This window comes from Bacillota bacterium (genome assembly GCA_040757085.1).
In the GTDB taxonomy this organism is placed as follows: Bacteria; Bacillota; Sulfobacillia; order JACIYH01; family JACIYH01; genus JACIYH01.
This window is the reverse complement of record JBFLXJ010000030.1, coordinates 1-57,671: the sequence shown is the minus strand read 5'-3', so window position 1 is coordinate 57,671 and position 57,671 is coordinate 1. Positions and strand designations below refer to the sequence as shown.

At 67.0% G+C, this 57,671-nt stretch carries 51 protein-coding genes, 1 rRNA gene and 1 pseudogene (1 of these 53 running past the window's edge); 2 read left to right on the top strand and 51 right to left on the bottom strand.

From position 1 onward, the window contains the following. The 20 genes from mazG to AB1446_11560 all read right to left on the bottom strand — a co-directional run. Positions 1 to 1,031: the 5' portion of a nucleoside triphosphate pyrophosphohydrolase gene (gene mazG, locus AB1446_11655; GenBank protein ID MEW6547548.1), read on the bottom strand. It extends 526 nt beyond the left edge of the window; only the first 1,031 of its 1,557 coding nucleotides appear in the window; its start codon is at positions 1,029 to 1,031; its stop codon lies beyond the left edge, outside the window. Positions 1,032 to 1,148: 117 nt separating this feature from the next. After that, on the bottom strand, positions 1,149 to 2,762 hold the full coding sequence (locus AB1446_11650; protein MEW6547547.1) for a polysaccharide biosynthesis protein: 1,614 nt from the start codon (positions 2,760 to 2,762) through the stop codon (positions 1,149 to 1,151). 15 nt (positions 2,763 to 2,777) lie between these two features. Next, positions 2,778 to 3,338, bottom strand: coding sequence for a stage V sporulation protein T (gene spoVT, locus AB1446_11645; protein ID MEW6547546.1), 561 nt, complete (start codon positions 3,336 to 3,338; stop codon positions 2,778 to 2,780). Between the two features lie 160 nt (positions 3,339 to 3,498). Further along, positions 3,499 to 6,900: a transcription-repair coupling factor gene (mfd, locus tag AB1446_11640; protein MEW6547545.1), complete on the bottom strand. Its 3,402-nt coding sequence runs from the start codon at positions 6,898 to 6,900 to the stop codon at positions 3,499 to 3,501. Positions 6,901 to 7,036: 136 nt separating this feature from the next. Then, positions 7,037 to 7,603 (bottom strand): aminoacyl-tRNA hydrolase, encoded by a 567-nt coding sequence (pth, locus tag AB1446_11635; GenBank protein MEW6547544.1) that lies wholly within the window; start codon positions 7,601 to 7,603, stop codon positions 7,037 to 7,039. Positions 7,604 to 7,615: 12 nt separating this feature from the next. After that, positions 7,616 to 8,242 (bottom strand): 50S ribosomal protein L25, encoded by a 627-nt coding sequence (locus AB1446_11630; GenBank protein ID MEW6547543.1) that lies wholly within the window; start codon positions 8,240 to 8,242, stop codon positions 7,616 to 7,618. Between the two features lie 10 nt (positions 8,243 to 8,252). Then, entirely contained in the window at positions 8,253 to 9,197 is a 945-nt protein-coding gene (locus tag AB1446_11625; protein MEW6547542.1) for a ribose-phosphate pyrophosphokinase, read from the bottom strand. A 5-nt stretch (positions 9,198 to 9,202) separates the two neighbouring features. Further along, positions 9,203 to 10,207: an NTP transferase domain-containing protein gene (locus AB1446_11620; protein ID MEW6547541.1), complete on the bottom strand. Its 1,005-nt coding sequence runs from the start codon at positions 10,205 to 10,207 to the stop codon at positions 9,203 to 9,205. Then, the gene (locus tag AB1446_11615) at positions 10,152 to 10,910 is read right to left on the bottom strand and encodes a nucleotidyltransferase family protein (GenBank protein MEW6547540.1); all 759 of its coding nucleotides are present in this window, start codon (positions 10,908 to 10,910) and stop codon (positions 10,152 to 10,154) included. Before AB1446_11615 ends, AB1446_11620 begins: the two co-directional genes overlap by 56 nt. A 46-nt stretch (positions 10,911 to 10,956) precedes the next feature. Beyond that, on the bottom strand, positions 10,957 to 11,853 hold the full coding sequence (gene ispE, locus AB1446_11610; GenBank protein MEW6547539.1) for a 4-(cytidine 5'-diphospho)-2-C-methyl-D-erythritol kinase: 897 nt from the start codon (positions 11,851 to 11,853) through the stop codon (positions 10,957 to 10,959). A 199-nt stretch (positions 11,854 to 12,052) separates the two neighbouring features. Next, on the bottom strand, positions 12,053 to 13,000 hold the full coding sequence (locus tag AB1446_11605; protein MEW6547538.1) for a hypothetical protein: 948 nt from the start codon (positions 12,998 to 13,000) through the stop codon (positions 12,053 to 12,055). Between the two features lie 219 nt (positions 13,001 to 13,219). Further along, entirely contained in the window at positions 13,220 to 13,498 is a 279-nt protein-coding gene (locus AB1446_11600; protein ID MEW6547537.1) for a Veg family protein, read from the bottom strand. A 114-nt stretch (positions 13,499 to 13,612) separates the two neighbouring features. Further along, entirely contained in the window at positions 13,613 to 14,083 is a 471-nt protein-coding gene (locus AB1446_11595; GenBank protein ID MEW6547536.1) for a ribonuclease H-like YkuK family protein, read from the bottom strand. 120 nt (positions 14,084 to 14,203) lie between these two features. Further along, positions 14,204 to 15,145 (bottom strand): 16S rRNA (adenine(1518)-N(6)/adenine(1519)-N(6))-dimethyltransferase RsmA, encoded by a 942-nt coding sequence (rsmA, locus tag AB1446_11590; GenBank protein ID MEW6547535.1) that lies wholly within the window; start codon positions 15,143 to 15,145, stop codon positions 14,204 to 14,206. Next, positions 15,106 to 16,101 (bottom strand): ubiquitin-like domain-containing protein, encoded by a 996-nt coding sequence (locus AB1446_11585; GenBank protein ID MEW6547534.1) that lies wholly within the window; start codon positions 16,099 to 16,101, stop codon positions 15,106 to 15,108. The genes rsmA and AB1446_11585 overlap by 40 nt, the downstream gene beginning before the upstream one ends. Before the next feature lie 77 nt (positions 16,102 to 16,178). Further along, complete coding sequence (locus AB1446_11580) at positions 16,179 to 16,631, bottom strand: Hsp20/alpha crystallin family protein (protein ID MEW6547533.1); 453 nt, start codon at positions 16,629 to 16,631, stop codon at positions 16,179 to 16,181. Between the two features lie 57 nt (positions 16,632 to 16,688). Beyond that, positions 16,689 to 17,504, bottom strand: coding sequence for a TatD family hydrolase (locus AB1446_11575; protein MEW6547532.1), 816 nt, complete (start codon positions 17,502 to 17,504; stop codon positions 16,689 to 16,691). A 68-nt stretch (positions 17,505 to 17,572) separates the two neighbouring features. Further along, on the bottom strand, positions 17,573 to 19,552 hold the full coding sequence (gene metG / locus AB1446_11570) for a methionine--tRNA ligase (protein ID MEW6547531.1): 1,980 nt from the start codon (positions 19,550 to 19,552) through the stop codon (positions 17,573 to 17,575). Positions 19,553 to 20,040: 488 nt separating this feature from the next. Next, the gene (locus AB1446_11565) at positions 20,041 to 21,897 is read right to left on the bottom strand and encodes an ATP-binding protein (protein MEW6547530.1); all 1,857 of its coding nucleotides are present in this window, start codon (positions 21,895 to 21,897) and stop codon (positions 20,041 to 20,043) included. 73 nt (positions 21,898 to 21,970) lie between these two features. Next, positions 21,971 to 22,888, bottom strand: coding sequence for a DNA double-strand break repair nuclease NurA (locus AB1446_11560; protein ID MEW6547529.1), 918 nt, complete (start codon positions 22,886 to 22,888; stop codon positions 21,971 to 21,973). A 204-nt stretch (positions 22,889 to 23,092) separates the two neighbouring features. Between AB1446_11560 and AB1446_11555 the strand changes: the two genes are divergently transcribed. Continuing rightward, complete coding sequence (locus AB1446_11555; GenBank protein MEW6547528.1) at positions 23,093 to 23,341, top strand: AbrB/MazE/SpoVT family DNA-binding domain-containing protein; 249 nt, start codon at positions 23,093 to 23,095, stop codon at positions 23,339 to 23,341. Between the two features lie 203 nt (positions 23,342 to 23,544). On the opposite strand, the gene AB1446_11550 is transcribed toward AB1446_11555, so the two are convergent. The 29 genes and pseudogenes from AB1446_11550 to AB1446_11410 all read right to left on the bottom strand — a co-directional run bounded on the left by AB1446_11550 (position 23,545) and on the right by AB1446_11410 (position 54,371). Next, positions 23,545 to 24,822 (bottom strand): M20 family metallopeptidase, encoded by a 1,278-nt coding sequence (locus tag AB1446_11550; protein MEW6547527.1) that lies wholly within the window; start codon positions 24,820 to 24,822, stop codon positions 23,545 to 23,547. After that, positions 24,819 to 26,456, bottom strand: a complete 1,638-nt coding sequence (locus AB1446_11545) for a D-aminoacylase (protein MEW6547526.1) — start codon at positions 26,454 to 26,456, stop codon at positions 24,819 to 24,821. The genes AB1446_11550 and AB1446_11545 overlap by 4 nt, the downstream gene beginning before the upstream one ends. Further along, positions 26,443 to 27,207, bottom strand: coding sequence for a 16S rRNA (cytidine(1402)-2'-O)-methyltransferase (gene rsmI, locus AB1446_11540; GenBank protein ID MEW6547525.1), 765 nt, complete (start codon positions 27,205 to 27,207; stop codon positions 26,443 to 26,445). The genes AB1446_11545 and rsmI overlap by 14 nt, the downstream gene beginning before the upstream one ends. 162 nt (positions 27,208 to 27,369) lie before the next feature. After that, positions 27,370 to 28,785, bottom strand: a complete 1,416-nt coding sequence (gene hydG, locus AB1446_11535; GenBank protein MEW6547524.1) for a [FeFe] hydrogenase H-cluster radical SAM maturase HydG — start codon at positions 28,783 to 28,785, stop codon at positions 27,370 to 27,372. Beyond that, positions 28,767 to 29,915, bottom strand: a complete 1,149-nt coding sequence (gene hydE, locus AB1446_11530) for a [FeFe] hydrogenase H-cluster radical SAM maturase HydE (protein ID MEW6547523.1) — start codon at positions 29,913 to 29,915, stop codon at positions 28,767 to 28,769. Before hydE ends, hydG begins: the two co-directional genes overlap by 19 nt. After that, positions 29,890 to 30,195: a TM1266 family iron-only hydrogenase system putative regulator gene (locus AB1446_11525; protein MEW6547522.1), complete on the bottom strand. Its 306-nt coding sequence runs from the start codon at positions 30,193 to 30,195 to the stop codon at positions 29,890 to 29,892. Before AB1446_11525 ends, hydE begins: the two co-directional genes overlap by 26 nt. A 300-nt stretch (positions 30,196 to 30,495) precedes the next feature. Beyond that, positions 30,496 to 32,229, bottom strand: a complete 1,734-nt coding sequence (locus tag AB1446_11520; GenBank protein MEW6547521.1) for an NADH-dependent [FeFe] hydrogenase, group A6 — start codon at positions 32,227 to 32,229, stop codon at positions 30,496 to 30,498. Positions 32,230 to 32,231: 2 nt separating this feature from the next. After that, positions 32,232 to 33,950, bottom strand: coding sequence for an NADH-quinone oxidoreductase subunit NuoF (gene nuoF / locus AB1446_11515; GenBank protein ID MEW6547520.1), 1,719 nt, complete (start codon positions 33,948 to 33,950; stop codon positions 32,232 to 32,234). A gap of 14 nt (positions 33,951 to 33,964) precedes the next feature. After that, positions 33,965 to 34,480 carry an NADH-quinone oxidoreductase subunit NuoE gene (nuoE, locus tag AB1446_11510; GenBank protein ID MEW6547519.1) on the bottom strand — a complete coding sequence of 172 codons (516 nt, stop codon included), beginning with the start codon at positions 34,478 to 34,480 and terminating at the stop codon, positions 33,965 to 33,967. A gap of 13 nt (positions 34,481 to 34,493) precedes the next feature. Beyond that, on the bottom strand, positions 34,494 to 36,227 hold the full coding sequence (locus tag AB1446_11505; protein MEW6547518.1) for an NADH-dependent [FeFe] hydrogenase, group A6: 1,734 nt from the start codon (positions 36,225 to 36,227) through the stop codon (positions 34,494 to 34,496). Between the two features lie 14 nt (positions 36,228 to 36,241). After that, positions 36,242 to 39,280 carry an NADH-quinone oxidoreductase subunit NuoF gene (gene nuoF, locus AB1446_11500; protein ID MEW6547517.1) on the bottom strand — a complete coding sequence of 1,013 codons (3,039 nt, stop codon included), beginning with the start codon at positions 39,278 to 39,280 and terminating at the stop codon, positions 36,242 to 36,244. 18 nt (positions 39,281 to 39,298) lie between these two features. Then, the gene (locus tag AB1446_11495) at positions 39,299 to 39,661 is read right to left on the bottom strand and encodes a (2Fe-2S) ferredoxin domain-containing protein (protein MEW6547516.1); all 363 of its coding nucleotides are present in this window, start codon (positions 39,659 to 39,661) and stop codon (positions 39,299 to 39,301) included. Beyond that, positions 39,658 to 40,233, bottom strand: coding sequence for an ATP-binding protein (locus tag AB1446_11490; protein MEW6547515.1), 576 nt, complete (start codon positions 40,231 to 40,233; stop codon positions 39,658 to 39,660). The genes AB1446_11495 and AB1446_11490 overlap by 4 nt, the downstream gene beginning before the upstream one ends. A 10-nt stretch (positions 40,234 to 40,243) precedes the next feature. Then, positions 40,244 to 40,723 carry an NADH-quinone oxidoreductase subunit NuoE gene (nuoE, locus tag AB1446_11485; GenBank protein ID MEW6547514.1) on the bottom strand — a complete coding sequence of 160 codons (480 nt, stop codon included), beginning with the start codon at positions 40,721 to 40,723 and terminating at the stop codon, positions 40,244 to 40,246. Between the two features lie 87 nt (positions 40,724 to 40,810). Further along, positions 40,811 to 41,566: a PHP domain-containing protein gene (locus tag AB1446_11480; GenBank protein ID MEW6547513.1), complete on the bottom strand. Its 756-nt coding sequence runs from the start codon at positions 41,564 to 41,566 to the stop codon at positions 40,811 to 40,813. Then, the gene (locus tag AB1446_11475; protein ID MEW6547512.1) at positions 41,567 to 41,908 is read right to left on the bottom strand and encodes a DRTGG domain-containing protein; all 342 of its coding nucleotides are present in this window, start codon (positions 41,906 to 41,908) and stop codon (positions 41,567 to 41,569) included. Beyond that, positions 41,886 to 43,262, bottom strand: coding sequence for a [Fe-Fe] hydrogenase large subunit C-terminal domain-containing protein (locus AB1446_11470; protein ID MEW6547511.1), 1,377 nt, complete (start codon positions 43,260 to 43,262; stop codon positions 41,886 to 41,888). Before AB1446_11470 ends, AB1446_11475 begins: the two co-directional genes overlap by 23 nt. Beyond that, complete coding sequence (locus AB1446_11465) at positions 43,259 to 43,690, bottom strand: ATP-binding protein (GenBank protein MEW6547510.1); 432 nt, start codon at positions 43,688 to 43,690, stop codon at positions 43,259 to 43,261. The genes AB1446_11470 and AB1446_11465 overlap by 4 nt, the downstream gene beginning before the upstream one ends. 5 nt (positions 43,691 to 43,695) lie before the next feature. Continuing rightward, the gene (locus AB1446_11460) at positions 43,696 to 44,055 is read right to left on the bottom strand and encodes a DRTGG domain-containing protein (protein MEW6547509.1); all 360 of its coding nucleotides are present in this window, start codon (positions 44,053 to 44,055) and stop codon (positions 43,696 to 43,698) included. A 273-nt stretch (positions 44,056 to 44,328) separates the two neighbouring features. Then, positions 44,329 to 45,348: a hydrogenase expression/formation protein HypE gene (hypE, locus tag AB1446_11455; protein MEW6547508.1), complete on the bottom strand. Its 1,020-nt coding sequence runs from the start codon at positions 45,346 to 45,348 to the stop codon at positions 44,329 to 44,331. Further along, positions 45,305 to 46,462 (bottom strand): hydrogenase formation protein HypD, encoded by a 1,158-nt coding sequence (hypD, locus tag AB1446_11450; protein MEW6547507.1) that lies wholly within the window; start codon positions 46,460 to 46,462, stop codon positions 45,305 to 45,307. Before hypD ends, hypE begins: the two co-directional genes overlap by 44 nt. Continuing rightward, entirely contained in the window at positions 46,452 to 46,664 is a 213-nt protein-coding gene (locus tag AB1446_11445) for a HypC/HybG/HupF family hydrogenase formation chaperone (protein MEW6547506.1), read from the bottom strand. Before AB1446_11445 ends, hypD begins: the two co-directional genes overlap by 11 nt. Then, complete coding sequence (hypF, locus tag AB1446_11440) at positions 46,633 to 49,143, bottom strand: carbamoyltransferase HypF (protein ID MEW6547505.1); 2,511 nt, start codon at positions 49,141 to 49,143, stop codon at positions 46,633 to 46,635. The genes AB1446_11445 and hypF overlap by 32 nt, the downstream gene beginning before the upstream one ends. 61 nt (positions 49,144 to 49,204) lie before the next feature. Next, a pseudogene (locus AB1446_11435) lies at positions 49,205 to 49,834 on the bottom strand (stage 0 sporulation family protein). Positions 49,835 to 49,873: 39 nt separating this feature from the next. Next, positions 49,874 to 50,698, bottom strand: coding sequence for a hypothetical protein (locus tag AB1446_11430; GenBank protein ID MEW6547504.1), 825 nt, complete (start codon positions 50,696 to 50,698; stop codon positions 49,874 to 49,876). Further along, complete coding sequence (locus AB1446_11425; protein ID MEW6547503.1) at positions 50,695 to 51,024, bottom strand: cyclic-di-AMP receptor; 330 nt, start codon at positions 51,022 to 51,024, stop codon at positions 50,695 to 50,697. Before AB1446_11425 ends, AB1446_11430 begins: the two co-directional genes overlap by 4 nt. Positions 51,025 to 51,048: 24 nt before the next feature. After that, entirely contained in the window at positions 51,049 to 51,675 is a 627-nt protein-coding gene (gene tmk, locus AB1446_11420; GenBank protein ID MEW6547502.1) for a dTMP kinase, read from the bottom strand. 50 nt (positions 51,676 to 51,725) lie between these two features. After that, positions 51,726 to 53,153 carry an aminotransferase class I/II-fold pyridoxal phosphate-dependent enzyme gene (locus AB1446_11415; GenBank protein MEW6547501.1) on the bottom strand — a complete coding sequence of 476 codons (1,428 nt, stop codon included), beginning with the start codon at positions 53,151 to 53,153 and terminating at the stop codon, positions 51,726 to 51,728. Positions 53,154 to 53,177: 24 nt separating this feature from the next. Next, a complete protein-coding gene (locus tag AB1446_11410; GenBank protein ID MEW6547500.1) occupies positions 53,178 to 54,371 on the bottom strand; it encodes a Xaa-Pro peptidase family protein in 1,194 nt (397 codons plus the stop codon). 126 nt (positions 54,372 to 54,497) lie between these two features. Here AB1446_11410 and AB1446_11405 point away from each other — a divergent pair, with 126 nt between their 5' ends. Next, the gene (locus AB1446_11405) at positions 54,498 to 56,138 is read left to right on the top strand and encodes a nitrilase-related carbon-nitrogen hydrolase (protein ID MEW6547499.1); all 1,641 of its coding nucleotides are present in this window, start codon (positions 54,498 to 54,500) and stop codon (positions 56,136 to 56,138) included. 58 nt (positions 56,139 to 56,196) lie between these two features. On the opposite strand, the gene AB1446_11400 is transcribed toward AB1446_11405, so the two are convergent. Together AB1446_11400 and rrf are read right to left on the bottom strand one after the other, a co-directional pair. Beyond that, positions 56,197 to 57,492, bottom strand: a complete 1,296-nt coding sequence (locus AB1446_11400) for a family 1 glycosylhydrolase (protein MEW6547498.1) — start codon at positions 57,490 to 57,492, stop codon at positions 56,197 to 56,199. Between the two features lie 94 nt (positions 57,493 to 57,586). Then, positions 57,587 to 57,671: ribosomal RNA gene (gene rrf / locus AB1446_11395) — 5S ribosomal RNA — on the bottom strand; the annotation flags it as partial.

The following is a 57,671-nucleotide window of genomic DNA, read 5'->3' as shown; positions in this document are numbered from 1 at the left end:
TCTACCAGCAGGTCGCACACGGTGCCCAGGTCAAACTCCCCCTCTTCGCGCGCAATCTGGGCATGCAGCAGCACCTGCAACAGTAAGTCTCCCAGTTCCTCGGCCAGTTTATCCCTTGCCGATCCCCGGCAGTCGTCGCGCCAGGCGCCCTGGACAGCCTCCCCTCCTCCGTAGGCCTGGCGGATAGCCTCCGACACCTCGTATGCCTCCTCGATGACGTAAGGGCGCAGGCTCAGGTGGCTTTGTTCCCGGTCCCAGGGGCAGCCGCCCTCCCCGCGCAGGCGGGCCACCACTTCCACCGCCCGCACCATCTTCTGCGCCAGGGAAGCGGGCAGCCCCGGCCCGGGCAGGGCGGGTACCCACAGGCTGCTGGCGGGGCCGGCGTGAGCTCCCCGATCGAGATCTACCAGGGGCAGCCAGGTGACCTTTTCCCCGCAGGCATCCCCCCTCACCACCGCTACCTGGTGATCGGGCGGGTACACGTCAAGCAGCCTGAGCTTGAGATCCCCGAGCAACAGGGGATGCCACAGCTGACATACGAGCAGGGGCTTGTCCCCCCGCGGCATCCAGCCGGGAGGAAGGAGGGCATCCACCACCTCCAGGCCATCGGTAAGGGGGTCGCGGCCCAGAGCGGTGAATACTGCCTCCAGAAAGGAAGGAGCACCCAGCACCTGCACTTCCACGCCCCGGGACGGCGCCTGTTCCAGCAACATCGCGACCGTACGTTCACCCAACAAAGGGTGGCCGGGCACCCCGTACACCAGTGCGGCGGTCTTCTCCACCCTCGTCAAAAGCTCCTCAACCATGTCCCGGTAGAGGCTGTCGAAGTCCTCTGCCCCCTCATACCGGCAATCGAATGACTCCCAGCATACCCCCTGCTGCGTCAGCCAGGCAGCCAGGGGGTGGTAGGCGGTGCGCAGCAACACAGGGGCCTGTCCCCTGGGCGTCTCCCCACTCAAGATCCGCAGATTACGGGCCGGCACGTCCTCTGCCGGCCCGGGCCCCATCCCCACCGCATAAATGACCTTCAACCCAACCTCGGCCTCCTCCCACTACCCGGCGCCCGGCAGCGGGGGTCGTCCCGCACCGCCCCCGCCGTTGACCCGCGCCCCACCGCAGCACCGGAGAGCGGCGACCCAGGCCCGCTACTAAGGGCGGAGCAGACCGCTCCTCTGGAGCCAGCGCTTCAGGAACCGGGCCCTCGCCGGGAGCATTTCCAGGTCGCTCTGCCGGAATCCTCCCACCACCAGCAGCGCCACCACGTAGAGACACACTCCCCCGCCCACTGCCACCAGGGTGCCTCCCCACGGCGAACTCGTGGCCCCCAACCCCGACCGGTAGAGGGCAGGAAGGCAGAGACCCATCACCCCCAGGGCTGCCGCCGGGCGCAGTACCAGGTCGGAAAATGAGGCCACCCGGCCCAGCTTCCGCAGGACGGCCGCCATCCCCAGCAGACCGGCCAGAGCAAATCCGGCCACCGTGGCCCAGGCCGCCCCTGGCACCCCCCAGGAATACCCGGCATACCAGGTAAGCACCAGCTTGAGCAAGGCGGCCATCCCCAGGTGCCAGACCGGCAGGGTAACCTCCCCCAGGCCCTGGAGGATGCCCGCGGTGGCCTGCTGGAGCCCCAGGAAAACCACCGCCCCGGACAGGGGACACAGGGCCACTGCCACCTGGGGATCCCCGTACAGGGTAAGGCAGATGGGCCCGGCCAGTACCGCCAGGCCCAGGGCTGCCGCGCCGGTGAACGCCACCGTCAGACGCAACCCCGTACCCGCCTGGCTGCGCACGCCCTCCTTATCCCCGGCGGCCAAGCAACGGGCCACTGCTGGCACCAGGGCCAGTTGCAGGGAGGCGCTGAACAGCGAAGGCAGGTTGACGAGGGGCATGGCGCCACCCGTCAGGCGCCCGTACCAGGCGGTGGCCGCCTCGGCCGAAAACCCGGCCTGTTGCAGGCGAGCGGGGACCACCACATCCGCCAGGGTGAAAAGCGTGAACATGGCTCCCGTCATGGACACCGGTAGCGCCTGCCCCAGGAACTCCCGCAGCACGGGCACCACGCCCTCGACCTCCCCGGCGCCCCGGCCACCCACCCAGTCCCGTGCCGCCGGCCGGGCGCCCCTCCAGACGGAGGGCAGGGTACGAGTACACCAGACCAGGTAGCCCAGACCAGCCAGCCCGCCGGTGACTGCCCCGAAAGCGGCGCCTGCCGCCGCCCGGGCCACCCCCAGTGGGAGCAGGCACCAGCCGAGCAGGAACATGGTCCCCACCCTGACCATCTGTTCCACGATCTGGGAAACCGCGGGCGGGTACATCCTCATGTACCCCTGGAAGAGACCCCGATAGGCGCTCATGACCACCACGGCCAGCACGGCGGGGGCCACGGCCTGCAGGGCGGCAGTGGCCCGGGGCTCCCGGTAGACCGTGGCCGCCAGCCAGGGAGCCGCCCAGAAAAGTGCCGCGCTGAGCAGGGCCCCGGCGGCCCCCAGCAGGCCCAGCACCGCCCGGAACACCGCCCCCACCTGCTGCGTCTGTCCTGCCCCCAGCCGCGCCGACACCATGCGGGAAAGCGCCACGTTGGCACCCGATGTGGATAACACGAGCAGGGTGCTGTATACCGGGTAAGCCATCTGGAACAGGCCGATCCCTTCCGGCCCCAGCAAAGGGTAAAGAAACACCCGGTATACGGCACCCAGTGCTCGCGCAGCCAGCCCGGCCAGAGTGAGGATCAGTACCCCCCGGAGAAAACTATCCTCCCTCAAGCCGTCCCCCCGTCTCTACTGCTCCATCTGCTTGGCCAGGAACCCGGCGGCGGTCTCCGCCAGCTTAATCTCCAGCTGGGTCATCTGGACGTCGGGATCGCGGGAGCATATGCACACCGCCCCCAGCGGGTCGCCCTCCGCCACGATGGGGGCGATTACGGCGGCGGTGAATTTGGTCTCTTCCTCTTCGTCCCCAACCACGCTTCCCTTAATCCGGGGTTCCGCCTTACCTCCCACCACCAGGGTCTTGCGCTCTTCCATGGCGGTTTCCACCAGGGATCCGATGGGCTTGTTGAGGAACTCCTTCTTGGGGGCTCCTGACACCGCCACCACCGTGTCCCGGTCGGTGATGAGGGCCACCTGACCCACCGCCTCGTACAGGGAGTCGGCGTACTCCTTCGCGAAGTCACCCAGTTCCCCGATGGGTGAGTACTTCTTGAGGATGACCTCCCCGTCGCGATCTACGAATATTTCCAGAGGGTCACCCTCGCGGATACGGAGGGTGCGGCGTATTTCTTTCGGGATCACTACCCGCCCCAGGTCATCGATGCGCCTGACGATGCCCGTGGCCTTCATGGACAACCCTCCCTTTGGCCCGGCTTTCGGGCTTAGTATATAGCTTACCTTACAGGTTTATTCATTTTTTCCAAATATGGGGCCCTGCCCCCCAGCACCACTACCGCCCCGGTAGCATGTGACCGGGACGGGGGGGACCCCTACCCGGGCCTGACCTATCTCAGCGGGCGCCGACGGGCGCGGCCAGGATTTGCTCCAATTGGGTCAGCACATCTTCCAGATCGCCCAGCATCATCTCCGGGGAACGGCCCTGCACCGATAGCGTGAGGGTGGGACGGCGCCCCCCGCTGTACGACACGGGGCCGCGCAGCCTGCGGGGCATCTCCCGGGGAAGGCGGATGAGCACCCGGTCGCGCACCTGAGTTACGCTGGTGATCCCCAGGCGCTGGCAGATGGCCTTGACCCGGGCCACCGCCAGCAGATTACGGGCAGGCAGGGGCATAGGGCCGTACCGGTCCTCCAGTTCCTCACGGACCAGGGTGGCATCCTGGGCCCCCCGGATGGCCCCCAGCATCTTGTAAGCGGCGATCTTCTGCCCCGAGTCGGGGATCCACTCGTCGGGGAGGTAGGCATCCACCTTCAGTTCCAGGGTGATTGGCACCTCCTGGGGGACGGGCTGGCCCTGCAATTCCCGCACCGCTTCTTCCAGCAGGCGGCAGTACATGTCAAGGCCCACCGCCATGATGAACCCGTGCTGCTCGGGTCCCAGCAGGTTCCCCGCCCCCCGGATCTCCAGGTCGCGCATGGCGATCTTGAACCCCGAGCCAAGCTCTGTGAATTCGGAAACAGCCTGCAGCCGACGCTCCGCCTGCTCCGACAGACGCTGGTCGGGCCAGAAGGTGAAGTAGGCATAGGCAAGGCGGTTGGAACGCCCCACCCGCCCCCGCAACTGGTAGAGCTGGGCCAACCCCAGTTCGTGGGCGTCCTCCACGATCAGGGTGTTCACGTTGGGCATGTCCAGACCGGACTCGATGATGCTGGTGCACACCAGCACATCATACTGCCCGTTGAGGAATTCCAGCATCACCCGCTCCAGTTGCTCCTCGCGCATCTGACCGTGGGCAATGGCCACGCGGGCCCGCGGGACCAGCCGCTGCACGCGTGCGGCCGCCCGTTCGATGGTGCGTACCCGATTGTGCACGTAGAAAACCTGTCCACCCCGGCGGAGTTCCCTCTCGATGGCCTCCTGTACCAGGAATTCCGAGTATTCCACCACGTAGGTCTGGACCGGGTAGCGATCCTCGGGCGGCGTCTCGATCACGCTCATATCCCGCAGGCCGGCCAGGGCCATGTGCAGGGTGCGGGGGATGGGGGTGGCGGTAAGGGTGAGCACGTCCACGTTCATGCGCATCTGCTTGAGGCGCTCCTTGTGCGCCACGCCGAAGCGGTGCTCTTCGTCCACGATGAGCAGGCCCAGGTCCTTGAAGGCGACGTCGTCCTGTAGCAGGCGGTGCGTGCCGATCACGATATCCACGGTCCCCCGGCGCAAGCGCCGCAGCACCGACTCCTGCTCCCGGGGCGAGCGGAAGCGGGAAAGCACCTCCACGCAGATGGGATATCCAGCCAGGCGTTCCCGTAAGGTGTAGTAGTGCTGCTGGGCCAAGATGGTGGTGGGGACCAGCACTGCCACCTGCTTGCCGTCCATTACAGCCTTAAAAGCGGCCCTGATGGCTACCTCGGTCTTGCCGTAGCCCACGTCCCCGCACAGCAGGCGGTCCATGGGCCGGGGATTTTCCATGTCCCGCTTGATGTCTTCCGTGGCCTGTCGCTGGTCAGGGGTCTCCTCGTACCGGAAGGAATCCTCAAACTCCCGCTGCCAGGGGGTATCGGGGGAAAACGCGTGCCCCGGCACCGCCTGCCGGACCGCGTAAAGTTTCAACAACTCCTGGGCCATCTGGCGCACGGACTCCTTGACCCGGTTGCGGGCCCGCGTCCACTCCGTACCCCCCAGCCGGTTGAGGCGGGGCTGGTGTCCTTCCGGCCCCACGTACTTCTGCACCAGGTGCACCTGCTCGGTGGGCACGTACAGGGCATCGCCCCCCGCGTACTGCAGGAACAGGTAGTCCCGTTGCACCCCCTCGATCTCCAGGGTGCGCACCCCGAGGTACCTTCCGATCCCGTGGCTCTGATGCACCACGAAGTCCCCGGGGCGAAGTTCCCCCAGGTCCAGGCGCACCCCTTCTCTGGGTCGGGGCAACTGGCGCCGCTTGGGGCGCCCGTACACCGCCGCGTCGGTGACCACGATCAGGTCCAGGAACGGTAATTCGAATCCGGTCTCCAGGTCACCCTCCGTGACCAGCACCTCTCCCGGATCCGGGACCCGGCTCAGGGGGACCAGGCGGGGGGCCACCACCCCCTCGTCAACAAGCCTTTCCGCCAGGGCCCGCCCCCGGTCGGAAGTAGCTGCCACCACCAGCACCCGGCCCCCGCGCCGCCACCGGCTCAGGTCGTCCAAGAAGGAGGGCCAGTGGCCATGGTACGCGGGGACGCTGCGGGCGGGGAAATCCGACACCTCCGTCACCTGCTCGGTCCCCCGCTGGTGCAGCAGGGAAAAGAGGACGCGCGGGTGGCCCGCCAGTCGCCGCTGCAACCCCTCTACGGACAGATACACCTCCACCTGCCGGGGAAGGAGCAGGCCCTGGCTCAACAGGTGAGCCACCTGTTCCGTGCCTGCCTTCCCGGCTTCCTCCCCGGCCTCCCGGAGCCGGTCAGGTTCATCGAGGACGACCACCGGCGCTTCCGGGAAGTAGTCCAGGATGGTGTACTCCCGCGGGCAGAGGTAAGGAAGGTATTGATCCAGGCCGGGGAAAAGGCCGTCCTCCATCCTGGCCAGGTGTTCCCCCACCCTCTCCTGCAGGCGACGCGCTTCCTGCGGCCTGCCCTTTTGCACCAGCCGCTCGACGGCGCGGGCCAGGTCGCGGGCGATGTCCTGGCGTGCTGCGTCGCGCCGCTCGGGCGAGAATACGTCCTCCCGGGCCGGGCCCACCGCGATCCCGTCCAGCGAGGCCAGGGAACGCTGGGTAGAGGGATGGAAGCGGCGTAGCGACTCCACCTCGTCCCCGAAGAACTCAACCCGGACGGGGAACTCTTCTCCCGGGGGGTACACGTCCAGGATGCCGCCCCGCCAGGCGAACTGGCCGGGCCTTTCCACTGTGTCTACCCGCTCGTAGCCGGCTTCCTGCCAGCGCCTGGCCAGGTCGCCTGGGGAGGCCACCGCTCCCGGCTGGAGGCGCATGTCCAGTCCTCCCAGCCAGGCGGGATCGCCCAGCCGGCGCAGGAGCGCACCCAGGGGAGCCACCACCACCCCCTTCTCCCCCCGCAACAGGGAGGTGAGGACGGCCGCCCGGCTCCAGACCAGGGAACCGGACCGGGCGAGCACCTCGTATGGCAGCACCTCCAGGGGCGGGAATACCCAAACTTGCCCTCCCAGCAGGGTGCGCAGGTCCTGAGCCCGGCGCTCGGCCAGGGCCGTGGAGGCCGTAACCACGAGGAAGGGCTTGCCGCAAAGACGGTGGAGGGCAGCGATCACCAGGGACCGCACCGACCCAGGTGCACCGTGCACCAGGCACGCAGGCACCCGCGTCGGCCCGTCCCCATCCTGAACCGGTGGGGCCCCGCCCCCGGACGGTAGCCCGGCCTCCCCGCTCTCTGACAGCCGCCGGGCCAGGTGCCTTATCTGTTCGCTCTGAGCGCAAAAATCAACCAGGGGAAGCATTGCCCGAATTAACCCACCCCATGGCCACGTCCAGGCCGCGAGCCAGCAGCATGGCACACCCATCCATAGCCCTCTCGACCACGGAGCGGAAAAACCTCACTTCCTCCTCGGTCATGGGACTGAGAACGTACTCGGCGGGGTCGACACCGGCGGGGGGACGGCCTATCCCCAGACGGAGCCGCGGGAAATCCTCACTCGCCAGGGCCCATATCACCGACTCCACGCCCCGGTGTCCGCCCGACCCCCCGCCCGGACGCATGCGCAACCGCCCCGCCTCCAGGTCCAGGTCATCGTGGATCACCAGCAGGTCGGCGGGCACCAGGCCGAGGTGAGTCACGGCCTGCTGCACCGCATGCCCGCTCAGGTTCATATAGGTCAGGGGGACAAAAAGACCCACCCTTTCGCCTTCTACCCGGCCCAGGCCCAGCATCCCCCCGCCCAGGTGCTGGGAGAGGGGGATATTCCACCTGAGGGAAAGTCCCTCCACCACCCAGAATCCCAGGTTGTGACGGGTGAGGCGGTATCTCTCCCCCGGATTACCCAGCCCCACGAACAGCCGCAGCTAGGCACCACCCCCAGCGGGCGCCTCTTCAGGTGCCTCTTCCTGGGCCGGTTGGGCCTCTTCCTCACGCCTGGGGGCCAGTACCGTGACCACCACTTCGTCGGGTTCTTCCACCATCCTGACCCCGGGGGGCAGGCGCAGGTCGGCCACCGTAAGGTGCTCCCCGATCTGGAGCCGCGATACGTCCACCTCGATGTCGGCCGGGATGGCCGTAACCGGGCACTCCACCCGCACGCGCGGGAGCTGGTGCTGCACCACCCCTCCCCGGCGTACGACCTCCTCGCCACCCCTGATGACCACCGGGATTTCCACCTGCAACACGTCTCCCAGGGAAACCTGCTGGAAGTCCAGGTGCAGCACCCGCAGACTGACGGGGTCCCGCTGGATCTCCTTCAGCACCGTGGTCCACTCCTGGCACTCACCGTTTTCCAGGTCGAGCCGCACCACGGTACCCGTCCCCAGACCGGCCATGAGATAACGAGCCAGTTCCTGGGCCGGCACCTGCACGGGGATACTCCCCACCTGCCTGCCGTAGAGGACAGCCGGTACCCATCCTTCCCGCCGGCTGCGATGGGCCTGCCCCTTTCCCGCCTGCCGGCGGCGGGCCTTGAGCCTGATCTCCGCCACTTTCGTCACCTCACTGGAACATTTCCGATACGGACATATCGGAATGGATGCGCCGGATAGCTTCCCCCAGCAAGGGGGCCACCGAGATCACCTTGAGCTTGGGACCCAGGCGGCCCCTCTGGTCGATGGTGTTGGTCATTACCAGCTCCTCCAGGGTGCTCTCCTGTATCCGGCGGGGAGCCTCGCCGGAGAGGATGGCGTGCGTGCAGCATGCATAGACCGCCTTCGCCCCCCGGCCCATGAGCGCCTCGGCGCTCTCCACCAGAGTGCCACCTGTGTCCACGATGTCATCCATGATTATAGCCACTTTTCCGGTTACCCGTCCAATGACATTCATCACTTCGGCCACGTTGGGCTCGGGTCGCCGCTTGTCCACGATGGCAAGAGGGGCCCCCAGCCTCTCGGCCAGCCCGCGGGCCCGGGCTACTCCCCCTACGTCCGGGGAAACCACCACTACGTCCCCCAGGTCTTTCTGCCGAAAGTAATCGGCCAGCAGGGGGGCGGCCGTAAGGTGATCCACCGGAATATCAAAGAAGCCCTGGATCTGCCCGGCGTGGAGATCCATGGTGAGCACCCGGTCCACCCCCGCCACGGTGAGCAGGTTGGCCACCAGCTTGGCCGTGATGGGCTCCCGACCCCGGAACTTGCGGTCCTGGCGGGCGTAACCGTAGTAGGGCACAACCGCCGTGATGCGCCGGGCCGAGGCCCGGCGGAGCGCATCTATGATGACCAAAAGCTCGACCAGGTTCTCATTCACCGGCCGCGAGGTGGGCTGGATCACGAAACAGTCGTGCCCGCGCACGCTCTCTGTGATCATCACCCGGACCTCGCCGTCAGCAAAACGCTTGAGTTCCATGGCTCCCAGGGGGATACCCAGGTACTCGGCCACCTCGAGCGCCAGGGGAATGTTTGCTCCCCCGGCAAACAACTGCAGATCTGCTCCCAACCCTGCCACCCTCGTTACCTCCTATCGCGCTGCCTTATTATCGCCAGTGGCCCCAGGGATGCACCCTTCCTGATGCGCACCTGTCCTTCCACCACCGTGCCCGGCCCGATGACCACGTCCGGCTCCGCTTCTACGCGATCATCCAGGAAAGCCGAGGCGGGATCAACCACCGTCACTCCCTGCCGCATGATGCCCTCCAGGTGCGCACGGCGCAGGGTGAGTTCCACCCGCGCCAGTTCCAGCCGGTCGTTTATGCCCACCATCCGCTCGGGCCGGACAGGAACGGCAACCACCGCTTCACCCTCGCTAAGCAAGACCTTCACGGCATCGGTTAGATAAAACTCGCCCTGGGCGTTGCCCTGCCCCACCTGCTCCAGGGCACCCCACAGGCGGGGTGCTGCGAAGCAGTAAACCCCGGCATTGACTTCGTTGACCCGGCGCTGCTCGAGGGTGCAATCGGCCTCTTCCACAATGCCCGCCACGCGCCCGGTTCCGTCGCGGATCACGCGCCCGTACCCGGTGGGATCGGCAAGGTAAGTAGTGAGGAATGCCAGGGCCGCCCCCGCTCGTCGCCGCGTCTCCACCAGGACTCGCAGGTCGCCGGGATCGAGGAGCGGGGTGTCGCCGTACACCACCAGGACGTCCCCCCGGTGTTCTTCGAGGAGAGGCCTGGTCACGAGTACGGCGTGGGCCGTCCCCAGCGGCCGCTCCTGGTGCACGAACTCCACCTCTTTGGGAGCTGTTGAAACCCCGCAAGGCTCCAGCCCGGCACGCAGTCTCGCCTCTACCAGCCCAGCCTGTACCCCCACCACCACGATCACCCGGGAAGCACCCGCGCCCCGCACGGCATCCAGCACGTGCTGCACCAGCGGGCGGCCCCGCAGGGGATGCAACACCTTGACCAGGGAGGATTTCATGCGCTTGCCCTCCCCGGCTGCGAGCACCACCGCCACCAGATCCGGATCAGGCTCGGGAGGCCAGGATCGCTGTGACGAGTTCCAGGTCGGCCGGTTTGTCAACGTCTATCCCCACTTCCGGCCGGCGGCTGACCACCGCCCGCCCGCTGATGTGGAAGTAACTCTGCACCCGCCTCTCGGCTTCCGCCAGGGTGAGCCTTCCCAACAGGTACTTAAGTACCAGCACCGGCCCCAGCATGGAGGCCAGCCCCAGGGGGCTCTTGCGCAGGTCCGTTACCCGTTTGAGCAGGGGAAGGATGGCCAGGGCCGCGCCCGGGTTGAGCATGAATAGGTTGCCCCCCGTCACGGTGAGATCACGCAGCCCGATCCAGCTTCGTTTCGCCTGCGGATACCGGGAAACGATGGCCTCCCTGGGGATGACGGAGTAGTAAAAATCGTATTGCCCCAGGGCTTGGCAGTCTGCCAGGAACCCCTCCACCACCTCGGGGGTAATGAGTGGGATGTCGCCGGTGGCCACCACCACGGGTTCGTCAGGGGGAAATTCTCGCAGGCCCCGGGCCAGGTTGTCCACCAGGTCCCCGGTGCCTTCCACCACCTGTACCCGCGGACGGGCAGCCAGATACCCCAGGGCTGCGGGTCCCACCACCACCACCCGTTCCAGTTGGGGGCAGCCAGCCAGGGCTTCCACCACGTATTCCACCAGGGGGCGACCTCCCAGCGGGATCAGGGCCTCGAAAGGAGCATCGCTTACCTCCCGCAATCGCCCCCGGTTAGGAGCACCCGCCAGCACCAGTCCGCCCGTCATACCCTCCCCTCCTTCCCACAAGCCGGCAGCAGGAGCCATCCCGATTTTAAGAAAAATCTCCCTCCCCGGGGTAGAGGGCCCAGCGGCCCATGGGACGGCACAAAAAAGCCCGGTGCCCCCGGCCACGGGCCAGGACCACAGCCCGGTACGCTGCGGACACCGAAGGGAAGATCCCGAACACGGCCGGACCGCTCCCGCTCATCTCGGTGCCCAGTGCCCCGCATCCCATCAGCAGCTCCCTGACCTCCCCCACCTCGGGAACCAGATACTCCGTGATCGCCCGCAGGTCATTCCAGAGCGCACCCGCCACACCGGCCAGATCACCGCGGCCCAGTGCGCTCCGGACCGCCTCTACCCCCTTGCCCTCCGGCACCGGTCGGCGTGGGCTGCTGTCCCAAAGGCGGTACACCTCTGCCGTGGCTACCTGGCGGGGCGGACACACCACCACCAGCGGGCAGTCGGGCAGGCCAGGGAGCGACTCACACCGGTCGCCCCTTCCTTCCCCCAGAGCGGTCCCCCCCGTAAGAAAGAAAGGCACATCGCTCCCCAGCTCGGCCGCCACGCGCACCATCTCGGCCGGGGGCAGACGTGCCTTCCACAGCCAGGTCAAGCCCCTCAAGGTGGCAGCGGCATCCGAGCTTCCTCCGCCCAGACCGGCGGCCGGGGGGATGGCCTTGAACAACTGCACGCGGACCCCGCAGGCGGAATGGCCGCACATGTCCCGCATGGACCGCGCAGCCCGGTATGCCAGGTTCGCCTCCCCCTCGGGGACGCCCGGCCAGCCACAGGTCACCGCAAGGTCAGGAGACAACTCCATCAGCACCAGGTCACACAGGTCGATGGCCTGAAATACCGTGCGTACCTGGTGATACCCGTCGCAAAGGCGAGGGCCCACCTCGAGGGCCAGGTTGACCTTGGCACAGGCGGGGAGGAGTATGGACACGTGATCACCCGCGGTCGCACCACCCCGGTGCCGGACGCCGGCATGCCGAAGGTGACCGCCATTCTTGCATTCTCGCCCACCGGTGGCAATTCCTCTGCTCCCGGCCGGCAACCTCCCGGCTGCCCCCCGTGGCAGGACACCCGTGACTTCGGGGCCGCCCCATAGCTGGCGTGCCCTTGCAGCGGTCTGCCCATTCCGGTTACGCCAGTTCCACGTCGAGGAGGTCCAGTACCCGGCGGATCTCACAGGCGATGGTGGCCCGGTCGGAGCCCGCCGCCAGCAGCCCCACCGCCCTGCCTTCGGGAGTCACGATCAGGGAGCCGCTGTCTCCCGGGGCACCCATGGCGGTAAAGACCAGTTGCTCGCTGAAGAAGGCCCACTCGGTGTCGGAAACCGCCACCCTGACGGCAGCGTGCACCACGCGCAGATGCCCCCGCGTGAGGCCCGTGGTGCGCCCGCTCTTCATCACTTCCAGGCCGATCTCCGGGTCGGCAATGCCCGTCACCCGGCCCACTTCCACGATGGTGGGGTCGAGGGATATCCCGGGCAAGGGGCGCGCCACGGCCGCGTCTACCACGTTCTCCCTGCTCCGGCGAGGGTAGAGACGGATGCCGTATGAGGGACGCACCTTTGCCACCAGGCGGTCCACGATCTTCTCCACCCGGCGCGCCACCGGACAGTATGCGGTGGTACCCGCCCCGGCGCGAAACAGAGGCACGAACCGTTCCAGGTGGGCCACGGTATCTCCTTCTGTTCCCCCATCGTAGGGGGCCGGCTGGCGGATGGGATCTCCCCTCCGGGCACGATCATCCCTGCCGTCGGTGCCGTTGGCCAGCACATGGTTGTTGGAGAGGATCATGAGGTCGCCGGTGCGCTTGTCGCGCACCACCGCGCCCAGGGTACCGGCACCACCCCGCCAGTGTCCGATGCTGACGCCGGGGACCAGAGGTCGCACCCGATCGGTGCGAGCCAGCAGCACCAGATCCCCGACCTCCACCACATCGGTGAGCACCTGACCCAGCCGGTAGGGGACGTGGTGACGACGGGGCAAGTCGCGGGCCTCCACCTTCCGACGTACCAGCACCGTCACCCCCAGGTGACCGGTGGGCTCTCCGCCCACCTCCTTGTACCCAACACCCACTCCCACTACGTTGTCCAGCGCCAGGAGGTGACGCCGAGCCCGGCACAGCGAATCAAGAACCCTGTCCAGGTGATATCACCTGCCCGCTGTTACCCCTGTTATGTAACCATCCTATGCGCGGGTACACACGGCAGGTGATAGGGGCAGCTACTGACGGAACCCGGCAGCCAAAGCAAAAAAGAAACAGGCCCCCACGCGGGGGGCCCGGTCAGCGAAGCCCGTGCGCTAACCGTTGCAAACCTGGAGGCGCTTCTCTCCCTCTTCAGTGCACACGATCACTTCTACCGCTGAGGTGAGTACGTCTGTATAGCTGAAGGAAACCCGGCGCATGGGTATCTGCTTGCCTTCGATCTTGACCACGAAGATGGAGGGGTAGGTCTTTTCCAGGATGCCTTCCTTCTCGACCACCTTCTTGCGCCCCTTGTTGGCGCGCACCCTGACCTTTTCTCCCACGTGGCAGTCGATGTTTTCCCGGATTGCTCGCAGCACCTGGCTGGTCGGCATAAACATCCTTCCCTTCGCCCCGCCAAAAGCAACCTGATGTTCCAATTGTATCACACTTATACGCCGCGGTCAAGAAACACTCATTCTACGCCTCAGCCAGGTGCCTGTCAAGGGTCAGCGGGCGTATTTGTCGGCTACCTTGGAAGCACCGTAGGAGTTGGGCTTGATCTTGGCATCGAACCCGGTGCCCGCGACCATGCCCACCACCTCGCGGATCATATCCCGGGTCTCCCCGTTGCGACCGATGTCCAGGTGGATTTCGATGTCCAGGGAAGCACAGCCATTCTGGGCAAGGCGTTCGGCAATCCTGCTGGCCACCCCCAGGGACAGGGCAGCCTCATAGAAGATGCGCTGCCTCAGGCTGGGCATCTTGCGCTCCCTGCGCCTGGTGAAGTAGTAACGTCCTCCCTTGCCCAGCCGGTGAATGATCACCGCGGTCACGAAAACGACGTCCTCGTGGACCTGGGAGTCCGTACCGATGATCAACTTGTATGACGCGTCGGGGTCCTCGGCCACGAAGCTCATGATGTCCGCGAACATCTGCTCAAAGCCCAGGACGCCCCTGGTTGGGCTAGTGAAGTACATTGCTCCCCACCCGGCACCCATTGTAACACAAATCACTCACGAACATCACGGCCGGGGGCCTGTTCTATGGGGGCATGGCACCAGCGTCTGCGGCGACAGGGCCAAAGGGTTATGATGGGTTCAGCCGGCTCCCTGCCGGCGGGCGGTCCAGCAGGTAGCCAGGGCCAGGAACTCTCGCACGCTCAGCTCCTCGGCCCGCCGGCCGGGATCTATCCCCGCCTCACGCAGGAGTGCAGCGGCTTCCTCCCGATCGGTCGCCACCGGGGAACCGGCCAGAGCGTTGAGCAGGGTTTTGCGCCGCTGGCCGAAAGCGGCTCGCAGAACATCCATGAGCCCCGGAGGTATAGCCAGTTCCCCCTTGCGCTCCATCACCACCAGGGCCGACCAGACCAGGGGCCGGGGGAAAAAGCAACCGGGGGAGACTCGCGCTACCAGGCGGGCCTCCGCCCGCACGCCGGTCAGCACCGACAGGGCACCGTATGCCTTCGATCCCGGACCTGCCACCAGTCTCTCCGCCGCTTCCTTCTGGAGCGTGAGCACGGCAAGATCCCAGTCCAGGGGTCCCTCCAGCCACCGGTACAGCAGGGGGGAGGTGAGGTAGTAGGGCAGGTTCCCGACCAGCTTGACCTTGCCCCCGGGGCCAGCCCGCCGCCGCGCCTCCTGTACCAGGGCGGGCCACTCCGCCCGCAGCGCATCGGCCTGGAGCACGGTGACCGTCTGCAGATCCGCCACCGCCTCCTGCAGGACACTTACCAGGGCGGGATCGATTTCCAGGGCCATTACCCACCCCGCCCCCCGTCCCAGGGGCCGGGTGAGGGTACCCACCCCGGCCCCGACCTCGAGCACGGCGTCGTCCGGCGTCAGCTCGCAGCTTTCAACGATCTTGCGCAGGATGTTACCGTCGGTGAGGAAATTCTGACCCCACTGGTGGCGCAGGGTAATGCCCCTATCCACCAGCAACCTGTGCAGCACGCTGGGGGAGGTGAGGCGCTCCCGCCAGTCGGGCGGCAGTATTCCCTGACCTACGGCAGGATGTACACGATGACCCTTCGCTTTCCCCACTTCCAGGCCTCAGCCAGGGTATCGTAGCACAGGTCTATCTTGTTCCCTTTGATGGCACCGCCGATGTCAGCAGCCAGGCCGAATCCGTAACCCTCAATGTACAGCCTGGTGCCCAGGGGAATCACCCTGGGATCGACGGCCACGATACCCCGCCCCGCCTTCACCCCGGTGTACGTGTATCCGGTGGCATTGGGACCGCATGACTCCGGCCCCGGGTAGTAGGCGGTGGCCGTCACCTCCATGGCCCGCTCGAAGCGGATCACCTGGCCGCCGCGGGAGATGGAAGAGGCGCGCCCCACCGCCACCAGTTCGGCCACCGGCTCCCGCACCACCCGGTAGGCAACCGGTTCTCGGGACACCATCTCGCCATCGGCGTACTTGACCCGGTAAGTGACCTCCTGCAACCCGGGCTGGCCCCGGCGCAGGACACGCGTCAGCCCGTACGGCAGGTTCTCGTCGTCGCGCCTCTCTACCCGATGGGGAATCACCTCACGCCCCGTCTCCTCGCGGTAAGAAACGCGCACCACCCGAATGGCCATCCCCGGCTGCACGGGGGCGGCCAGACCCGGGATCACCTCGTCGTCGGGGCCCAGTTCCACCCCCGCCTCCTGCAGTACTGCGGCCACGGTGGGACCCGGCGAGGCCAACTCGCGGGTTATGCCGTCCGCGGTGATACTCAATGGTACGCACCGGTACACATGGACCCGCATCCCGGGCCGCAGATGAGAGTCAAGTCCCGGAACCACCACGTCGCGGGAACTCAGCCTGATCCCCGCCTGGGCCAGTACCTGGTCAACGCGCCGGGCAGAAGTGGCTACGCTGAGCACCTTGCCGTCGGCCAGGACCTCGACTTTTTTGTCCGGCAGGACAACCGGCCCCACCAGGAGCAGCGCCGTCCCCACCAGGATGGCGATAGCCCGCAGGTAGCGGCTCCTGCCCATCTCTCTCCACCGCAACAGTGTTTTCGACCCCCTGTAAGGAGACAGAATTCGACGGGCGATCCTGCCATCCCTGCCAGGGGAGGCCGCCCTGTTCACCCCTCGTTCTTGACCTCTACCCGCACGTTCTTCAACCCGGCGTCTTCCGCCTTGGGCAAATGCACCTCCAGCACCCCATTACGGTACTCCGCCCGTGCCCGCTCTGCGTCCACCTCCGCGGGCAACTGGAAGCTGCGATGAAAGGAGCCGAAGCGGCGTTCGCGCCGGTGGTAGGTGGCTGTCTCCTCCTGTCTCTCCTCGCTGGTCCGCCCGGCAATGGTGAGCACGTTGCGACGCACGTTCACGCTCAAATCCTGGGCGCGCAGCCCCGGCACTTCCGCGACCACCACCACGTCTTTATCGGTCTCGTACATGTCCACGGAAGGCTCCCAGTGGTGTACGTCTTCCAGCACCGTTCCCCACCACGGCACCACGCCGAGGAGGCGCCCCGCTTCCGCTTCCAGCTCCCTCCACCGCCGCCACGGGTTCCAACGCTCAATATCGCGCACCGTCCTGCCTCCCTTCGCCATCATTTCCTGACTAAGTATGGGAAGGAAGGCGATGGATTATGCGCAGTCACCGGACCCGAAACCCCAGGTAAGGCGGAAGAGGCGGCGGGCGTTCTCGGCGGTAACGCTGGCCACCTGATCCGGTGAGACGCCCCGGGTCCGGGCCACCGCCTCCACTATCTTCGTCACTAAGGCCGGTTCATTACGCTTGCCCCGCCACGGCTCCGGGGCCAGATAGGGACAGTCCGTCTCCACCACCAGCCGATCCAGAGGAACTCCCCGCACCACCCGGCGCAGTCCGTGGGCACTGGCAAACGTGACCGGCCCGGCAAACCCCACGTAAAATCCCATGTTCAGTGCCCGGTGCGCAGCTTCCTCATCCCCGGAGAAGCAGTGCACCACGCCCCCCACCTCACCGGCCTTTTCCCGGCGCAGGATCTCCATCATGTCCGGGTAAGCATCCCGGCAGTGCAGGATGAGAGGAAGTCCCAGCTCTCGCGCCAGGTGAATGTGACCCACCAGGGCTTCCTGCTGCACGTGAGCGGGACTCAACATGCGGTAGTAGTCGAGCCCGGTTTCCCCGATGGCGACCACCCGCGGCCCGGCTGCCAGGCGGCGGATTTCGGCCTTTCCCTCCTCCCACTCGGTGGCGCTGTGGGGGTGGATACCCACCGCCGCCCACACCCGCTCTTCGCGAGCCGCCAGGTTACAGGCGCGCCGGCTGGAGGCCAGGTCCGCTCCCGGGTTCACCACCGCCACCAGTCCTGCCCGCCACGCCCTCTCCATCACCTCACCTCGATCCCGGTCGAACTGGGGGAAATCCAGGTGGGCGTGGCTGTCAATCAACGCCGCCGTCTCCCTCCACCTCCTCAACCTCTACCGCCGCCGCGCGGGTGCGCCCACCCGGCGCCGCAGCCGCAGGTTGCCCGCAAACGTGTCCATCAGGTCACCCTGGCTCCCGCGGGGATATCGCCGTCGATGGTAACCAGGACCAGCCGCCCGCCCTGCTGGGCTGCGAGCAGCATCCCCCGCGACTCGACCCCCCGGATCATGGCCGGCTGCAGGTTGGCTACCACCACCACCGATCTGCCCTCCAGATCCGCAGGCTGATAATGCTGGGCGATCCCGGCCACGATCTGGCGCTCCTCGTCGCCCAGGTCGATCCGCAGCCGGAGCAGGCGATCGGCTCCCGGTACCCTCTCGGCACGTACCACCCGCGCCACCCGTAGATCAAGGCGCTTGAACGCCTCAATGGAGACCATCCCCTCATCGGGCTCTCCGGGGGTGTCACCTCGGGCACGGGCCACGGGTACCGCTTCGCGCGGGGCAGCGTCCGCGGCTGCTTCGCGCGGAGCACCGTCCGCCGGGGCTTCCCGGGGGCCGGCAAGCACGGCGCCTCCGAGTTCCCGCCGCGGGAAGAGAGGCTCACCGATCTTCACCGGAGTGCCGGGAGGAAGAAGGCCCCAGCGGGCGTCGTCCCAGGTTACCTCGGGGAAGGGCTTAGGTGCCCCCACCCGCTCCCAGAGGACCGGTGCCGACCGGACCAGGACGGGCTTGAGCAGCACGGCCAGCAGGCGCAGCCCCTCTGCCATCTGATACAGCACCGTGTTGACCCGCTCGTCACCCGCCCGACGCAGGGCCCAGGGGGCCGCCTCATCGATGTACTTGTTCAGCCGCCCCACCAGACGCCACACCTCGGCCAGGGCGGTGGAAATCTGGAGATCCTCCATGGCCCGGGCGAAGCCCTCGACGACTTCGGCCGCCAGAGCGGGTATCTCATCGTCCACCGGCTCCCGCCGGGAGGGCGCCGGCACCCTCCCCGCCGCAAAGCGGGTGAGCATGTTGAGACTGCGGTGGACCAGGTTACCCAGGTCGTTGGCCAGGTCGCTGTTGGTCCGGCGCACCAGGGCCTCCTCGCTGTAATACCCGTCCGCACCGAAGGGGATCTCGCGCAGGAGGAAATAGCGCACGGCGTCCAACCCGTACCGGTCGACCAGGACCAGAGGATCCACCACATTCCCGCGGGTCTTGGACATCTTGCCCGACTCCAGCACCAGCCACCCATGCCCGAACACCCGCCTGGGCAGGGGTTCCCCCAGGGCCATCAGGATGATCGGCCAGATGATGGTGTGGAACCTGAGGATCTCTTTCCCCACCAGGTGCACGTCGGCGGGCCAGTAACGGCGGTATCGCTCCCCATCGGGGTACCCCAGGGCAGAGATGTAGTTGCACAGGGCGTCTATCCACACGTACACCACATGCCCGGGGGCAAACGGCACCGGGATTCCCCAGCGGAAGGAACTACGCGAAACGCACAGGTCCTCCAGGCCCTGGTCGATGAAGCTCAGCATCTCCTGACGCCGAGAAGAGGGTTGGATGAACTCGGGGTTGAGCTCGATGTGCTCGCGCAGCCGGGAAGCATAGGCCGACAGCCGGAAGAAGTAGGCGTCTTCCCCCACCCGTTCCAGGGGCTTGTCGTGGTCGGGACAGTGATACCCAATGTCTTTGGCCTGCGTTTCGGTGTAGTAGGCTTCGCAGCCTGTGCAGTACCATCCCTCGTACCGCCCCAGGTAGATGTCCCCCTGCTTCCACAGCCGGGTGAAGATGTCCTGGATCACCGCCTGATGGCGCGGTTCGGTGGTGCGGATAAAATCGTCGTAAGAGATGTCCAGTACACGCCACAGTTCCCGGATACGGGCCACCATCTCGTCCACGAACTGCTGGGGATCTTTGCCCGCCTCCCGGGCAGCCCGCTCCATCTTCTGGCCGTGCTCGTCCGTCCCGGTAAGGAACCAGGTATCGTCGCCCCGCAGGCGGTGGAACCTGGCCAGGGCGTCCGCCGCCACCGTGGTGTAAGCGTGGCCGATATGCAGGTTGGCACTGGGGTAATAGATGGGGGTGGTGATGTAGAACCTGCCCATAGCGAACCCTCCGTTTCCGCGGTGTCTTGCAGTCAGCGCGCCCGCGGACATAAAAAATCCCCGCCCTCCAGGGGCGGGGATACCGCGGTACCACCCTAGTTCACCCGGGACCGCAGCCCCGGGCCTCGTCAGGTGCGCCGCCCGACCGCCTCACCGGCCCCGGTCACCTCATAGGCGACCTGCCGCCTGCGGTCAGAATCGCACACCCCGGCAGGATAACGGCTGCCTTCCGGCCCGGCCTACTGGAACCCTGCGGTCGTTCGGCCTGCGGTTTGGGGGCCATGTTCGGGCTGGCTCACCGTACCGGCTTGCACCTTACCCGGCTCTCTGGGACGGCCCTCCAGCCGTACTCCCGCCCCCGCATCACCTTTGCCAGTAATATAACCGCCCTCATCACCCCTGTCAACTGGACGGCTCGCCACCTGGCCGGCCCGGCTCGCTTCCTCAGGCCAACGCACCGAATTGGGAGTCTCAAACCGCACCACAACTCAGGGCCGGGGATCGGCGGGTCGGTAAGTGACACCGAAGGGGGTCTGGTCCTTGCGCAAGAGGCCCTGGCCGGCCAGGCGGTCCAGCCATTCCACCACCTCTTTGGGGCCGAGCGGCTCACCCAGCCTCTCGCGCAACTTGGGCAACAGATGCACCAGGTTGACGGTGGATATAGGCAAAAGGTCCGCCACCGCCTCCCAGGCCTTTTCCTGCCACTGCGTCTCGCGCTCGCGCAGTTCCTGCCACGGGTCCTGGGCATGGGGGGCAGCACTCCAGGCCGCCCTGATCCGTACGGGCACCGTGCGCCCCAGGACGGCGGCGGATACGAAGGTGTCCCCCGTAGGGAGGTAGGGCAGGCGGCGGACCTCGTCCGCCGTCATGTCGGTCTCTTCCTTGATTACTTCCAGGTCACTGGCCCGCACGGTGCGGAAGACGAACTTGGTGTTGAGTTGGGCGGTGACCGTTTCATCGAGCAAGGCAGGACGCTGGCTGGCCAGCACCAGGAACACGCCGTACTTGCGCCCCTCCTGGGCGATCTCCCGCAGCAGCCGCTTGGCGGGAGCGTCCAACCCCCGCGGGGCGAAGTTGTGGGCCTCGTCGCTCACCACCACGAAAGGCGGGAAGAAGGCGGCCTGCTCCCCGCGCTGGAGGGCATCCCGGTAGGCACGGCGTCGCCGGTACAGGTTTCCCAGGAGGTAGGCGCCGAACACCTCCAGCAGCCAGATGGGCCCCTGGATCACCGCCACCTTTCCAGAGAGGAGCAACTGCTCGACGGGTCTGATGTCGGCGCCGAAAAGGCCGGCGTACTCCAGCCGACGCAGGCGCCACTGGATGCCCCGCACCGAAGCGAGGGGAAGGCTGCCAAACTCCCCTAGCAGTTCGACCAGACGTGTGTAGCGCTGCCTTTCTGTGGCCGGGAGAGAGGGGTCCTGGCCGCGCCTCTCCAGGCCTACCCGACCCTCCTCCAGAGCGGTGGCCACGTCCGCTACCCGGCTGGCGAAGGAAGTGTAGGAGTCCATCCGCTTGTGCAGGAGTTCCACCGCGTTGGCCATGGGCTCCGTGAGGGGCGTGACGGCACCCAGCAGGTTGGCCAGGTCGTGGGTCCCCAGTTCGGTGAAGTCAACGCCCACGTCCTGGCCGATGAGCAAGGTGCGGAAACTTCCCTGGAAGCCGCGGGCCCGACCGGGGGGGAGTCCCGATGCGGGCTGGGAGAAATCCATCTCGAAGTGGGGGTCAAGTACGACCGCGGGCAAGCCCAGGCGCATGAGTTCCTCCACGATCACCCGCACGGCGAAAGACTTGCCCGACCCCGACCCTCCGAACACGCCCAGGTGGGGGTACTGCTGCCAGGAAGCGGGATCCATCAGAAACGGCACCCCGTCCTGGGGACGGACCTCGCCGCCCCTTACGGTGCAGACCAGATCCCGCAGGTCGTCATCCAGCTCGGGAACCATCTCCTCGGTACTCTTTATCACACCCAGCACCAGGCCCCGGGCAGGAGAAACCCGCACCAGGCGGTGACGCACTTCGGCGAATGTGGCCGGGCGAGCCCTGGTTCCCACCCGCACCGGAAACGGGGTTTCCTCCAGCAGGCGAAGGCGAGCCAGGTGAACTTCTTCCCCCCGCACGTCGTAGCCCATGAGTTGCAGCGCCTGCAACACCTGCTGGTCGGGTGCGCCCTGGTCAGTTGTGAGGGGGAAGAACCGGTTGTACGACCGCGTTTCCACCACCTGCGCCTGCGGGTTCCCCAGCATCTCGTCCTCCAGCACCAGCACCTCGCTTACCCGCAGGGGCCGATCAGACGAAACCACCCACACTTCCTGCGGCGTGGTCACACCCACCACCTGAAACCTCATACCCCGCCCCCCTCACGGCGTCTCCGCATCGGCGGTAGTCTTCATTCCTTTCTCAACCCACAGCGGATACCCCTCAGAAGGGCCGCCTTTCCCGGCGAGAAGCCAAAAAGCGGAGCCAGTTTTCCCGGGAAATGCCGCTTTCCACCACAGCGCGCACCACCCGATCCTCGATGCGCACGCGCGCGTCCACCAGGTCGATCCAGAGGGGAATTCCCCGTCCCCCCTGCGGGGTCAGGGTGAAAAGGACATCGGCCACGGTGTCCAGATCTTCTCCCACCGGAACCAGGGCCGGGAAGTCCAGTCCGGTGGGCGCCGGGTCCAGCCCCGCCCGCATGAAGCAGGTCCGCAATCCGGGCCGGTGGGGATGCTCCACGAAAAGCATCTCGCCCGGTTCCAGCAGCCCCCAGAGGATTTCTCGGTCGAACGCTCCCCGCCAGGCAGCGGGCAGGTCCTCCCGCAGCAGGGCTGCTACCAGCGATGTCCCCACCGACTCGATCACACCAACGGGCAGGGTACGCTGGCGGTGGGCCTGGCGAAACAGGGCTTCCCATTCCTCCTGGGCTTCGATGCGCAACCGCACGAGGGGCCCATCCACCAGCAGGAGGCGGGGCGAATACTGCTCCAGGGCCTGGGCGGCCACGCGTGCCTCCAGAGCGGAAAGGGCCCGCCGGCGGGCCATCTCATCGGCCTCTTCGCCCAGGTGCTCGTCGTTGTTGAGCGGACTCCACACCTGCCAGGCCCAGGCCTCTTCCCCCCGGGTGGTGCGGGCAACCGCCGCCATCACCGCCACGTAGTGGGGGTAGGAACCACCCACCAGGTTGCAGGAGCCGTCCACCCCCGCCAGAGATCGCCCTCCCAGCCACGCGTGCAGTTCTCCCGGTGACAACCGGCGCAACGGCCGCAGGCGACCGACCCGGGTTGCCAACCTTTCCCGGAGCCATTCCCGCCGCGCCAACAGAAAGCGGCTCCGTTCCGCCAGAAGACCTTCCAAACGCCCGATTTCCTCCCTCAGCCGCTGGACGTCCCCTACCCCTTGCAGAAGCTCCGCCTCCTTCCGAACGAATGACCACCGGCAGCCTCATCCTCTGGAGCGACAAACTTCTAGTTTTTCCTCGGAGACCCTTGACTTATTCTACCATACCTGGTACCATTTCCAGCAGATGCTGTCGAAGCCTAGCAGAGAGAGGTGACGCGGGTGAAGTCAACGGGCATTGTGCGGAAGGTGGATGAACTGGGGCGGGTGGTCATTCCCATCGAGCTTCGCCGGACGATGGACATCGGCGAAAAGGATTCCCTGGAGATATACGTCGACGGGGACAAGATCATCCTGCGCAAGTACGAGCCGGCCTGCATCTTCTGCGGCAACGCCTCCAACGTGGTCCACTTTCAGGGCAAGAATGTGTGCCGCGAGTGCATCCAGGCTATGATTTCCCAGGCCGTCTGACCGCTGCCACCACCTTCCACTAGGCGTAGCACCTTAAAACCTGGGATGATCCGGTCCGGGAGGGGCGGCACGCCGGCCCTCGGCGGCCTGTAAACCAGGTGACCGGCTGAGACGGGGCTCTGTGCCCCGTCTCTCACTTGTGATCGCACTGGTGCTGGCAGTTTGATCGGACTGGCACACTGTGCACCGAGCGCGCTGGCCGTTCAACGGGAATCTACACCTTGTTTGCACACCGCCTGGTGCCATGCCTGCCAGGCTTCCTGCACCAGGGCTGGTTCGTGCAGCAACCTGGCACCGGTGAGGGCCAGGGCGGTGCACGCGTCCAGCATAGCCCGCAGAGCAGTTTCCGACAGGGTGGCCTCTGCGAACTCCCGGGTGTGGCCGGGCGGGGGCGGATTCCCTATGGCCACCGAAGGTTGCAGGGCCGGCACCCGGTAGGATACATTGCCCACGTCGGTGGATCCTCCCCGGGCGGTGGGGGGAAGTTCTTCCACCTCATAGCCCAGGTCACGCATGTGCTGCGCGAACAGGCGCGCCAGCACCGGATTCTCCTTCATGTCCAGGAAAAGGGGTTCGTAAAACCGCCACTCTAACCGGCAACCCGTGGCCCGGGCGGCACCGCGCGCACAATCCAGCACCGCCGGCACCACCGTTTCCTCCAGATAACGCGCGTCCGGCGCCCGCAAGCTGAAGCGAGCCCGCGTGTAATCGGGCACCACGTTGGGGGCCGTTCCCCCGTTCAGGATGATGCCGGGCAGGCGCACCCCCGGGTCCAGACGCGGCCGCAGGGCATGGACGGCTTGGAAAGTAAGGAGCATGGCGTCCAGGGCGTTGATCCCTTTCTCGGGGGCGGCAGCGGCGTGGGCTGCCCGGCCGAAGAACTCTATCTCCACCGGATGAGAAGCCAGGCTGGATCCGCCCACGGCGGTGCGCCAGCCCGGGTGCACCAGCATGGCCGCATCCAGGTCGTCGAACACCCCTGCCTCGCACATGGCGATCTTGCCCCCGGTGGTCTCTTCCGCAGGGCTGCCCAGCACCAGTACGGTGCCGTGGTCCCGAGCCACCTCGTCCCGCAGGGCCAGAGCAGCCCCCAGGCTCATGGCGGCGATGAGGTTGTGACCGCACCCGTGTCCGATCTCGGGCAGGGCATCATATTCGGCCAGGAAGGCTATGCGGGGACGACCACCCCCTCCCGGGGGATACTGGGCGCGAAAGGAGGTGGGGAGACCCGCCAGCCCCCGCTCCACCCGGAAACCGTCCTCCTCCAGGTGCGAACACAGCAGCCGCTGGGCTTCGTACTCCTCATGCCCCAGTTCCGGGTGCTCCTTCAGAAAGCGTGCAACCTCTCTGAGCCGGGGGGCCAGCGCGGCTACCCGCTCGCCCACCCGCTCCCGGACCCCCTTCTCCGCCCGCCCCAGTTCCACCCGCCCCTCGCCCAGCGGTCGGGGTGTGCCCACACCCGCATGCTTACCGTGGCTCATGACCGGTTTTCCCCCGGTATCACCGGGTGGGCAGCCCCGCGCCTCAGTATCCGGCCGGCCCGTGCCCCCGTGTGCTCGCCGTACTCCACAGTCACGGTGCCGTTCACCACCACCAGGTCGATCCCGTCGGGATACTGATGGGGGTCGGTGAAGGTGGCCCTGTCCACCACCCGGTCGGGATCAAACAGGACCACGTCAGCATGGCAACCTGGCCTGAGCAGGCCCCGGTCCCAGAGGCGCAGGCGCCATGCGGGCAACCCCGTCATCTTGCGGACCGCCATCTCCAGGCCCAGGACCTTTTCCTCGCGCACGTAACGCCCCAGCACGCGCGGGAACGTACCGTAGTTGCGCGGGTGGGGTTTCCCCCGCCCCAGTCGCCCGTACGGCGCCAGGGCGCTGCCGTCCGAGCCCACCATCACCCAGGGATGCTGCATGACCGTGCGCACATCCTCTTCGCTCATGCCGAAGCGGACCATGCCGACCGCCAGCTCTTCTTCGATAAGCAGGTCGAAAGCGGCCTCGACGGGGTCCTGCCCCCGCTCTCGCGCCACCTCGGTCAGGCTCTTCCCCTCATACTTCTTGTTGGCCTCCGTCTTGACCGAGGAGATAAGCAACTTATCCCAGCCACTCCAGGAGTCCTGGCCATCCACACACTCCGCCACCAGGCGCCGGCGCGTAGCCGGGTCCCGCAACCTCTCCAGGAGCTTCTCGGAGCCGCCGTCGTGTGCCCACTGCGGGACGATGCTGGCAAGCCCCGTGGAGGAAGCCGTGTACGGGTACTGGTCACCGGTGACATCCACTCCCCGGGCGCGCGCTTCCTCAATCATGCGCAGGGATTCCTTCACCTTACCCCAGTTCTTCTCTCCTCCTACCTTGTGGTGGGCGATCTGTACGGGCACCCCCGCCTCCTCGCCGATGCGGATAGCCTCCGCCACCGCCTCCAGAAGGCAGGCCCCCTCGTTGCGCATGTGGGTGAAGTAAACCCCGCCCGCACGCGCCAGTTCACGGGCCAGGTCGATGATTTCCTCAGTCGCGGCGTAGGACCCCGGTGGATAAATCAGGCCCGTGGAAAGGCCAAACGCCCCTTCCGCCAGGGCCTGACGCAGCAGAAGCCGCATGCGCCGGGCTTCCTCCTCAGAAGGGGGGCGGTCGTCGTACCCCATGGCCGAACCCCGGATGGTCCCGTGCCCCGCCACCACGGCCAGGTTCACCGAAGGTCCGGCTTCCTCCAGGCAGGCCAGGTACTCACCCATGGTCCGCCATCTGATCTCGACCTCGTCCTCTGCCTCCAGATCCTTCTTGATTTCATCCACGGCCGGGCCCTCCAGCGGGGCAAGAGACCAGCCGCACTGGCCCATGACCTCCAGGGTCACCCCTTGGCGCACCTTGCTTTCCCCCAGGGGGTTGATCATATAGGAGGCATCCGAGTGGGAATGGATGTCGATGAATCCGGGGGCCAGAACCCGCCCTTCCGCCACCACCGTGCGGCGGGCCAGTTGCCCCGACAGGCGCCCCACGGCAGTGATGCGATCCCCACTGACTCCCAGGTCACCGTAAAAGTAAGGGGCCCCGGTTCCGTCCACAATGCGTGCGTCCATGATGAGCAGGTCGTACATCGAATCACTCCTCTTCAACTACCTCGTCTTCCGAAGTATTTTCGCGGCCCTCTGTCCCGCTCCTGCTCCGGTCCCCTCGCCCCGGCATCCTCACCCGCCGGGACGCAGACACCACCACCGTATACTCGCCCCGTGGTGCCCCCGCCGCCACCTGCACGGCAACCTCCTGGGCGCACCCCCGCAGCACTTCCTCAAACACCTTGGTGAGTTCCCTCGCCACCGCCACCAGCCGGCCCGGCTCCAGGTCTGCCAGGTCCGCCAGCGTCTGAACGATGCGGTGGGGGGATTCATAGAAGACGAAAGGACGCCCCTCTTTGAGGAGCGCCTCCAGGAAGCGGCGCCGACGGCCGGGTCGCCGGGGTGGAAAACCCCAGAAGGAAACCCCCTCCAGGCGGAAGCCGGAGAGCGCGGCGGCCGCCACCAGGGCGCTGGGCCCGGGGAGGACGGTCACCCGTATGCCCTCCCTGCCGGCCAGAGCCACCAGTTCTCCCCCGGGGTCGGAAATCCCGGGCAACCCGGCGTCGGACAACAGGGCCACGCTCTCGCCCCGCCGCAGGCGCGCAATCAGTTGCGGTGCTACCTGGCGCCAGTTGTGGGAGTGATAACTGAGCGTGGGTTTGGAAATCCCGTAATGGCCCAGCAGCTTGGCGGCCTGACGGGTGTCTTCCGCCGCCACCAGGTTGACCTCGCGCAGAACCCGCAGCGCCCGCAGCGTGATGTCTTCCAGGTTCCCTATGGGCCCCGCCACCAGGTAAAGCGTACCCGCCATCCATCCCTCACCAAGGCCAGTCTATCCTGCAGCATCTCGCCCCGTCAAACCACCCCGCCCTAAATCGCTCAGTCCCGCCCCCAGGCAGGGGGATCGCAAGCTCATTGTAAAGGCCCGGTTTTCCCACATCCCCAGGGAATCCCGGGTAGCACCGGTGCGCGGTCAGAAGTACAGGTCGCGGTGGCCCTGCTCGATCAGGCGCAGGCGCTCTTCAGTCTTGCGTCGCACCGCGGGATGCGGAATCTCGGCCACGTGCTGGCGGATGCATTCCTCCCCCGCCTCCCGGGTGCGCGGGGAAGCGTAGTCTTCCAGGTATTCTTTGAACGTCATCAGGGCGTTGGGCTGGCACAGGTTCTGGATCCACCCCGTCCTGGCCAGGCGCATGAAGCGCTCGCCGGTGCGGCCCCGCCGGTAGCAGGCAGTGCAGAAGCTGGGGATGTACCCGGATCGGGCCAGGCTGTATATCACCTCGTCGGGTGTGCGCAGGTCCTCCACCTGGAACTGGGGAGCCTCAGCCAGTTCGCCCTCGCTGGCGGTGGTGTGATCCTGGCGGTAGGCGCCCACCCCGGTGCGGGAGCCGGCGCTGATCTGGGAAATGCCCACCGCGAACAGTTCGTCGCGGAAAGCGGGACGCTCCCGGGTGGACAGGATCATGCCCGTGTAGGGCACGGCCAGCCGCAGGATGGCGATGAGCTTCTTGAAGTCGGCGTCGGATACCAGGTAGGGGAATTGCGAAAGATCCACGCCGGTGGCGGGCCGCAGCCGGGGCACCGAGATGGTGTGGCATCCCACCCCGAATTTCTCGTCCAGGTGGCGGGCGTGGAACACCAGCCCGAGCACCTCGAAGCGCCAGTCGTACAGGCCGAACAGTGCTCCCAGCCCGACGTCGTCCAGCCCTGCCTCCATGGCTCGGTCCATGGCCGTGGTGTGCCAATCGTAGTCGCTCTTGGGGCCGGAAGGATGCATGTACTCGTAGGTGGGCCGGTGATACGTCTCCTGGAAGAGGATGTAGGTGCCGATGTGGGCCTGCTTGAGAAGCCGGTACTCTTCCACCGTGGTGGCGGCGATATTCACGTTCACACGCCGGATCTCGCCCCGCCCCTCTTTGGTAGCATACACGGTCTCGATCACGTCGACCACGTACTCCATGGGGCAGTGCACAGGGTCCTCGCCCGCCTCCAGGGCCAGGCGCTTGTGCCCCATGCGCTCCAGGACCCGGACCTCTTCGGCCACCTCCTCCAGGGTAAGGCGACGGCGCGGGAACAGGTTGTCCCGGCGGTAACCACAGTAGCGGCAGTTGTTCACGCAGTAATTGCTGAAGTACAACGGCGCAAAGAAGACCAGTCTCTTGCCGTAGATGGCCTCCTTCACCTCGTGCGCGGCCGCGTACATTTCCTCGAGCAGTTCGGGGTGCCAGGTATGGATCAGGGCCGCGACTTCCTCGGGCTCAAGACCTTTGGCCTCGCGGGCTTTCTGCAGGATATCCCGTACCCGCACGGGATCGGGGTGGGCCTGCTCCCGGAGCAGGTCCTCGATTACGTCGTGGGGAATGAAGTCGGCTACCTGAGTGCCGCGCATGGTTCCACCTCTCCCTTTTCGTCGGACGAAATCTCGCCCGGCGTTTGCTCCTGCCGAAAACGGGGCTTGGGCGAATGGCCCGGTCCCTGCCCGATGGTCCGCCCCAGGCCCTGGACCATGCGGCGCAGGCAGGCCAGACAACCTTCCGCTTCGTCTCTCAGGCAAATCTTGCCCGGGTAGATCTGATAGAGGGGACGGTACTCGGTAGGCCCCACGTTGGGCATGATCACGTTGGCGCCGCAGCGGAGCGCCTTTTGTCTACCCTCCGGATCGGCGGTCCCCAGGGCGGTGGTCGCGGGCAGGTGGGCCCAGGGCAGGGCCAACCTGGCCACCGCCAGCACGCGAAGGGTAAGATCCACCGATCCACATGCCGCCCCGGCCAGGGGTGTCTGCGGGTGGGGGATGAAGGGTCCGATTCCTGCCATCTCCACGTCCAGTTCCTGCAAAAGGGCCACATCGTCGGCCAGGCTGGCCAGGCTCTGCCCGGGGAGCCCCACCATGTTGCCGGAACCCACCTGGTATCCCAATTCCCGCAGGTCACGCAACGCCTTCAGCCGCCCGGCCAGAGTGGTGCCTGGGCGCAGGCGGCGGAACAGATCGGCATCGGCGGTCTCGTGCTTGAGCAGGTAGCGGTCTGCTCCCGCCTCCCGCCAGCACGCATAATCCTCCCGGGGACGGTCGCCCACCGACACGGTGACCGCCAGCCCGGTGCGCCGCTTGATCTCGTGGATCACCCCGGCGAGACTCTCCCCATCCCAAAAAGGATCCTCACCCGACTGCAGCACCACCGTGCCCAGGCTCAACCGGGCTGCCCTCTCGGCTATGGTCACTATCTGGGCCGGAGTCATGCGGTAGCGCTCGACGAAACGGTTCCCGGCCCGCAGCCCGCAGTAGTGGCAGTTGCGCACACAGTAGTTGGAGAACTCAATGATCCCGCGCAGGTGTACCTCATCGCCCAGATAACGCCGCCGCACCTCATCCGCCGCCCGGAACAGGGCATCCCGGGCCGACGGATCGACAGAACCCTCCAGCAGGGTGAGGACCTCCTGCCGTCCGATCTCCCCCGGCCGCCTGCGGGCGCGCTCCAGAACCTCCCAGAACAACTCAGCTTCCTGCAGCGTGTCCACCATTCTGTTCACCTTCCCTGCGCAAGGGAGCCGCCGCCAGCGGCGGGGCCAGGGCGCTGCGCACCATCACCCCGGGTAATTGTCCCAGCTTGCCAGTAAGGGCCCCCACCTGGTCGGTGGTACCGTCCACGATGAGGGCGATGACCGCCAGGTCCCGCTCCCGATAGGGGATGCCCATGCGGCCCACGATCATGTCCCCGAACTGGGAGAGGATATCCTGTACCCTGGCCGCCACCCGCCCGCGGTCGGTGATGATAATCCCCACCACGCCCACCCGGCGCATGGCTCCTTCCGTCTCCACGTGGGACCCTCCTCCTGCCCGGCCCCAGCCCGGCGTACGCCTGGACCCGCCCCATAAAAGAGGGGCTCGCCGTCGCTCCCCCGAGCGAAGGCGAGCCCTTGTTACCGTCCTCACAAGACCGGGCCGCTGCCGCCCCGGCCCCCTCGGTTCAGGCGCTCCCCTTCCCTCAGGGCTGTTGTCACACCTGGTGTTGCGGCGACCTCCGGGCCGGATGAGCCTACCCGTCAGTTCGCCAAGTGCATTGTATCACAAGGTCCCGCTGCTGGCAATCTCCGCCTCCCGTCAGCCCCTCTGGTAACGCGGCCGCGCCTCGTAGTGGGTGTGCAGCAGGTGGTGGGATTTCTCCCCCAGCGGCTCGCCCAGGAACTCCCGGTACAGGGCCTGGATGGCCGGGTTTTCGTGGGACTTGCGCAGGGGCAGGTTACGGTCCACCTGGTAGATGGCGTCGATGCGGCGCTGCCGCGCCTCGTTTGTGGTGGGCACCGGCTGGCCGCCGCCGCCGATGCAGCCACCCGGACAGCACATGATCTCGATGAAGTGGTACTCGGCCTGGCCCGCCTTGATCGCTTCCAGGAGGCGGCGGGCATGGCCCAGGCTGTGGGTCACCGCCACCTTCACCCGGGTGCCGTCCATGTCCACGGCCGCCTCCTTGATCCCCCGCAGGCCGCGCACTTCCTCGAAGTCCAGCCTGGGCGCCTGTCTGCCCGTCACCACCTCGTATGCCGTGCGCAGGGCAGCCTCCATCACCCCGCCCGTGGCGCCGAAGATGGCAGCCGCACCGGTGGAGATCCCCAGGGGATCGTCGTATTCTTCCTCGGGCAGGGCGGTCACGTCGATGCCCGCCTCGCGGATCATGCGTCCCAGTTCCCGCACGGTGAGCACAGCGTCCACGTCCTGTACCCCGGAGTCGTCCATCTCGGGCCGCTGGGCCTCGAACTTCTTGGCCGTACAGGGCATGATCGAGACCACGTAGATGTCCTCTGGCTTCAGGCCCACCTTCTCCGCGTAGTACGTCTTAGCCAGGGCCCCGAACATCTGCTGCGGCGACTTGCACGTGGAGACGTTGGGGATGAACTCCGGGTAGTAGTGTTCCAGGAACTTGATCCAGCCCGGGCTGCACGAGGTCATCATGGGCAGCACGCCGCCGTGGGTCAGGCGATGGATGAGCTCGTGTCCTTCCTCGATGATGGTGAGGTCGGCGGTGAAGTTGGTGTCGAAGACGCGGTCGAACCCCAACCGCCGCAGGGCTGCCACCATCTTGCCGGTCACGATGGCCCCCACACCCAGCCCCATCTCCTCCCCCAGGGACACCCGGGTGGCGGGAGCCGTCTGCACAACCACGTGCTTGCTCGGGTCGTGCAGGGCCTTCCACACCCGCTCCGTGTGGTCCACCTCATAGATAGCCCCCACCGGGCAGGCGTTGATGCACTGGCCGCAGTACACGCAGGGCAGTTCCGCCAGAGGCTTCTCGAAGGCCGGAGCCACGATGGCGTCCGCCCCCCGGTGCACCGGGTACAGGATGCCCACGCCCTGCACACTGTGGCACGCCTCCACGCACCGCCGGCACAGGATGCACTTGTTGGGATCGCGCACGATGGCCGGGTTGGACTCGTCCAGCGGGAGACCCTTTTCCTCGCGCCCGAACCTGACTTCCCGGATACCCAGGCGCTCGGCCAGGGCCTGCAGCTCACAGTGCAGATTGCGCACGCAACTGGTGCAGTCGGCCGGGTGGCGGGCCAGCATCAGTTCCACCACGGTACGCCGCGTCTGCCGCACGAGGGGGGTGTTGGTGCGAACCACCATGCCCTCCGTCACCGGATAGGCACAGGCAGCCTGCAGGGTGCGGGACCCCTGCACCTCCACCACGCACACCCGGCAGACGGCTTTCGCCTCCTGGTCGGGGTGGTGGCACAGGGTGGGGATGTCGATGCCGGCCAGCCGGGCCGCCTCCAGGATGGTGAACCCTTTGGGTACGCTCAGCGTCTGGCCGTCGATGGTGACATTGACCAGGTCCATGGCTACACCTCCCTCGCCGCTGTTACCGCCCGGGCCGACCCGGTGCGCGCGGCACCCACGGCGGCTGCGGCAGCGTGCGTAGCGCCGGCGCGCGCCGAGGCACCGTTCATGGGGCACACCCCGGCGGGACAGGTCTTACCCACCACGTGGGCCAGGTACTCGGACTCGAACCACTTCAGCGTGCTCATCAGGGGCAGGGGAGCCGTCTGACCCAGCGGGCACAGCGGGGCCACGTACATGGCCTGGGCCAGGGTCTTCATGTTCTCCAGGTCGGTCCTGGTGGCTTCCCCGCTACTGATGCGCTCCATGATGCGGTGCAACTGCAGCGTCCCCTCCCGGCAGGGCGTGCACTTGCCGCACGACTCGTGCAGGAAGAAGAAGGAGAAGGATTTCGCCACGTCCACGATGCAGTGGGAGTCGTCGATGATCAGCAATGCTCCCGAACCCAGGGCTGAACCATGGGCGGCCAGGCTGTCGTAATCCATGGGTACGTCCAGTAGTTCGGGTGGGATGACGCCGCCCGAGGTGCCGCCCGTCTGGGCCAGCTTGAACTGCCGTCCGTTGGGGATTCCGCCGCCGATGTTGTAGATGATCTCCCGCAGGGTGATCCCCATGGGCACTTCGATGAGCCCGGCGTTGACGATGTCCCCGGTGAGGGTGAACACCTTGGTGCCGGGCGTCTTCTGCGTCCCCAGGGTGCGGAACCAGGAGGCACCCCGTTCGATGATCAGGGGCACGTTGGCCAGGGTTTCCACGTTGTTGATCACGGTGGGACGACCGAACAGGCCCACGTCGGTGGGGTAGGGAGGCTTGATGCGGGGCTCGCCCCGGCCCCCCTCCAGGGACTCGAACAGGGCCGTCTCTTCGCCGCACACGTAGGCACCGGCGCCCAGGCGGATCTCCACGTCGAAATCAAATCCCGAGCCCAGGATGTTCTTCCCCAGCAGGCCCATCTCCCGGGCCTGGGCAATGGCCTTCTGGAGCCGCTCGATGGAGAGGACGTACTCACCCCGGATGTACACATAGCCCTGGTGCGCACCCACTGCGTACCCGGCGATCAGCATGCCCTCCAGCACCGAGTGGGGATCCCCTTCCAGGATCAGGCGGTCCTTGAATGTGCCGGGCTCGCCCTCGTCGGCATTGCACACCACGTACTTGGGGCCCGAGCCGTCTGCACGGGCGGCGAACTGCCATTTGAGCCCGGTGGGGAACCCCGCCCCGCCCCGGCCCCGCAGGCCGGAGGCCTTCATTTCTTCCACCACCTGGGCAGGGGTCATGGCAGTCAGGGCTTTCCCCAGTGCCTGGTAGCCGCCACGGGCGATGTATTCCTCGATGGACTCGGGGTCTATGAGACCGCAATTGCGCAGCACCACCCGCACCTGGTGGCGGAAGTAGTCCACCTCCGGGTAGACCTGCACCGGTTTGGCCGCCGGCGGGACCTGATACAGGAGCCGCTTCACCACCCTACCTTTGTACAGGTGCTCGGAGACGATCTCGCGGACGTCAGACACCTTGACCCCTGCGTAGAAGGTCCCTTCGGGGAACACCACCACGGTGGGCCCGTACTCGCACAGCCCGAAACACCCGGTTTCCACCACTTTGACCTCTTTGTCCAGCCCGTACTCGGGAAGGAGCCGGGAGAACTCCTTCTGGATCTCGGGTGAGCCCTTCAGGCTGCAGTTGGTCCCGTTACATACCAGCACGTGGGCTCGATACAGCATCTCCCTCCCCCTCCCTAGTAGCGGGCCAGGATGGCCCCGATGTCAGCCGGCTTCAGGTTCCCGTACACCTGGTCGTCGATCATGATGGCGGGCGCCACCCCGCATACCCCGATGCAACTGGTGAGTTCCAGGGTGAACTTCCCGTCGGGCGTGGTCTGCCCCACGTCCACTCCCAGGGCCTTCTTGAGGGCTTCCAGCACCGCGCCCGCTCCCGGCACGTGACAGGGAGCGCTGGCGCACACCCTGATCACGTGCTGGCCCTTGGGCCGGGTGGCAAACAGGGTATAGAAGGTGGTGACCCCGTAGACCTGGCTGGGGTGGACACCCAGGGCTTCTGCCACCTCCACCATGGCCTCCTCCGATATCCAGCCCATCTCCTTCTGAATGGCCTGCAGGATGGGCAGAAGGGGTGCCGGTCGATCCCGCAGGCGGGAGATGATCTCCCGCACCCGGGTCATCTCCTGGCGGGGAACGGTCTCCTGCCCGGGGGTCGTATGCTGGCGAGGAACCTCTAGGCTCGCCTTACCCATCTCCTTCCCTCCTTTACAGCTTGGCGTACTGATAGCGGGGCTGGTAGTGCGTGTGCAGGAGCTCGTGGGCCTTGTGGGAGTTGGGCTCGCCCAGGAACTCCTGGTACAGCACCCGGATCACCGGGTTTTCGTGGGACTTGCGCAGCGGCATGTCCCTGTCCACCCGGTAGATGGCCTCGATGCGCTTTTTGCGTATCTCGTCGGTAGTGGGGATGGGTTGGCCGCCACCGCCGATGCAGCCGCCGGGACAGGCCATGATTTCGATGAAGTGGTACTGAGCCCGACCCGACTTCACCGCCTCCAGCACCCTGCGGGCGTTGCCCAGGGTATGGGCCACCGCCACCCGCACCTGGGTGCCGTCGAGGTCCACGGTGGCCTCTTTGATCCCCTCCATACCCCGTACCGCCTCGAAATCGAGACTGGACAGGGCCTTACCCGTCACCACCTCGTACGCAGTGCGCAGGGCCGCCTCCATCACGCCACCGGTGGCGCCAAATATGGCAGCGGCCCCGGTCGAAACTCCCAGGGGATCGTCGTACGGTTCCTCGGGGAGGGCATCGAAGACGATGCCCGCCTCCTTCAGCATGCGACCCAGTTCGCGCGAGGTGAGTACGGCGTCGATGTCCGGGTATCCGGAGTCGGTCATCTCCGGGCGCCGGGCCTCGAACTTCTTGGCCGTGCACGGCATGATGGAAACCACGAAGATGTCAGCAGGATCGATACCCACCTTGCGCGCGTAATAGGTCTTGGCCAGCGCCCCAAACATCTGCTGGGGCGACTTGCAGGTTGAGAGGTTGGGCAGCATTTCCGGGAAGAAGGTCTCGATGAACTTGATCCACCCCGGGCTGCAGGAGGTGATCATAGGGAGCACCCCGCCGTCCCGCAGGCGGTGCACCAGCTCATACCCTTCTTCCACGATGGTCAGGTCGGCAGTGAAGTCGGTGTCGAAGACCCGGTCGAACCCCAGGCGGCGCAGGGCCGCCACCATCTTCCCCGTCACCACGCTCCCCGGGGGCATTCCGAACATCTCACCCACGGTGACGCGCGTGGCCGGGGCCGTCTGCACCACCACGTGCTTTTTGGGATCGGCCAGGGCCTGCCAGACCAGTTCGGTGTCATCCCGCTCGTGGAGGGCCCCGGTCGGGCATACCAGGGTGCACTGGCCGCAATTCACGCACACCGAGTCGGCCAGGGGTAGGTCGAAGGGCGGAGCGATGGCCGTCTCGAAGCCCCGCTCCTGAGGACCGATGGCCTTCACCGACTGCACCTTCTCGCACACCGCCACGCAGCGACGGCACAGTATGCACTTGCGGTTGTCCCGCACTATGGAGGGGCTGGATTCGTCCACCGTCCCCCCGTGCTTTTCTCCCTCAAAGCGCACCCGGCGGATGCCCAGGGACTCGGCCAGGGCTTGCAGTTCGCAGGTTCCGTTACGGATACAGGTCGTGCATTCGGTGGGGTGGTCGGAGAGGAGCAACTCCACCGTAAGGCGGCGCGACGCCCGCACCGCGGGGGAGTTGGTCCACACCTCCATGCCGTCCGCCACGGGGAGGACGCAGGAAGCCTGCAGGGTCTTCGCTCCCTTGACCTCCACCACGCACACCCGGCAGGCCCCGATGGCGTTCAGGTTCTCCAGGTAGCACAGGGTGGGGATATTGATACCGGCCAGGCGGGCCGCCTGGAGCACGGTCATCCCGCGTTCGGCTTCCACCTTGCGCCCGTCTATGGTCAGGGTTACCTTTGCCATTGCCGCCCTACCCCCTACTTCACGTCGCAGCGCAGGCAACGGGCCGCCTCGGCCATGGCCACCTCGTAGTTGTAGCCCAGCTCCACTTCCCGGAAGGAGTCGCACCTCTTCTCGGGCGGCAGCACGGTCACCTTGCGCCGCGGCGTCTCCTTTTCCAGCAACTCACCGGAGAGCTTCCGCTCCACGGGCTGCTCCAGCACTACGTTGCCGTCGCCGCCCAGGTAGCGGTCGATGGAGGCGGCCGCGCGCTTGCCCGCCGCCACCGCTTCGATCACGCTGGCCGGACCCAGGGTGCAGTCGCCGCCGGCAAACACACCCTCCAGGTTGGTGGCCATGGTCCGGGAATCCACCACGAACACCCCGCCCCGCCCGCGGGCCAGGGCCCCATTGCCGGTGGCGAACTCGGCTTCCACGGTCTGGCCTACGGCGGAAATCACCACGTCGGCGGGCACGATGAACTCGGACCCCGGCTGCGGGACCGGCTTGCGGCGGCCGCTGGCATCGAACTCGCCCAGGGTCATGCGCTGGCAGGCCAGTCCAGTTACCCTGCCATCCTTCCCCACCACCCAAGCCGGGGCGGCCAGAAAGGTGAACCTGATCCCCTCATGTTCGGCCTCTGCGATCTCGTCGGGGATGGCGGGCATGTCTTCCCGGCGCCGGCGGTACACGACGTGCACCTCTTTCGCGCCCAGGCGCAAGGCAGTACGGGCCGCATCGATGGCCACGTTGCCGCCGCCCACCACTACTACGGTCTTGCCCCTGAAGTCCGGAGCCTGCCCCAGGTTCACCCGGCGCAGGAACTCCACGCCCGCGTAGACACCGGCCATCTCCTCGCCCTTAACGCCCAGGGGCTGGCTGCCGTGGGCGCCCACCGCCAGGAAGATGGCCCGGTAACCCTGCCCCTTCAGCTCCTCCAGGGTGATGTCCTTCCCGACCCGGACGCCCGTCTTGATCTCGACCCCCAGGTCGGTGATGGACTTAATCTCGGCCTCCAGCACGTGGCGTGGCAACCGGTACTCGGGGATGCCCACGGCCAGCATGCCACCGGCCACGGGCAGGGCCTCGAACACCGTCACCCGGTACCCCTTCAGGGCCAGGAAGTGAGCGCAGGTCAGGCCGGCCGGGCCCGAACCCACGACCGCCACCCTCATACCGTTGGACGGAGCAGGGGCGAAGTTGGGAAGGCGCCCCTCGTGCTCAAGCACCCAGTCGGTGGCGGCCCGCTTGAGCAGCCGGATGGCCATGGGCTCGTCGATCTGGCTGCGGCGGCACCTGGACTCGCAGGGATGGTCGCACACGCGCCCGCACACGGCCGCCAGCGGGTTGTCGCGCTTGATGGTGAAGTACGCGTCGCGGAAGCGCCCGTTGCGGATGTGGTCGATGTATATGGGGATGTCGATGCCGGCCGGGCAGGTGTTCTGGCAGGGCGACGTGAAGAGCGCCGCACACACCGAGGCCGGGCACCGCTTGTCGCGGATGTGGGCGTCGTACTCCTCGCGGAAGTACCTGATGGTGGAGAGGACCGGGTTGGGCGCCGTCTGGCCCAGGCCGCACAGGGCGGAATTCTTGATCTGCTGCCCCAGCTCGATGAGCAATTCGACGTCGCCCTCTCGGCCTTCACCCCGGGTGATGCGTTCCAGGATCTCCAGCATGCGCTTGGTGCCCACCCGGCAGGGCGTGCACTTACCGCACGACTCATCCTGGACAAATTCCAGGAAGAACTTGGAGAAGTCGACCATGCAGGTGTCCTCGTCGGTCACGATGAGGCCGCCCGACCCCATGATCGTCCCCAGCGCAGCCAGGGACTCGTAATCGACCGGGGTATTGAGGTACTCGGCCGGGATGCAGCCGCCCGAGGGCCCGCCGGTCTGGGCAGCCTTGAACTTCTTCCCCCTGGGGATACCACCACCGATGTCAAAGATGATTTCCCCCAGCGTGGTCCCCATGGGTACCTCCACCAGGCCGGTGTTGTTGATCTTGCCGGCCAGGGCGAACACCTTGGTGCCCTTGGACCGTTCCGTCCCCAGGCGCGCGAACCACTCCGGACCATTGAGGATGATGGGGGGAATGTTGGCCCAGGTCTCCACGTTATTGATGACCGTGGGCTTGCCCCACAACCCTTCGTTGGCGGGGAATGGCGGCCGCGGACGGGGCTCGCCCCGTCGGCCCTCGATGGAGGCAAGCAGGGCGGTTTCCTCACCGCACACGAATGCTCCTGCCCCCACCCGGATTTCCACGTGGAACGAGAAGCCGGTGCCGAAGATGTTGTCCCCCAGCAGCCCGTACTCGTAGGCTTGGGCAATGGCCTTCCCCAGCCGTTCCACCGCCAGGGGGTACTCGGCCCGCACGTATAAGTACCCCTGCCTGGCCCCGATGGTGTAGCCGCAGATGGCCATGCCCTCCAGGACCGTGTGGGGGTCACCCTCCAGTATGCTGCGGTCCATGAAGGCACCCGGGTCACCCTCGTCGGCATTACATACCACGTACTTCGGCGTCCCCTGGGCCTTCATGGCGAACTCCCACTTTAGGCCGGTGGGGAAGCCCGCCCCGCCCCGCCCCCGCAGGCCGGAGCGCTTCAGGTAGTCGATTACCTCCTCCGGCTTCATGGAGGAAAGCACCTTGCCCAGGGCGGCGTAGCCGTCGCAGGCGATGTACTCCTCCACCCGCTCCGGGTCTATACGGCCGCAGTTGCGCAGGGCAATGCGCACCTGGCGCTGGAAAAAGGGTATCTGCTCCCGTTCGGGAACCTGGACTCCCGTCTCCGGTAGACGGTATACCAGGCGCTCCACGACGCGACCCTTGAGCAGGTGCTCTTCAGCGATGGTGCGGGCGTCCGCAGGGGTCAGCTTCCGGTAAAACACCCCCTCGGGGTAGACCACGATCATGGGACCCAGGTCACAGGGACCCATGCACCCCGTCTCCACCACCCGCACTTCTCTGTCCAGCCCGTGCTCCCGGATGGCAGCCAGCAATTCTTCCTCCACCGCCTTGCACCCGGAGGAAAGGCAGCCGGCCCCAGCACACACGAGCACGTGGGCGCGGTAAAGCTCCATGGCTACTCCTCCCTCCGGCTACCTGGCCGCCAGCACCCATTCACCGATGATCTGTCCGTTCACCACGTGCTGGGCCACGATCTGACGAATCTTCTCCGGCGTTACGTACGAGTAAGTCACCTTGGGCTGGCCGGGCCGGCTCACCTCCACCAGGGGCTCGTACTCGCACAGCCCCGCGCACCCCGTCTGGGTCACGGTTACGTCGGTCAACCCCCGCTTGCTCAGTTCGTCCAGGAGGGCAGCCATCACGTCACGGGCACCCGCAGCGATGCCGCAGGTACCCATGCCCACCGTGATGCGCACAGCTCGGGCGCCCTCCCGCACCTTCATACGTTCCCGCACCTCGTCCCGCAGCCGGGCCAGATCTTCCAGCGATTTCACCTCGACTCCACCCCCTTGCAACCTTGACAAACCGCGGAACTCAACGCCCTTTCCCCTTCGGCTACGTGGCGGTTAATCCAGGCCAGTACCCGGGGGTCATCACGGGCGCTCACCCCCAGAAACCCGTCCAGTTCCCGGGTGGAGAAACGGAAAACGCGGCGGTCCCGCCAGTGTTCGTACTCCACCTCCACCGCGGGCTCGGCCGCAGCCACCTCCAGGGTGGCAGCCATGTCCCCTAGAGGGGCCCGGTCGATGTGGCTAAGTTGGAAAGTAGCGGTCACCCGCGTACCTTGCCCGGGCGACGATTCGATCCGCAGGTCGCCCCCCGCCGCCCGGGCGGCAGCTTCCAGAAGAGCAAGCCCCATCCCCACCCGTCGGGTGAGGCGCGTGGTGTAAAAGGGGTCACAGGCGGTGCGCACCTGGTCGGGGGTCATCCCCCGCCCATCGTCCCGTACCTCGATCTCGAGCCGGTCGGAAGCGGTGTCCTCCCGCACCGTTATCTGCACCGTGCGGGCCCCCGCTTCCACGGCGTTGCGGAAGAGGTCAAGGATGTGGAGGGCCAGTTCGTGCACCGTCGTCCCCCTACTCGTACCTGCTCAGGATTTCCCCCAGTTTCTCAGGCTTGACGCGAGCGTGCACGTCTTTGTCGATCATCACCGCCGGACCCAGCCCGCACGCCCCCAGGCACCGGACGACCTCCAGGGTGAAGCGCCCATCGTCGGTCGTGTCGCCCGGTTTGAGCCCGTAGTCCTTCCGGAGGCGCTCTATCAGTTGAGCCGCCCCCCGCACGTAACACGCCGTCCCCTTGCACAGGTTGATGGTGTGACGCCCCCGGGGCTTCAAGGTGAACAGCGCGTAAAAGGTCACCACCCCGTACACATCCGTCAGTGCTACGTCCAGGGTGTCCGCCACCTCTTTCAGGACGTCACGGGGCAGGTAACCAAGTTTCTCCTGGAGGCGCGATAGCACCTGGATCAGGCCGCTGGGTTGCCCCCGGTACCCGGCGATGATTTGACTCGCTTCCTCCCTCAGCGTGGGGCTGAGGGCTGCCACCTGTGCCACGATCTCCCTCCTCTCTGAAGCTGCAGCAGTTGCCACGTCACCTGTGGCAGACGATCACCCTCCCTCCTGTCAGCAGGAAGACCGCCCCTACTTGGGGCAGATCACCACGTTCCTTCCCCCCACCCCCCGGAAAGCCAGTCCCAGTTCCGCCACCGTGGGCTCCTTCAGGCAAAAGAAGCTGGGGTGGAGCCCGATTTCCTCCAGCCTGTGGGCGTCGGAAGCCGAATACAGGCGGATGTCGCCCAGCTGGGGGAACCGGGTCCTCACGGCTTCCTCCGCTTCCCGCCCGGAAATCTCGGCTGCCAGCAGGTCCAGGCCGGGAGGAAAGAAACCCAGCGTGTACACCAGGCCGTAGGCCTGGCGGTCGACGTGAGCGGGCACGACCAGGCCGCCCATGGCGGTAACGCGCTGCACCACCTGCTCGACCCCCAGGTCGCAGGCACACAGCAGCAATCGTTCCTCCTTACCGGCCGGCCGGTCGCAGGCATCAAAGAGGAGTTGCCTTCCGAAGGTTTGCTCGGGATTGGAGCGCGCCGGCAGGTGACGGTATACCTCTTCTCCCCAGCTTTCCGCCTGCTCCGGGGTGTCGAAGAGACACACCAGGTGCACGTCTTCCCGCGTCTGCACTTCCATGCCCGGGATCACCGCCAGATCGGCCGTCCTCCCCACTTCCATCACCGCCCGTACCTGCCGGCAGGAGTTGTGATCGGTCACCGCAATCAGGTCAAGCCCCGCCACCTGTGCCGCCGCCACCACCCGCCAGGGACTCATGTCATCGTCGGCGCAGGGCGACAGGGCCGTGTGCACGTGCAGGTCCGCCCGCCACCGGCGCAGCCGGGCCATCTAACCCGCCCCGCCCAAAAGCCTCCAGAGTTCGCCAGCCACCCGGAAGGTGGGATAGGGCGATCGCATGATCACCACTCCTTCGGTGTCGGCCCGTTGCAGGGTCTCGGCATCGGGCTTCTTGCCCGAGGTAATGATGACACCCGCCAGATTGGCCAGGCTGGCCACCGCCACCACGTTCTGGTGGGTCTGGATGGTCATCCAGACCTGGCCCGACACGGCGTTGGCCATCACGTCCGACAGAAGGTCGCTCACATACCCCCCGGTAACGTCCCGGTCCAGGTGAGCCGACCCCGTCAGCACCTCCAGGCCCAGCTTCTCAACCACGGTCTTCAGGTTCACCGCCGCCACCTCCACCGGGGGCCTTGTCCCTGGAGAGAGCTGGAGGCACGATGCGGGTGAGTTGCACCATGCGCTCTGCCAGCTCCTCGAGATGCTCTCGCAACTGGAAAATGCAATCGGTCTCGAAGGCACGCTCCCTGACGATATCCTCGGCCAGGGCGCGACACGTAGGGGACCCGCAGGCGCCGCAGTCCAGGCCGGGCAGGCGGGCCAGCGTCTTCTCCAGGCGGTCCATCTTGCGGATGGCCCGGGTGACGTCCTCGTCCAGGCGCAGGACGGGGCGGGGCCCGATGGGCTTGACCATGTCAAAGAAACCCTGCCGGAACCGCCGCCTCACCTCGGCCTCGTCCACTCCGGGACCCCGCTTGCCGTACTCCTCCACCAGGCGGCGCATCCGCACCCGGCTGATGAACGGGTTCTGAACTGCCAGCGGCCCTCCGATGCAGCCTCCCACGCAGGCCTGGGCCTCGATGAAGTCGACGTCCGACAGCGTCCCCCGCTCCACCTCTTCCAGCACGGTCACCACATTGTGGATGCCGTCCACGGCCAGGACAGTGCCCGTTCCCAGGGCCCGGCCTTCGCCCCCTGCCGCCCCCCAGCCAATACCCATGCCCGAGGAGCGGTGCAGTTCCCCGCTCAGGTCGACGTCGGGCAGTCGCCGGAGGACTTCGGCGTACATGGCGCTCATGGAGAGCACCCCGTCCACGCTGCTCACCAGGCTCCCCTCGGGCTGCTTGGCAGCCGTGACCTTGGCCGCGCAGGGGGTGATGAAAAATGCACCGATCTCGCGGGGATTCACGCCCCGCTCCCGCGCCATTTCCTCTTTGGCCAGGCGGGCTGCTATCTCCATGGGGGTCTCCACCGGGATGATGTGGGGCAGGAGGGTGGGGAACCGCACCTGCATGAGCCGGATCACCGCGGGACAGGCCGAAGAGATGAGAGGACGGGCCGCCCGCGGCATGCCCCGCTCCAGGTACGCCCGGGTGGCCAGGGTAACCGCCTCAGCCGCCACCGCCACCTCGAATACCCCGTCGAACCCCGCTCCCAGCAGGGCGGCGAGCACAGCCCCGGGCGGGACGTCCGGGCGGAACTGCCCGTAAAAGGCCGGTGCGGGCAGGGCGACCCGGCAACGGAAGTCCTGCAAACGCTCCAGGCCATCCGTGACCACGTACTTGGCGTGGTTGGGGCATACCCGCACGCACTCGCCGCAGTCGATGCAGCGTTCTTCCATAATCCGGGCCTTGCCCTCGCGCACCCGGATGGCCTCCACCGGGCAGCGCTTGATGCAGTTGGTGCACCCCTTGCACTTGGCCAGGTCCAGCCGCACCGAGTGGAAGTACCCGCCCTGGCTCATGCTTTGCCCACCTCGATGACGAGCCGAACCCGGGTGCCCTTGCCCACCTCGGTGGACACCTCCATATGGTCCGAGCACCGCCGCATGTTAGAAAAGCCCATGCCCGCCCCGAAGCCCATCTCGCGGACGTAGGCGGGCGCGGTGGAGTAACCTTCCTGCATGGCGAGCTCCAGATCGGGGATACCTGGCCCCTCGTCCTCGGCCTCCACGACCACCCGCTGCGGGGAGATGCGGGCCCGCACCACGCCCCGCCTGGCATGGATCACAATGTTGGTTTCTACCTCGAAAGCACACACGGCGGCCCGCCGCACCAGCGACGCCTCCATCCCCACCTGCTGCAGGGTGCGCTTGATGCTGCCGGAAGCCTCTCCTACCGCCGCGAAGTCCAGGCCCCTCACCTCGAACTCCAGGACCAGTTCCTCAACCATGGTCCTCACCGGCGCTCTTGGGCACGGCATCCCCGCAGCCCCGCCTCATACAGCAGCCCGCAGCTGTCGAACAGCAGGAACCTGGTGAGAAGCAGGGGTATGCCCTTGTCCCGTGCTAGATCGACCACCGAGTCGGCAGGCCTCTTCCCCCGGACGAAGACCACACCGCAGAACTCCATGAGTTCGGCTGCCCGTACCACCTGCGGGTGGGTGAGGCCCGTCAGCAGCAACGTCCCGGGCGTGGCGAAGAAGAGGGAATCGGAAATGAGGTCGCAGCCGAAGCCGGCCACGACCTCCCTGTCGAGCAGGTCCTCGCCCCAGAGCACCTCCGCATGCAGGATTCGCTGGACATCTCGCAGGCGCACCACTGAACCTCGGCGGGGGTTGTGACACGTTTCACATGTCCGGTCAAATTGTAACAACAATTTATGGCGCACCCATTACGCAAACCTTGCAAACGGCTTAAAACCAGCATTGCAATATCCCGGCAACCATAAAACCCCACGGCCCTTGTGATGCCTCTCACTTGAGGCGGCTCCGGCCACGGGATAACCGCCACGGGAGCCGGTACTTCCTTGCCGCAGGGGGCGGGCGCGCGTAGGCTCACCTGCTGCCTGGTGGTCTCACCGACGGCAGACCTAGCAGATGCGGGGGAACTGCGCCCCTGCCGACAACTCCAGGCGCCGGGTACCCCCCAGGCTGGTGATCAGGTAGGCATAGCCCCGACCGGGACGCACCTCGCCCACCAGGCTGGCCCCCGCCCCCAGCGGATGAGCCCGGCACGCCTCCAGGACCCGAGAGGCCTGCGCGGCATCCACCACGGCCAGGAACTTTCCTTCGTTCGCCAAATACAGGGGATCCAGCCCCAGCAGGTCACACAGGGCGCGTGCTTCGTCGGTGAGCGGTATGCAATCCTCTTCCAGGTAAAAATCCAATCCACAGGCGGCCGCCATCTCCCGGGCCACGGTAGCCAGGCCTCCGCGGGTGGGATCCCGCAAGAAGTGCAGCGCCCCCGGACAGCAGGTCATGATGTCGGCCACCAGATGGTTCAGCGCTGCGCAATCGCTGCTTACGGAGCTCTCCACTCCCAGGTTTTCGCGGGCCAGAACAACCGCCAGTTCGTGCTCTCCCACCGGCCCGTTCAGGAGAAGGCGATCCCCGGGCCGCACGGCCTCCGGGCCGATCACCGTTCCCGGCGGCACCAGCCCCAGCCCGGCCGTGTTTATGAAGATTCCGTCCACGCTGCCCCTCTCCACCACCTTGGTGTCCGCAGCCACCACCTGCACCCCAGCTTCGGACGCCGCCCGGCGCATGGAGTCGACCACCCGTTCCAGGACGCCCAGGTCGAGGCCTTCTTCGAGGAGAAACCCGGCCGACAGGTACAGGGGGCGGGCGCCCACCATGGCGAGGTCGTTCACGGTGCCGCACACGGCCAGCCTCCCGATATCTCCCCCGGGGAAGAAAAGCGGCCGGACCACGAAGGAGTCCGTGGTGAATGCCACCCGGCCCCCACCCAGCTCCAGCACGGCCGCATCTTCCAGCCGCCTGAGCACGGGATTGCCCAGCAGGGGCAGGAAAAGATCGGCTATCAGCTGGTGGGTGAGGAGCCCTCCGTCACCGTGGGCCAGGAGCACCTGCCCCTTCTCCCTGGCGGTCACCGTCATCGCCCCTTTCGTAGCGGAAGTAGGCAGCGCAGGCGCCCTCGGAGGACACCATGCAGGGCCCCTGCGGCGACGCAGGGGTACAGACGCGGGCGAACAGGGGACAGCAGGGGGGGAGCAGGCTTCCCCGCAACACGTCACCGCAGCGGCACCCGGACCGCGCCGCAGCCGGCTCCCGGGCCTCCACCCCGTACCGCCGGCGGGCATCGAAATCCAACCAGCTCGCCCGCAGGTCGAGCCCGCTCCCGCCGATCATCCCCAGCCCGCGCCAGGTGGCGTCTACCGGCTCAAAGCAGGACCACATGGCCTGCTGGGCCAGGGGATTACCCTCCTCGCGCACTGCCCGCGGGTACATGTTCACCACCCCGACCTCTCCGGAGGCCATCATCCCGGTGAGCCGATCTATCGCCATAAGGATGTCTACGGGTTCAAACCCGGCGATCACCGCCGGCACGCCGTATTCCTCTGCCAGGAAGGAAAGGGCGCGTCGGCCGATCACGGTGGATACGTGTCCGGGCAGGAGAAAACCGCTCACGTTCGCCTCGCCCTGATCGAGGAGGGCCCGCAGGGCCGGGGGAATCAGCTTGTGGGCGGGGTAGATGGAAAAGTTCGCCAGGCCCAGCCGGCGGGCCTGCACCAGGGCCAGGGCCACCCCGGGTGCCGTGGTCTCGAAACCCACCGCCAGGAACACCACCTCCTCATCCCGGCGGGAAGCCGCATACAGGACTCCATCCAGAGGGGAGTAGGCCAGCCTCACCCGGCCACCCTGGGCCCGCACCGCCTCCAGGCTGGCAGAACTTCCCGGAACCCTCATCATGTCCCCGAAGGTAAACACGGTGAGGCCGGAAGCGGCCAGCGTCACCATGGCATCCACGTCCCCCGCAGAAGTAACGCACACGGGACAACCCGGGCCACTCACCAGGGTGACCGCATCCCGCAGGGCGGAACGGATGCCGGTGCGGGAGATGGCCACCGTGTGTGTGCCGCACACCTCCATAAGAGCCACGTGGCCCCCCAGTTCCCGCGCCACCCTTTCGCGGATCCTGGCCACCAGCCCGCGGGCCACGCGGGGGTCCCGAAACCTATCCCACACCGCCCGGTCAACGACCATCGCCGGCACTCAACTCCCCAAGGAGGGCCAGGCTTTCCCGCGCCTCTTTCTCGTCCAGAACGGCGATGGCCACCCCCGCGTGCACCAGCACCCAGTCCCCCGCTTGGGCCCCGGGGACGAAGTGCAGCGCCACCCGCAGGCGGGTCCCGCCACTCTGCACCTCTCCCCAGTCACCGTCCCGAGCCAGCACCTGCACCGGCACGGCCAGGCACAAACTCCTCACCCCCCGCCAGCTTCCAGACCGCCACCGCCGCCTGCCCCAGGGCAATCCCCCCGTCGTTGGCAGGTACCTGCCGGGGAAGGAGACAGCGCAGACCCGCCCGCTCGAGCCCTGCCGCCACCAAAGGGACCAGCAGGCCGTTCTGGAAGGTGCCCCCCGACAGGGCCACCGTGTCCAGGCCTTCCTCCCGCGCCACCAGGCACGCCAGGCGGACCATCATATCGGCTACCTCCAGGTGAAAGCGCAGGGCGAGGCGCCGCCGCGCCCCCTGATCCTTCCCCGCGGCCAGAATCTCCCGTCCCAGGGCGGTCACCAGGGGCCCGGGATCCACCACCCATACTTCCCCCGAGCGCTCCCACCGCCAGGACAAGTCCCCCTCCCGGTCCCGGAAGGAACCCTCGCCGCCGGATTGGCAGAGCCGGGACGGGACGGTCTCCGCCAGCAGCGCGTCAGGCGAACGCCCGGCAAGCGCCCGCCACGCTTCCTCCTCCAATTCGATGGCCGCCTGGCCCTCGTAGGTATTGCGGTGACATATCCCCAGCAGGGCGGATACTGCATCGAACAGGCGGCCCGCGCTGGAGCAGAGCAGGCCCGTCCGCGCACACAGGTGCCAGGTGGCGGTGACTTCCCGTTCGTGGCCCGCGAAAAGTTGCCGGGCCAGTTCCAGGCCTTCGTCGCCCAGCGAGTGACGCAGGTAGCTAACCGCCATGCGCAGGGGGTTGCGGATCGCCCCCTCGCCGCCGGGGAGCGGCACGTAGGCCAGATGAGCCGCCCGCCGGAACCCTCCCAGCGATCCCACCAGCACCTCCATCCCCCACACTTGACCGTCAGTCCCGTATCCCACCCCGTCGGCCACCAGGCCCAGCACGGGGCCGGGCACCTGGGCATCGGCCAGGACAGAGGCCAGGTGGGCGTGGTGATGCTGAACGCTGACCCGCCGTTCGGGGGGGAACTGCTGCGCCGGGCCGGTCAGAGAGAAGGTAGGGTGCATGTCGTGGGCCAGCACTGCGGGCTCCACCCCCAGCAAGGAAGCCATCTGCCCAAGGGCTTCCCGCAGGTTCTCCACCCCTTCCACCGTGTCCATCTCCCCCAGGTGCTGGCTGAGGTAAGCCTGGTTCCCCCTGGTCAGGCACACCACGTTCTTCATCTCTGCCCCCAGGGCTGCCACCACCGGTAACTCCGAGGGGGCACCAGGAGGCAGGGGCAGAGAAATGGCCGCAGGGACATACCCGCGCGAGCGGCGGACGAGTTGCACGTATCCCCCGGGGCACGATGGCCCCCAGGATGGCATCACCCGCACCACCGAATCATCGCAGCGCCGGAAAATGGGGCGGTTATGGACGAGGAAGTAATCAGCTATGTCTCCCAGTTGGGTCAGCGCCTCTTCTTCGTTCTTTGCGATGGGCAGGCCGCTGCGGTTGCCGCTGGTCATCACCAGGGGCGGTGACCCTTCCAGCAGGAGGATGTGCAGAGGGGTATAGGGTAACATGGCCCCCACGGTATCCAGCCCCGGAGCCACCGAAGACGCCAGAGCTCCCGCTTCCGACCGCCGGGGGAGGATGACGATGGGGGCCTGAGGCGAGGTGAGCAGTTCCTCTTCCAGGGGGGACAGGAGGCAATGAACACGCACCGTTTCCAGGTCGGGGAACATGACGGCAAAGGGCCGAGCTGGCCTCCTCTTGCGTTCCCGCAGCCGGGCCACCGCCTCTTCGGATGTAGCATCGCAGGCCAGGTGGTAGCCGCCCATGCCCTTGACGGCCACGACGTACCCGGCCCGGAGCAACTCGCGGGTGACCCGGTCCCAGGGGCCGGGAAGTTCGCGCCCTGCAGCATCTACCACCCAGGCCCGCGGCCCGCACAACGGGCAGGCGGTGGGCTGGGCGTGGAAACGCCGATCCCCGGGATCTTCGTATTCGTGGCGGCAGTGTTCGCACATGGGAAAAGAGGCCAGCGTGGTGCGGGCGCGATCGTAGGGCAGGCCCGTCACCACCGTGAACCTGGGACCGCAGCGAGTACAGTTGGTGAAGGGATACCGGTAGTGACGGTCCGCAGGATCGCCTATCTCCCGCCGGCAATCGGGGCAGGTGGCCAGATCGGGCGGTATCATCACCTGGGCGGGTGCTCCTCCCTGGCTGGCCAGGATATAGAATCCCCCCTCGGGGGGATCGGCAAGCCCGGGCAACGGCTGTACTTCCACTTCTTCCACCCGGGCCAGGAGGGGCGGATGAGAACGCAGCGCCCGCACGAAACTGTCCAGGGCCCCGAGCGGCCCCTCCGCCTCGATGACCACTCCCACCCCTGCATTGGCCACCCAGCCCCGCAACCCCAGAGACGTGGCCAGGCGCCAGACAAACGGGCGAAAACCTACACCCTGGACCGTCCCCCGGACGGTAACCTGCCAGCGCTGGAGTACCGCCTCCCTGCTGCCGGTTGGGGAATCAGTTTCCTGACGGTTCGGTATCGTCCCCAGCTTCCTCAGCCTCTTTGTCTTCGGCTTCCTCTCCGGCCTGAGGCCGGTACTGGTCGGCCTCGTAGCGCAAACAACACATGAGCCGGCCGCACAGGCCCGATATCTTGCCCGGATTCAAGGAGAGGTTCTGCACCTTAGCCATGCGGATGGATACCGGCTGGAACTCGGCCAGCCACACCGCGCAGCACACTTCGCGACCGCACGGACCCAGGCCTCCCACCATCTTCGCCTCGTCCCTCACCCCCACCTGCCGGAGCTCGATGCGAGTGCGGAAGCTGCTGGCCAGATCTCGCACCAGTTCCCGGAAGTCGACCCGGGTTTCGGAGACGAAGTAGAAAACCAGGCGGGAGCGATCCAGGGTGTACTCGGCGTCCAGCACGTGCATGGGCAGATCGCGGGCGGCCACCTTCTCCCTGCAAACACGCAGGCTCTCCCGGGCCAGGACCTGGTTCTCCTCTGCCTGGCGCAGGTCGGCTTCCGTGGCCACCCGCAGCACGGGCTTCAGAGGCTGTACCAGTTCCCCATCGGGGACCTCCCGCACCGGACAGATCACTTCCCCGATCTCCAACCCGCGCGCCGTTTCCACTACTACCCGGTCACCGGGCTCGAGGTCGAGCCCTGCCGGGTCGAAGTGATAGGGTTTTCCGACGCGCCTAAAACGAACGGCCACTACCTTAGCCAAATGATTCACCAGCCGTGAACTGCATAAATTCCCCCCGCATTATAAACCGCGGGCGCGGCAGGGACAAGCAGCGAACACGTCGGCAAGCTCCAGGAGCAGGCATTCCCAAACCAGGCGGGCATTGCCGTGGGCCTCCAGCCTGGTGGCAGCCCGCTCCACCGCTTCCCACGCTCGCAGCAACGCCCGGGTGGCATCGGCGTCCTGCCCTTCCCTGACCATACGCACCACGCGGTCCCGCATGACTGCGGTCAGTTCCCCGGTGACTTCCTCACCCCGGTCCGTCAGGCGTTTGGCCAGCAGCAAGAGGTGGGACCCTTTGCCCCGCCCAGTCGCCTCCAGGATCTCCTCCGCCAGAGAAGCCCCCGCCCTCCCGGCGTCTTCCTGCGGCCAGGCGAGCAGCTGGCAGCGGGAAAGCAGGGTGGCGGGCAGATCGGCGACCTGATCGGCCAGCAAGAGGAAAAGGGTCCCCGGGGGCGGTTCTTCCAGCAACTTGAGGAGGGCGTTGGCCGAGGGCAGGGTAAGAAGATGCACGTCCACCAGGATGTGCACGCGGCGCTCACCCAGGGTGGGGCGGCGGAACGCTTCCCCGATCAGGGCACGCACCTGCTCGATGCGCCAGGCGCCGCGCTCCGCCTCCCAGCGGCGCAGGTCGGGGTGGGTATGCTGCCGGGCAGCCCGGCAGGAAGCACAGGTGCCACAGGGCCGGGCCGCATCGGGACGATCACTGCCGCCCGCCAGGCAGAGGTATGCCTCCGCCACCCCGCGGGCCACCTCCTCGCTGCGGTTGCGCACTCCGCACAACAGGTAACAGTGCCCGAGCCGCCCTGCCCGCAGGGCGGCCTCGAGTTGCTCCCGGGGCGTCATATCTTTTCGTACCGCTCCACGTTGAGCACGAACACGGTGGCCCCGCCCACCATCACTTCCACCGGGTAAGCCACGTACGAGTCGGCGGGACCGCTCATGGGAGTAAGAGGGGTTACCAGCTGCTCACGGGGCCGACAGGTTTCCCTGATGGTGGCCAGCACTTCGTCCGTCTGGCCATCCTCCACCCCGATGAGTACCGTGGTGTTCCCCTCGCGCAGAAAGCCCCCCGTGCTGGCCAGTTTGGTGGCCCGGTATCCCTTCTTCACCAGGGCCTCCAGCAACCGCACGGAATCCTTATCCTGGATGACGGCCACGATCAGCTTCACGCCCTCACCTCACCTTGTGGCCCTCTACAGGAGCCCTGCCCTGTGCAGGGATTCTTCTACCAAATGCCACACAATCCTCTCGACTTCCCGTACCGGAAGAGTGCCATCGACCACTTTTACCCTTTCCGGGTGGGCCCGGGCCACATCCAGGAACCCCTCCCTGACCCGCCGCTGGTATTCCTCGTCGCGTCCTTCGATGCGGTCCGGATTCCCGGTCAGGCGGTGCTGCCTGGCCCAGCCGGGGTCGATATCCAGGAGGATGGTCAGGTCGGGCTCCAGCCCCTCCGTGGCCAGGCGGTTTACCTCCAGGACGTGCTCCGGCGGAATGCCCAGTCCGGCGGCCTGGTAGGCCAGGCTGGAGTCCAGGAACCTTTCCAGCACGACCACCTTTCCTTCCCGCAGGGAAGGCAGCACCACCTCGTGCACCACCTGAGCCCGGGATGCCGCATACAGCAGCACCTCCGCCTGGGGGCATATGACCCGCCCGGGATCCAGGACCAGTTGCCTGATCGCCTGCCCCAGGGCCGTGCCCCCGGGCTCGCCCAGGGCCACTACCTCAAAGCCGCGCCGCCTGAGCTTGGGCAAGAGTAACCTCAACTGGGTCGACTTGCCGCCCCCATCGGGTCCCTCCAGCGTGATGAAATGCCCCACGGCCACAGCCCCTCCCCCGGGGGACGGCGACCCGCCCCCACCCGCTGGTCCTATTCCTCTCGCAATACCCGGACCATCCCTGGCTCCTGTCGGCCCACCGGTACCAGACCCATCTCGTGACAGCGCCGCACGAAAGCCAGAGCCTCTTCGCTCCACCTCTCCCCGGGGGCCACCACCGGCACCCCGGGTGGGGAAAGGTAGAGCATATCCCCCGCTATCCGCCCCACCGCCCGCTCTAGAGGCACCGTTTCCTGCTCCGCCCACCAGGCTCGGGTTGGGTCGGTCACCGCCTCCAGACGGGGGTACGGCCCGATCCCCGTGCTCCCAACCCTAGCCCCGGCGACGCCGCCGACCACCGCGGTGCGTGTTCCCCGGCCGGGCAACCGGGTCAGGACTTCCGCCAGTGCGTCGCTGTCCGGGCCCGGACGCAAACCGAGGAGGATAAGTACTCTGTCTGGTTCGGCCCACTCGACTTCAATACCTGCCTCCCGCAAAAAATTGGCAGCCTCCCGGCCTTCCCACCCCATCTGTGCCGTGTCCACCACCAGACGGAGAGGATCGTGCACCCACCCCGGCGGCAGGTCCCGGGGGAGGAGAAATACTCCCGCCCGCTCGAGCCTTTTCTGAAGCTGGCGGGCGCGCTCCAGGTGCACCGTCGCCTCGGGAAGCCACCGCCCCAGGTGCCACCTGGCCGCATCCAGGGAGGCCATGAGCAGGTACGAGGGACTGGAACTCTGCACCATGCGCAGGCTGGCTCGCAACCGCACGCCATCCAGCCGGGAGCCGACGAGGTGCAGCCAGGCACCCTGGGTGAGGGCAGGAAGCGTCTTGTGAGCACTCTGGACCACCAGGTCGGCACCGGCATCCAGGGCAGATGGCAAACCCCCTACCCCCCAGTGGGCGCCGTGGGCCTCATCCACGACCAGCACCGTCCCTACCTGCCGGCAGGCCTCGACCACCTGCTCCAGGGGGAACCCGATCCCGTAGTAGTTGGGCCTGGTCAGCAGAAGCACGGCCGGACGCCAATCCCGTACGGCCCGGGCCGCTTCCGCCGGGGAAGGCCCCACGGGGAGACCGTCGCCGGACCACTCTTCGGGCAGGTACCGAACCCGGCACCCCGACAGGATGGCGGCCGCGAATGCTGCCCGGTGGCTGTAGCGGGCCATGAGCAGCCTTTTCCCGGGACCGCCCGCGGCCAGCAACGCCGCCATGATACCCGCCGTGCTTCCTCCCACCAGGAAGAAGGATTCGTCTGCACCGTACAGGTCAGCCAGCAGGCGCTGGGCCCGGGCGATGATCCCCTGCGGGTGGTGGAGGTCATCCAGCCCCGGCAGCTCGGTGGCATCCAGCGCAAAGAGGCGTTCCGGCAGGAGTGCCGCCACTTCAGCCGCCACCTCTCTGCCCTGGCGGTGTCCGGGCGTGTGAAACGAACACAGACCGGACCGTTCCCATGCCAGCAGGGCCTCCACAACAGGCATGCACGCACCTTCCTGCGCCGTAAGCTACACCTCACATACCAGGCTGTCCAGGTCGCGGGGGTAGTAAGTCAGCACTTCCACCCCGTCTCCGGTAACCAGCACGGCGTCGGAGTGCCGGAATCCTCCCAGCCCGGGCACGTATATCCCGGGTTCCACGCTGAACACCATCCCGGGTTCGATGACCGTATCATCCCCCGCGTCGAAGAATGGTGCCTCGTGTCCGAGGATGCCCAGGGCATGGCCGGTATGGTGCCTCCAGTACGCCTCCAGCCCGTTATCGGCGAAGAAGCGCCTCACGACCTCATCCACATCGGCGCACCGGATCCCCGGCCTTATCGCGTCGAAGGCGGCTTGCTGGGCACCCAGCATGAGTTCAAACATGCGCCGCACCCTGGCGTCGGGCTGCCCCACGAACATGGTGCGCTCCAGTTCGCTCTGGTAACCACCCACGTTCGCCCCCGCCCCCGTGACCAGGATGTCTCCCCTGCGCAGCACCGCCCCAGTGGTCAGAGAATGGGGAAGTGCCGACTCCTTTCCCACCTGCCCGCGGAACCCCGCTGCGGCTCCGGGCTCCCCGATCCCCCAGCAAACCCGGTGGGGCCCCAGCGCTCTTAGCATGGCATCCGTGGCCCGCGCGGAGGCTTGCCACGAGATCTCCACCTCGCTGCGGCCGGGCGCCACCAGCTCCTGGAGGAAGGCATGGGCCAGGTTGCCCCAGCGCACGCTTTCCCTGATCAAGGATATCTCCTCGGGGGACTTCACCATGCGCATACGCGCACCTGCGTCGGCGACCACCTTCACCTCTTCACCCGCTATCTCGCTCAACCGCGGGCCCCGGTATCCCATACCCGAGGAGTATCCGTCGGCGTCCGCCAGCAGGCGCCTCCCGGCCAGGTGGAGGTCAACCAGCAACTCGCGCAGGAATTCCATGGGGTGCCGCCGCCCCGGGTACTCGGGGTACGACCGCACCTCGTCGGCGTACGAGTCCCGCTGGGCGTGTTCCTCTTCCAGGCGAGGCACCAGGAGCACCGACCGGGGTTCGGGGGTGACCACCAGCACCACCGGTCGCTCGGTGGGCAGGAAGGAGAAACCGGAAAAGTAGAAAACCTCAACGGGACCGAACATACAAGCTCCCTGGCATCCCTCCCGCGCTGCCTCTTCCAGGAGCCGTTCTCTGCGCCTTGCCACTTCCTCCCGGCTGATGCGCAACACGTCCATCCCTCCCGTCAGCCTGTATTTGGCACATCACCCGCCACTTCCTCCCCGTGGCCGGCGTACCGCCGGTTCTTCCCCGTAGTAGCCGTGCACACTCCCGCAACGCAATCCCGAAAGGAGCCACCGCCCATGAGAGTAGCGTGCGTCCAGCTTCAGGCTTACGACCTCGAGAGGGCAGAAGAGGGACTGTCCCACGCCCTGGCCATGACCGAGCGGGCTCTGGCCTGTCGGCCCGATATGGTCGTCCTACCCGAATGCACCTATCCTGCCTATTTTCTGGCCGCATACCACCAGACACACCTGCGCCCTCCGGCCCAGGTCCTGGAGATGTTCGCCAACCTGGCCCGCCGGGGCAACTGTTACCTGGCCCTGGGGCTGGTCGAGCCGGGGCGGGAAGGTACCCTCCTCAACAGCGCCGTGTTGCTCTCGCCCACCGGCGAGGTGGTAGCCCGTGGATACAAACACTTCCTGTGGCATTTCGACTGCCGCTGGTTCGCTCCCGGTTCCACGCCCGCCCTGGCCTCCACTCCCTGGGGGAAGGTGGGCATGTTCGTGTGCGCGGACGGGCGCCTTCCGGAGATACCCCGCCTGCTGGCCCTTCGGGGGGCCCGTTTACAACTGGACCTCACCGGCTGGGTCTCTTCGGGGCGCGACCCCGCTCGCCTCAGCAACCCCCAGGCGGAGTACATGCTCAGGGTCAGGGCCTTCGAGAACCGCTGTTACATCGCAGCAGCCAACAAGGTGGGGATGGAGGCAGGCCGCGTGGTCTACTGCGGGCGCAGCCAGGTGGTCTCCCCGGACGGAGAGATACTGGCCCGGGCCGGTTCCACCAGCCCCGAAGTGATCTGGGCGGACCTTCCCCTGCCCCAGGTCGCCGGCCCCCTCTGGCCCGACTTCGATCCCCTGCGCGACCGCCAGCCCGCCGCCTACGCCCTGCTGGCATCCCCGAATCCGGTGGCCGCACCGCTGCCCTCCCCACCGGCCCCGACCGCCGAGGTGGTGCGCCTGGCAGCTCTGCAACTTTCCCGACCAGATCTGCTCTCCTCTTTCCTGTACGGCTTGGCCTGCGAAGGTGCCACCGCCGTGGTTGCCAGCCCCCTGCCCGGGAACCCCGATCCCCATTTCGACCCCGGACAAGGGCACGCGGCCCCGCCGGTGAGGATCCTGGCGTGGCGGAACGGAGGGGAACTGATGAGCCGCCTGGAGACACCGGACCTGGAGGTGGTGGTAGACCGCTCTCTGTCCCTGGATCGCCGGGTGTACGACACCCCCGCCGGCCGGGTGGGGGTGATGCTCGACCGGGAGGCGTTGCTCCCGGAAGTGCCCCGGGTGCTCGCCCTGCTGGGCGCTGACTGGCTGGCCTGGCCCTGCTCACTGCCAGCCGATCTGGTGGAACTGGTGGCCCGTACCCGGGCAGCGGAAAACAAGGTGTTCGTGGTCGCCGCCAACGCACCCACCCCCGTCTCAGGGTGCACCGGCGCCCACACAAGAGGCACCCACATCCGCACAGGAGACACCTGCAGGGGTGGGACACCCGCGGATGCAGCCCGGACCGGGGTAGATGCTCGCGGAGCGAGCCTGGTGGTGGATCCCGACGGCCGCATCCTGGCCCAGGCCTTCACCGGCACCGACCAGAGCATAGCGGGCCAGGCTCACCTCTGCCTGGCCCGCCACAAAGCCATCGTACCCGGTACCGACGCGTTCGCTCATCGCCAGCCCGCACTCTACGCTGCCCTGACCGAAGCTACGCCCACACCTCCAGAAGATTGACCACGCCACCCACGCCCTGCGGGCCTGGTACCTCGGGCGGCCCCGCCTGCCTCCGCACTCATCCGGACAACGTGTCGAGGGGCGGCAACACTCCCGTGCGGGCCACCTGCCCCAGGAAGCGGCCACTGGGTCGGGCCGTCCGCTCCTGGGTTTCAAAGTTCACTCCGATGAGACCGAAGCGGGCCCGGTACCCTTCCGCCCATTCGAAGTTGTCGTGGCTCGACCAGTAGAAGTAACCCACCACGCGAATGCCCTCCCGGATTGCCCGGTGGACAACCTCCAGGTGCCTCTGGATGAAGCGCACACGCTGACCGTCATCGTCCGTGCAAATGCCGTTTTCCGTAATCACGATGGGCTTCCCGTGGCTGCCCAGCGAGCGCAGCACTTCCAGGAGTCCTTCCGGGTACACCTCCCACCCCAGCTGGTTCACTTCCGCCCCGGCAGGCGGAGGCTGGGTAGCGGCAGCGGCAAGATTGACCGCAAATCTCACCAGCCCCCGGCTGTAATAGTTCAGTCCCAGGAAATCCTGGCTGCCCGCCAGACCGGCAACCCCCCGCTTCCCCGGGGACAACCACCCCCAGACCGGCCAACCCGCGTGGCCGGTTTCGACCGCTTCCACGAACAGCCGGTTGAACACGTGGTCGAGGAAGGCTGCCAGCCACCTGTCCATCAGGGAGCGGGGACGAAGGGGGTGAAACGGCCGAAGGTGGTGAGCCACCCCCACCTGCGTTGCCGGGAAATGCTCCTTGATGACCCGGTAGGCGCGGGCGTGGGCCATGAGCATATGACGCACCACGGTCACCGCTTCCCCGAACCTCCGGTGCCCCGGCGGCCATATGCCCGTCAGGTAACCCATGGTGGCGAATACGAGCGGCTCATTCAGGGTGAGCCACCAGGTGACCCGATCCCCCACGGCCCGCACCGCCACTTCCGTGTACCGGGCAAACCAATCCACCACCCGCCGGTTCAGCCAGCCTCCCCGGCGACTGAGCCAGAGCGGGTTGGTAAAGTGGTGAAGGGTTACGAAGGGCTCCATCCCGCTCTCCCGGCAGGCGTCGACGACCCGTCGGTAGTGGTCCACCGCCTCCTGCGAGAACCGGCCCTCCTCCGGTTCAATACGGCTCCACTCCAGGGAAAAGCGATGGGCGGTAAAGCCCAGCTCCCCCAGTTGAGCGAAATCCCGTGGGTACAGGTGGAACTGGTCGCACGCCCGTCCGCTCCGGTGTCCGCCCCAGACCCTCCCGGGACGCTGCTCCCACTCGGACCAGTCGTTCACGTTACCGCCTTCCACCTGGTGCGAGGACGTGGCCGTTCCCCACAAGAACCCGGGCGGAAACCTCAGTGCCTCCCCCACGATCTCCCCCCTCCGCACGCTGCCGATATATAGCACGTGTCTCCCGAAGGCAAAACCCCCGCGGGGTTCGTCCCGCGGGGGTTTTGCGAAAGTTTCCCGGCACCGACCTACTCTCCCAGGCGGTCCCCCGCCAAGTACCATCGGCCCTGGAGGGCTTAACGACCGTGTTCGGCATGGGA

What these genes read in the sequence shown, in the direction of transcription:
- spoVT (MEW6547546.1), bottom strand. Translation starts at nt 3,338, where the DNA reads ATGAAGGCCACGGGCATCGTCAGGCGCATCGATGACCTGGGGCGGGTA.
- AB1446_11615 (MEW6547540.1), bottom strand. Translation starts at nt 10,910, where the DNA reads ATGACGGGCGGACTGGTGCTGGCGGGTGCTCCTAACCGGGGGCGATTG.
- AB1446_11600 (MEW6547537.1), bottom strand. Translation starts at nt 13,498, where the DNA reads ATGCCGACCAGCCAGGTGCTGCGAGCAATCCGGGAAAACATCGACTGC.
- AB1446_11595 (MEW6547536.1), bottom strand. Translation starts at nt 14,083, where the DNA reads ATGTACTTCACTAGCCCAACCAGGGGCGTCCTGGGCTTTGAGCAGATG.
- metG (MEW6547531.1), bottom strand. Translation starts at nt 19,552, where the DNA reads ATGGGCAGGTTCTACATCACCACCCCCATCTATTACCCCAGTGCCAAC.
- AB1446_11565 (MEW6547530.1), bottom strand. Translation starts at nt 21,897, where the DNA reads ATGAGGTTTCAGGTGGTGGGTGTGACCACGCCGCAGGAAGTGTGGGTG.
- AB1446_11550 (MEW6547527.1), bottom strand. Translation starts at nt 24,822, where the DNA reads ATGAGCCACGGTAAGCATGCGGGTGTGGGCACACCCCGACCGCTGGGC.
- rsmI (MEW6547525.1), bottom strand. Translation starts at nt 27,207, where the DNA reads ATGGCGGGTACGCTTTACCTGGTGGCGGGGCCCATAGGGAACCTGGAA.
- hydG (MEW6547524.1), bottom strand. Translation starts at nt 28,785, where the DNA reads ATGCGCGGCACTCAGGTAGCCGACTTCATTCCCCACGACGTAATCGAG.
- hydE (MEW6547523.1), bottom strand. Translation starts at nt 29,915, where the DNA reads ATGGTGGACACGCTGCAGGAAGCTGAGTTGTTCTGGGAGGTTCTGGAG.
- AB1446_11525 (MEW6547522.1), bottom strand. Translation starts at nt 30,195, where the DNA reads ATGCGCCGGGTGGGCGTGGTGGGGATTATCATCACCGACCGCGGGCGG.
- AB1446_11520 (MEW6547521.1), bottom strand. Translation starts at nt 32,229, where the DNA reads ATGGACCTGGTCAATGTCACCATCGACGGCCAGACGCTGAGCGTACCC.
- nuoF (MEW6547520.1), bottom strand. Translation starts at nt 33,950, where the DNA reads ATGCTGTATCGAGCCCACGTGCTGGTATGTAACGGGACCAACTGCAGC.
- nuoE (MEW6547519.1), bottom strand. Translation starts at nt 34,480, where the DNA reads ATGGGTAAGGCGAGCCTAGAGGTTCCTCGCCAGCATACGACCCCCGGG.
- AB1446_11505 (MEW6547518.1), bottom strand. Translation starts at nt 36,227, where the DNA reads ATGGCAAAGGTAACCCTGACCATAGACGGGCGCAAGGTGGAAGCCGAA.
- nuoF (MEW6547517.1), bottom strand. Translation starts at nt 39,280, where the DNA reads ATGGAGCTTTACCGCGCCCACGTGCTCGTGTGTGCTGGGGCCGGCTGC.
- AB1446_11480 (MEW6547513.1), bottom strand. Translation starts at nt 41,566, where the DNA reads ATGGCCCGGCTGCGCCGGTGGCGGGCGGACCTGCACGTGCACACGGCC.
- AB1446_11470 (MEW6547511.1), bottom strand. Translation starts at nt 43,262, where the DNA reads ATGAGCCAGGGCGGGTACTTCCACTCGGTGCGGCTGGACCTGGCCAAG.
- AB1446_11465 (MEW6547510.1), bottom strand. Translation starts at nt 43,690, where the DNA reads ATGGTTGAGGAACTGGTCCTGGAGTTCGAGGTGAGGGGCCTGGACTTC.
- hypD (MEW6547507.1), bottom strand. Translation starts at nt 46,462, where the DNA reads ATGGTCGTTGACCGGGCGGTGTGGGATAGGTTTCGGGACCCCCGCGTG.
- AB1446_11430 (MEW6547504.1), bottom strand. Translation starts at nt 50,698, where the DNA reads ATGACGCCCCGGGAGCAACTCGAGGCCGCCCTGCGGGCAGGGCGGCTC.
- AB1446_11415 (MEW6547501.1), bottom strand. Translation starts at nt 53,153, where the DNA reads ATGCCTGTTGTGGAGGCCCTGCTGGCATGGGAACGGTCCGGTCTGTGT.
- AB1446_11410 (MEW6547500.1), bottom strand. Translation starts at nt 54,371, where the DNA reads ATGGACGTGTTGCGCATCAGCCGGGAGGAAGTGGCAAGGCGCAGAGAA.
- AB1446_11405 (MEW6547499.1), top strand. Translation starts at nt 54,498, where the DNA reads ATGAGAGTAGCGTGCGTCCAGCTTCAGGCTTACGACCTCGAGAGGGCA.